The organism is Pseudomonas sp. CG7 (genome assembly GCF_023701885.1).
GTDB lineage: Bacteria > Pseudomonadota > Gammaproteobacteria > Pseudomonadales > Pseudomonadaceae > Aquipseudomonas > Aquipseudomonas zanjanensis.
The window spans coordinates 57,672-103,664 of sequence record NZ_JABAEE010000011.1 but is presented as its reverse complement, the minus strand read 5'-3'; the positions used below and the strand labels follow the sequence as shown (position 1 = coordinate 103,664).

Annotated in this window: 45 protein-coding genes and 6 pseudogenes (1 of these 51 cut by a window edge); 38 read left to right on the top strand and 13 right to left on the bottom strand. The window is 54.2% G+C overall.

Features of this window, described 5'->3' with window-relative positions:
• The 4 genes from HGO40_RS30790 to HGO40_RS07140 all read right to left on the bottom strand — a co-directional run.
• Positions 1-597 (bottom strand): methyl-accepting chemotaxis protein (locus tag HGO40_RS30790; RefSeq protein WP_502943221.1); only part of this gene is annotated, 597 nt, incomplete at its 3' end.
• Positions 598-1,043: 446 nt separating this feature from the next.
• A complete protein-coding gene (locus HGO40_RS07150; RefSeq protein WP_250962439.1) occupies positions 1,044-1,721 on the bottom strand; it encodes a cache domain-containing protein in 678 nt (225 codons plus the stop codon).
• Between the two features lie 247 nt (positions 1,722-1,968).
• A complete protein-coding gene (gene pobA, locus HGO40_RS07145) occupies positions 1,969-3,153 on the bottom strand; it encodes a 4-hydroxybenzoate 3-monooxygenase (protein WP_065878038.1) in 1,185 nt (394 codons plus the stop codon).
• 130 nt (positions 3,154-3,283) lie between these two features.
• Positions 3,284-4,624 carry an alginate export family protein gene (locus HGO40_RS07140; RefSeq protein WP_250962438.1) on the bottom strand — a complete coding sequence of 447 codons (1,341 nt, stop codon included), beginning with the start codon at positions 4,622-4,624 and terminating at the stop codon, positions 3,284-3,286.
• Positions 4,625-4,908: 284 nt separating this feature from the next.
• Here HGO40_RS07140 and HGO40_RS07135 point away from each other — a divergent pair, with 284 nt between their 5' ends.
• Together HGO40_RS07135 and HGO40_RS07130 are read left to right on the top strand one after the other, a co-directional pair.
• Positions 4,909-6,420, top strand: a complete 1,512-nt coding sequence (locus HGO40_RS07135) for an APC family permease (RefSeq protein WP_250962437.1) — start codon at positions 4,909-4,911, stop codon at positions 6,418-6,420.
• Between the two features lie 124 nt (positions 6,421-6,544).
• Positions 6,545-8,017 carry an aldehyde dehydrogenase family protein gene (locus tag HGO40_RS07130; protein WP_065878034.1) on the top strand — a complete coding sequence of 491 codons (1,473 nt, stop codon included), beginning with the start codon at positions 6,545-6,547 and terminating at the stop codon, positions 8,015-8,017.
• Positions 8,018-8,079: 62 nt separating this feature from the next.
• Here HGO40_RS07130 and HGO40_RS07125 read toward each other — a convergent pair whose 3' ends face one another.
• A complete protein-coding gene (locus HGO40_RS07125; protein ID WP_025214394.1) occupies positions 8,080-9,003 on the bottom strand; it encodes a LysR family transcriptional regulator in 924 nt (307 codons plus the stop codon).
• 743 nt (positions 9,004-9,746) lie between these two features.
• Between HGO40_RS07125 and HGO40_RS07120 the strand changes: the two genes are divergently transcribed.
• Positions 9,747-11,087 carry an aspartate aminotransferase family protein gene (locus tag HGO40_RS07120; RefSeq protein WP_025214395.1) on the top strand — a complete coding sequence of 447 codons (1,341 nt, stop codon included), beginning with the start codon at positions 9,747-9,749 and terminating at the stop codon, positions 11,085-11,087.
• Between the two features lie 581 nt (positions 11,088-11,668).
• Here HGO40_RS07120 and HGO40_RS07115 read toward each other — a convergent pair.
• From HGO40_RS07115 to HGO40_RS07090, 6 genes and pseudogenes are all read right to left on the bottom strand, one after another.
• Positions 11,669-12,970, bottom strand: coding sequence for a carbohydrate porin (locus HGO40_RS07115; protein WP_250962436.1), 1,302 nt, complete (start codon positions 12,968-12,970; stop codon positions 11,669-11,671).
• A 68-nt stretch (positions 12,971-13,038) separates the two neighbouring features.
• Positions 13,039-14,601 (bottom strand): indoleacetamide hydrolase, encoded by a 1,563-nt coding sequence (gene iaaH, locus HGO40_RS07110; protein ID WP_250962435.1) that lies wholly within the window; start codon positions 14,599-14,601, stop codon positions 13,039-13,041.
• A 48-nt stretch (positions 14,602-14,649) separates the two neighbouring features.
• A complete protein-coding gene (locus HGO40_RS07105) occupies positions 14,650-15,369 on the bottom strand; it encodes a helix-turn-helix transcriptional regulator (RefSeq protein ID WP_065878029.1) in 720 nt (239 codons plus the stop codon).
• A gap of 372 nt (positions 15,370-15,741) precedes the next feature.
• Positions 15,742-16,191 (bottom strand): hypothetical protein, encoded by a 450-nt coding sequence (locus tag HGO40_RS07100; RefSeq protein ID WP_250962434.1) that lies wholly within the window; start codon positions 16,189-16,191, stop codon positions 15,742-15,744.
• Positions 16,192-16,249: 58 nt separating this feature from the next.
• Positions 16,250-16,576 (bottom strand): annotated as a pseudogene (locus HGO40_RS30785) (MarR family transcriptional regulator).
• Positions 16,577-16,871: 295 nt separating this feature from the next.
• Positions 16,872-17,342 (bottom strand): annotated as a pseudogene (locus HGO40_RS07090) (helix-turn-helix domain-containing protein); the annotation flags it as partial.
• On the opposite strand from HGO40_RS07090, the pseudogene HGO40_RS07085 reads away from it, so the two are divergent.
• The 19 genes and pseudogenes from HGO40_RS07085 to HGO40_RS07000 form a co-directional block, all read left to right on the top strand.
• Positions 17,333-17,446: pseudogene (locus HGO40_RS07085) on the top strand (hypothetical protein); the annotation flags it as partial. The pseudogenes HGO40_RS07090 and HGO40_RS07085 sit on opposite strands and share 10 nt — an antisense overlap.
• 50 nt (positions 17,447-17,496) lie before the next feature.
• Entirely contained in the window at positions 17,497-18,354 is an 858-nt protein-coding gene (hpaD, locus tag HGO40_RS07080; RefSeq protein WP_250962433.1) for a 3,4-dihydroxyphenylacetate 2,3-dioxygenase, read from the top strand.
• Between the two features lie 85 nt (positions 18,355-18,439).
• On the top strand, positions 18,440-18,832 hold the full coding sequence (locus HGO40_RS07075) for a tautomerase family protein (RefSeq protein WP_065878023.1): 393 nt from the start codon (positions 18,440-18,442) through the stop codon (positions 18,830-18,832).
• A gap of 52 nt (positions 18,833-18,884) precedes the next feature.
• Positions 18,885-20,189: an MFS transporter gene (locus HGO40_RS07070; protein WP_250962432.1), complete on the top strand. Its 1,305-nt coding sequence runs from the start codon at positions 18,885-18,887 to the stop codon at positions 20,187-20,189.
• 12 nt (positions 20,190-20,201) lie between these two features.
• A pseudogene (locus HGO40_RS07065) lies at positions 20,202-20,324 on the top strand (2-oxo-hept-4-ene-1,7-dioate hydratase); the annotation flags it as partial.
• Positions 20,325-20,343: 19 nt separating this feature from the next.
• Positions 20,344-20,565: a hypothetical protein gene (locus HGO40_RS07060; protein WP_218187848.1), complete on the top strand. Its 222-nt coding sequence runs from the start codon at positions 20,344-20,346 to the stop codon at positions 20,563-20,565.
• Positions 20,566-21,459: 894 nt separating this feature from the next.
• Positions 21,460-22,344: a GlxA family transcriptional regulator gene (locus tag HGO40_RS07055; protein ID WP_250962431.1), complete on the top strand. Its 885-nt coding sequence runs from the start codon at positions 21,460-21,462 to the stop codon at positions 22,342-22,344.
• A gap of 1,085 nt (positions 22,345-23,429) precedes the next feature.
• Positions 23,430-23,747, top strand: a pseudogene (locus HGO40_RS07050) (PLP-dependent transferase); the annotation flags it as partial.
• A gap of 74 nt (positions 23,748-23,821) precedes the next feature.
• Entirely contained in the window at positions 23,822-23,905 is an 84-nt protein-coding gene (locus HGO40_RS30620) for a hypothetical protein (RefSeq protein ID WP_353050715.1), read from the top strand.
• Between the two features lie 577 nt (positions 23,906-24,482).
• A complete protein-coding gene (locus HGO40_RS07045) occupies positions 24,483-25,232 on the top strand; it encodes a hypothetical protein (RefSeq protein WP_250962430.1) in 750 nt (249 codons plus the stop codon).
• 112 nt (positions 25,233-25,344) lie between these two features.
• Positions 25,345-25,575 (top strand): AlpA family transcriptional regulator, encoded by a 231-nt coding sequence (locus HGO40_RS07040; RefSeq protein ID WP_250962429.1) that lies wholly within the window; start codon positions 25,345-25,347, stop codon positions 25,573-25,575.
• Between the two features lie 4 nt (positions 25,576-25,579).
• Entirely contained in the window at positions 25,580-26,422 is an 843-nt protein-coding gene (locus tag HGO40_RS07035; RefSeq protein WP_250962428.1) for a ParA family protein, read from the top strand.
• 308 nt (positions 26,423-26,730) lie between these two features.
• Complete coding sequence (locus HGO40_RS07030; RefSeq protein ID WP_250962427.1) at positions 26,731-28,290, top strand: ParB family protein; 1,560 nt, start codon at positions 26,731-26,733, stop codon at positions 28,288-28,290.
• Complete coding sequence (locus tag HGO40_RS07025) at positions 28,287-28,835, top strand: DUF2857 domain-containing protein (RefSeq protein ID WP_250962426.1); 549 nt, start codon at positions 28,287-28,289, stop codon at positions 28,833-28,835. Before HGO40_RS07030 ends, HGO40_RS07025 begins: the two co-directional genes overlap by 4 nt.
• Positions 28,832-30,019, top strand: a pseudogene (locus HGO40_RS07020) (STY4528 family pathogenicity island replication protein). The gene HGO40_RS07025 and the pseudogene HGO40_RS07020 overlap by 4 nt, the downstream one beginning before the upstream one ends.
• A 144-nt stretch (positions 30,020-30,163) precedes the next feature.
• Positions 30,164-30,919, top strand: coding sequence for a PFL_4669 family integrating conjugative element protein (locus HGO40_RS07015; protein WP_250962425.1), 756 nt, complete (start codon positions 30,164-30,166; stop codon positions 30,917-30,919).
• Complete coding sequence (locus tag HGO40_RS07010) at positions 30,916-31,434, top strand: DUF3158 family protein (RefSeq protein ID WP_250962424.1); 519 nt, start codon at positions 30,916-30,918, stop codon at positions 31,432-31,434. Before HGO40_RS07015 ends, HGO40_RS07010 begins: the two co-directional genes overlap by 4 nt.
• The gene (locus HGO40_RS07005) at positions 31,431-31,901 is read left to right on the top strand and encodes a single-stranded DNA-binding protein (protein WP_014338763.1); all 471 of its coding nucleotides are present in this window, start codon (positions 31,431-31,433) and stop codon (positions 31,899-31,901) included. Before HGO40_RS07010 ends, HGO40_RS07005 begins: the two co-directional genes overlap by 4 nt.
• 222 nt (positions 31,902-32,123) lie before the next feature.
• Complete coding sequence (locus tag HGO40_RS07000; protein ID WP_250962423.1) at positions 32,124-34,091, top strand: DNA topoisomerase III; 1,968 nt, start codon at positions 32,124-32,126, stop codon at positions 34,089-34,091.
• Between the two features lie 37 nt (positions 34,092-34,128).
• Here HGO40_RS07000 and HGO40_RS06995 read toward each other — a convergent pair whose 3' ends face one another.
• Positions 34,129-34,386 (bottom strand): hypothetical protein, encoded by a 258-nt coding sequence (locus tag HGO40_RS06995; RefSeq protein ID WP_250962422.1) that lies wholly within the window; start codon positions 34,384-34,386, stop codon positions 34,129-34,131.
• A 208-nt stretch (positions 34,387-34,594) separates the two neighbouring features.
• Between HGO40_RS06995 and HGO40_RS06990 the strand changes: the two genes are divergently transcribed.
• The 12 genes from HGO40_RS06990 to HGO40_RS06935 all read left to right on the top strand — a co-directional run bounded on the left by HGO40_RS06990 (position 34,595) and on the right by HGO40_RS06935 (position 44,124).
• Entirely contained in the window at positions 34,595-34,936 is a 342-nt protein-coding gene (locus HGO40_RS06990) for a helix-turn-helix domain-containing protein (RefSeq protein WP_027912505.1), read from the top strand.
• An 869-nt stretch (positions 34,937-35,805) separates the two neighbouring features.
• A complete protein-coding gene (locus HGO40_RS06985; protein WP_250962421.1) occupies positions 35,806-36,387 on the top strand; it encodes an STY4534 family ICE replication protein in 582 nt (193 codons plus the stop codon).
• A 69-nt stretch (positions 36,388-36,456) separates the two neighbouring features.
• Entirely contained in the window at positions 36,457-36,714 is a 258-nt protein-coding gene (locus tag HGO40_RS06980; protein WP_250962420.1) for a hypothetical protein, read from the top strand.
• Between the two features lie 99 nt (positions 36,715-36,813).
• Positions 36,814-37,308 (top strand): RadC family protein, encoded by a 495-nt coding sequence (gene radC, locus HGO40_RS06975; protein ID WP_250962419.1) that lies wholly within the window; start codon positions 36,814-36,816, stop codon positions 37,306-37,308.
• A 52-nt stretch (positions 37,309-37,360) separates the two neighbouring features.
• On the top strand, positions 37,361-38,107 hold the full coding sequence (locus HGO40_RS06970) for a DUF5983 family protein (protein ID WP_250962418.1): 747 nt from the start codon (positions 37,361-37,363) through the stop codon (positions 38,105-38,107).
• Positions 38,108-38,213: 106 nt separating this feature from the next.
• Positions 38,214-38,756 carry a PFGI-1 class ICE element type IV pilus protein PilL2 gene (pilL2, locus tag HGO40_RS06965; protein WP_250962417.1) on the top strand — a complete coding sequence of 181 codons (543 nt, stop codon included), beginning with the start codon at positions 38,214-38,216 and terminating at the stop codon, positions 38,754-38,756.
• Positions 38,753-39,424 carry a chemotaxis protein gene (locus HGO40_RS06960; protein ID WP_250962416.1) on the top strand — a complete coding sequence of 224 codons (672 nt, stop codon included), beginning with the start codon at positions 38,753-38,755 and terminating at the stop codon, positions 39,422-39,424. The genes pilL2 and HGO40_RS06960 overlap by 4 nt, the downstream gene beginning before the upstream one ends.
• A gap of 9 nt (positions 39,425-39,433) precedes the next feature.
• Entirely contained in the window at positions 39,434-40,153 is a 720-nt protein-coding gene (locus HGO40_RS06955; protein WP_250962415.1) for a TIGR03759 family integrating conjugative element protein, read from the top strand.
• Positions 40,135-40,683 carry a lysozyme family protein gene (locus HGO40_RS06950; RefSeq protein ID WP_027912513.1) on the top strand — a complete coding sequence of 183 codons (549 nt, stop codon included), beginning with the start codon at positions 40,135-40,137 and terminating at the stop codon, positions 40,681-40,683. The genes HGO40_RS06955 and HGO40_RS06950 overlap by 19 nt, the downstream gene beginning before the upstream one ends.
• The gene (locus HGO40_RS06945; protein ID WP_250962414.1) at positions 40,680-41,195 is read left to right on the top strand and encodes an integrating conjugative element protein; all 516 of its coding nucleotides are present in this window, start codon (positions 40,680-40,682) and stop codon (positions 41,193-41,195) included. The genes HGO40_RS06950 and HGO40_RS06945 overlap by 4 nt, the downstream gene beginning before the upstream one ends.
• Before the next feature lie 9 nt (positions 41,196-41,204).
• Positions 41,205-43,310, top strand: a complete 2,106-nt coding sequence (gene traD / locus HGO40_RS06940) for a type IV conjugative transfer system coupling protein TraD (RefSeq protein WP_027912515.1) — start codon at positions 41,205-41,207, stop codon at positions 43,308-43,310.
• Positions 43,311-43,392: 82 nt separating this feature from the next.
• Positions 43,393-44,124, top strand: a complete 732-nt coding sequence (locus tag HGO40_RS06935; protein ID WP_027912516.1) for a TIGR03747 family integrating conjugative element membrane protein — start codon at positions 43,393-43,395, stop codon at positions 44,122-44,124.
• 94 nt (positions 44,125-44,218) lie between these two features.
• On the opposite strand, the gene HGO40_RS06930 is transcribed toward HGO40_RS06935, so the two are convergent.
• Positions 44,219-44,590, bottom strand: coding sequence for a histone-like nucleoid-structuring protein, MvaT/MvaU family (locus HGO40_RS06930; protein ID WP_027912517.1), 372 nt, complete (start codon positions 44,588-44,590; stop codon positions 44,219-44,221).
• Between the two features lie 304 nt (positions 44,591-44,894).
• On the opposite strand from HGO40_RS06930, the gene HGO40_RS06925 reads away from it, so the two are divergent.
• The 4 genes in view from HGO40_RS06925 to HGO40_RS06910 are tightly spaced (at most 17 nt apart) and all read left to right on the top strand, a layout consistent with a single transcriptional unit that may run on beyond the window.
• Complete coding sequence (locus HGO40_RS06925; protein ID WP_058545223.1) at positions 44,895-45,227, top strand: integrative conjugative element protein, RAQPRD family; 333 nt, start codon at positions 44,895-44,897, stop codon at positions 45,225-45,227.
• Positions 45,224-45,463, top strand: a complete 240-nt coding sequence (locus tag HGO40_RS06920; RefSeq protein ID WP_250962413.1) for a TIGR03758 family integrating conjugative element protein — start codon at positions 45,224-45,226, stop codon at positions 45,461-45,463. The genes HGO40_RS06925 and HGO40_RS06920 overlap by 4 nt, the downstream gene beginning before the upstream one ends.
• Positions 45,464-45,480: 17 nt before the next feature.
• Positions 45,481-45,852: a TIGR03745 family integrating conjugative element membrane protein gene (locus HGO40_RS06915; protein ID WP_046062015.1), complete on the top strand. Its 372-nt coding sequence runs from the start codon at positions 45,481-45,483 to the stop codon at positions 45,850-45,852.
• Positions 45,853-45,859: 7 nt separating this feature from the next.
• A protein-coding gene (locus tag HGO40_RS06910) for a TIGR03750 family conjugal transfer protein (protein WP_250962412.1) crosses the window boundary here: on the top strand, positions 45,860-45,993 show its beginning. 280 nt of this gene lie beyond the right edge of the window; the window shows 134 of its 414 coding nt (coding positions 1-134); the start codon lies at positions 45,860-45,862; its stop codon lies off the right edge, out of view.

Sequence of the window (45,993 nt, the reverse complement as noted above, 5' to 3'; positions counted from 1 at the left end):
CGCCTCCCCCGCCCTTGCAGCCTCGATTGCAGCATTGAGCGCGAGAAGATTGGTTTGCTCAGCAACTGCCTGAATCACCTCAAGGACATTGCCGATGCGCTCGCTACTGCCGGTTAGCCCTTCGATCTTGGACATCGCCAAAGAAAGATCCTTAGCCAAACTTTCGATCGTCTCGGAAGTAGACCTAATAACTCGCAAGCCATCCTGAGTGGCAATACTAGCTACTCCCGTAGCGTCAGCCGCCCTAGTTGCGCTACATGCCACTTCCTGAGCTGAGGAGCTCATCTCATTTGAGGCTATCGCCGCTTGGTCGATTTCTCGGTATTGTTGCTGCATTTCCATGTTGATCTTACTAGAGATGATTGCAGATCGATCAGCATTACTGTGCGCTTCTAAGACTAACCGCTTAAGCTCAGACATCATAGGTTGTAACTTATCGAGAAAAGCGTTAAACCACATCACCAGCACTCCCAACTCATCGTTGCGGGGATACTGCAATCGCTTCGTAAGATCACCCCCAACACCCGCGACTTCCCTAAGCATTTCAGAAATGTGGTGAATCGGAACTGTTATCCTGCGAGCGATTAAACGAACCATAATCAGCCCAAATACCAAAGCCGCTAATCCAGATACTGACGACCATGCAGCATCAATAAAATTACGCTCATCCAATTTTACTTTAAGAGCATTGGCTGGCTGCATCACCACATCGCTAGGAATATCTAGAACGATGCCCCAATAAGAGGAGCCTGGAATTGGTTGTACGGCAACAGTGACCCTTTGACTGTTGTTTATGACCCCGAGAGACGTCAGACCACTTTTAATTGAACGCTCTAGCTTAAGCGCGTCACCAACACCTGCTTCAACTAATTGCAAACCTAGTTTTTTTGCATCTCCGCTATGACCCGCTAAGAGACCGCTAGGGCTGAAAATGCTGACCTGTCCTTCACCATCAAACAGTTTTTTGCTACTTCCCTCTACTAATTGTTGCACAGACTCCAAACTAACATCCATGCCGACCACTCCCAGTACCCTTCCATTTTCTATGAGAGGAAAGGATAAGGTCGGATTAGTGTCTTCCTGCCAGATGACTCATCAAAATAAGGCGAAAGCAAACAAGGTTTACCAGTGGACTTCGGACAGGTGTACCATTTATTAAAATGGGTACCATCAAGCATAATCGTTGTATCAGCTATCAGAGCCTCAGGCGTTGGTTGCAATACAAGACGTCCATCCTGCTGCGCAGCGTAAATAGAAAAGCGACCAGCCTCATTACTACCTAGCTCTTTACGACCGATAAAATCATTATCGCGCCCATCAAGAGAATTAGGCTCAAACACGATATAGAGGCTCAGCAAATCAGAATGTAGAGCGAGATTATCTGCCACCAACTTTGTGAGCTCTCGCCTAGCTGTTACAGCCTCTAAATCACCGCCAAGTACCATTCTTCGAAATTGAACTGCACTTCCTGCTAGATCAACCCCACTCTGGTAGCCTGCTTGAAAGTATTTTTGCACTAAGCTACTTTGCAGCGCGCCTTCGGCCAGGAGCAATTTGTTAGCAGAACCTTTGAGAAGTTCCTGAGCCTCAGCACTGGCCAAATCTGTATTTTTACTGGTTCTGTATATAGATATAGAGACTAATAAAAGCACTATCAAGCCGAGACACGCACCGACCATTACAAGCATGCGAAACTTAATTGAATCCCTGAGCAAGATCATCGCATATCCTCGAAATTAGTACGGAGACCACATCAAGAGATGCAAAGTCGATCCGTGCTGATCGCTTCCATTATTTTTCAGTGAGCAATACGAAAAGACCTCATGGCCAAGAGAACAAGAGTTTGCTCCCAACGAATCATGAAGTCCTCAACGCTCTAAATCTTCCTAAACTTTATTCAGTCAAGCACATTAGCAAGCTACATGGATAGGCCCTGAGTGACTTGAAAACCCTCAAGGCCTGCGTTACCTACTCAATAGGCTCGTAAGGAAGCCCCACGTAATTTTCTGCAATCGTCCGCCGTCCAGCCTCAGAACGGACAAAGTAGTCGAGCTCGGCCTGCTTTATTCGCTGCCCAAAATCATCATTACCAGGGAAACGATGCAATATTGAAGTCATCCACCACGAGAAGCGCACGGCCTTCCAGATTCGGCGCAGACAAACTTCAGAATAGCGTTCGAGAAGATCCGTACGCCCCTCTCGGTAAACCTTAACAAGAATGCGGCTGAGTGTGCTCACATCGCTGGCCGCAAGGTTAAGGCCTTTTGCACCGGTTGGAGGCACAATATGCGCCGCATCACCCAGTAGAAAAAGGCTTCCGTACTGCATAGGCTCGACAACGAAACTCCGAAGTGGAGCAATACTCTTTTCAATGGACGGGCCAGTTATGAGCCGGTCAGCTGTTTCTGTAGGGAGCCGTTTTTTCAATTCCTGCCAGAAACGATCGTCAGACCAAGCTTCGACTTTTTCATCGGTAGATACTTGAATGTAATAGCGGGTCCGCGTAGGCGACCGCATGCTGCATAAAGCGAAACCGCGATCATGGCTGGCATAGATGAGTTCCTCACTCACAGGAGGTGTATCCGCTAACACCCCCAACCAACCGAATGGGTAGACACGCTCAAACTCCTTGAGAACCCCATCCGGGATTGTCTTGCGCGAAACCCCATGAAACCCATCACAGCCTGCGATGTAGTCACAGTCCAAGCGAACAGTCGATCCATCATGATCAAAGGTAATGTAGGGCGCCGGTGATTTTATATCTTGCGGTTGCACGCTCGTGGCGCTGTAGTAGGTAATACCTCCGCTGGAGCTTCTAGCCTCCATTAGATCGCGAGTAACCTCGGTTTGACCGTAAACCATTACCGTTTTACCGTTGGTCAAACCTTTCAAGTCTATATGCTCACAACGCCCATCGAACGCCAAGTCAAATCCGTCATGAACAAGACCTTCGCGATCCATTCGTTCAGCAACACCCGCCTGTCGCAGCAAATCTACAGTCCCTTGCTCAAGCACGCCGGCACGGATACGCCCCAGTACATAATCAGGGCTCTGCCGTTCGATGATGACATTATCAATACCAGCCTTTAGGAGCAGTTGACCAAGCAATAGACCAGAAGGGCCAGCGCCGATAATTGCAACTTTTGTTCTCATCGTTTTCGTCCTAAAGGGTGAATGCCACCATGGCGATTCTTTGTAATTTTCAGCTAAATCGAATGCTTTATGCCGCAACCGACATAAAGCAAAACTACTAACCCATACATGCGCTTATGGGCGAAGGGATCTAGAAGGAAGTTCCTACGATGAGCTGTACGTAAGTATTGAGGTCATCACCACCTAACTGCGAACCTCCTTGGCTGGCAGGTTTCTCCGGCTTATACAAGCCCAACACCGGACTGACGAAAATATGATCAGTTACCGCTACCTCGGCATATATGTCGAACTCCCTTCCGCCGAGGTTCGCTAGGCTACGATCAACCGGATCAAAATCGAAGTAAAGCGCTCCTAACGTAAGGTTTTCACGTGGAGTGACCTTCAAACCGACGTGATGGACGCGCGTATTACTGTTGAAAGGGCCTGCATAATTAGAGGCCACTTCACCCTGAAACCATGTGCCATACCCACGGCTATTGCCATAGAACAATGGGTCGAATGATTCAGAGAAGCGACTATAACGATAAGTAGCTATGGGCGACCATGGGATAGCTGCAAAAGTCCAGCTGCCCTCAAGATACCAGGCGTTCTCTCGACCACTGTCTCGGGATTGAGTGGCATATTCGACCGCAAGATTTAAATTCTGGACTCCTAGAGAGCCTGCTCCCCGTAGACTGACGGTTTGCATACCGTCACGCTCTGATTGGAACGGGGTTGCAAAACGCTCATTGACGTCGAGACCTTTGATGTACGTGAGGCCCAAAGCTCCCTCATCGGCCACACGCTCTAAAGTAGCCACAGCTAACTTGGTTTCTGCTTGGGCTCGATTATTTGAGCCCAGCCACATGAGGTCTCCCCTCCACCCCTTTTCCCCACCCACACGAAGCACAGCTGTCTTATCAAACGCCTTACGAGCAGCTAAATAATAAGCGCCGCCCCGATCATAGTTATCACCGAGATCGACATCGCCGAGGCTAAGTGCATCACCTTTAATTAAGAATCCGTCCCCAACAATCACTTCCTGGCGACCGGTGGAAATCTCAATACCATTTTCGCCAAGGCTAGGAAAAAGGCTCCCTGAGCGCCAACCAAGATAGGCATCTTCAACCGCGGTCCGCCGCTCAGTGCCTTCCGTGAAGCCTGCTGCATCGCCGTCACCCCACGTCCCTGAACTCAGAAGGCTAAAAGCGCCATACACACTTGCTTTGCCCTCAAGTTCGCTGCTTCCATTCAGCCCATACTTGACAAAGCCTTCTTGCCATTTCGAAGAGTCAGAATCCCGCGTCCCAGTCGTGGCGTAATTTTCTTCACTGTGCATCGCGGCAAATACGGCCTCGACCTTAGCATTAAGTACCTGGCCGCCCTGATTGTAGAGTTCGTAAGCCCGGGACTCTAGCGGAAGAGCCAATGCACCTACAGCTAAAGCGACCGAAGTATATCCACATTTCTTAGCTTCATATTTAAACGACATAATGAACCCCTTATCTTATATTTATTATTGGATTTTACGCTAGAGAATTACTGCAACATTCACAATCAAATATTCCCACAGTACGCCTCGATGCTTTTTTCGACACCGTCAGCCATAAATTCACTTTGAGGCAGACTGATTTTTTGGGCGTAGCGGTCTTCTTGGCAATGGCGTTTTGCTGATCGAATGATCGCCAATTAAGATTAAGTCGCGCGCACGCGCAGATTAAGCATACGTATCTCATGAGCTGTGCCTACTCGCAAAGATCGGTTCAATCACCGGCTATGATCGAACGATCAGCGTTTGAGGATTGCCAGCCTGAACCGCTGGGAGAAAAATCGGGGTTACCAATAACAATTCAAATCCCGTCTTCAGGGGAGGCCTGTATGCAAAGTGAGCCAACACAGCCTGGGCTCAAGCCCAAGTCTTTAGGTGTCTCCGACATCGTCTTTTTTGTAATTGCAGCTGCGGCGCCGCTCGGCGCTACGCTTGGTGCTGGCCCTGTGGTTTTCGCCATGGGAGGTACAGGCGCTCCCGGTATCTATCTGATCGCCTCGCTCGTATTGCTGCTGTTTGCAATTGGATTTGCAGCGATGAGTCGCCATGTGATCAGTGCAGGTGGCTTCGCCGAGCTAGTGACTCACGGATTAGGGCGAGCAGCTGGCAACGCAGCTGGTGGAATTGCGCTGCTTGCGTATATCGCCATGTTGACTGGCATTTACGGACAATTCGCTGCCTTTGGGGCAGACCTTGCTATGTCGATTGCGGGATTGCAGGTGGACTGGCGCGTCGTAGCTCTCCTTATCATCGGACTGGTAGGAATCTTCGGCTACATGGACGTTAAGGTGTCAGCCAAGGTGTTAGGCGTGCTGATGATCTTCGAGATCCTGATCTTGCTTGTCTTTGACGTCGCGGTCATAGCCCAAACGAATGCAGAGAGCTTCACTTGGAATGGCTTCATGCCCTCTCAGATATTCACTCCTGGTTTCGGGGTGGCATTGATGTTCGCGTTTTGTTGCTTTGTAGGGTTCGAGTCCACAACCATTTACGGAGAAGAAGCTAAGAACCCAATTCGCACCGTTCCCCTTGCTACGTATGTAGCCATTGCCATTATCGGTATCTTTTACACGCTTACAACTTGGTGCCTCGGCCTGGCTTATGCAAATAGTGACGTCCAAAGTGTTGCCGGCGCTGACATGATCAATTTTGTGTTTAATGCCAACACACAGTACGTAGGCCCCCTTTCCACAGAAGTTATGAAAATTCTGGTAGTCACGAGCGTGTTTGCGGTCTTGCTCTCCTTCCACAACGCTCTCAGTCGCTACCTTTTCGCACTAGCTCGCAGCCATTTCGTACCTCGACAACTCAGCCGAGTACATCCCAAACACGCAAGTCCGCACGTCGCTAGCGTTGTGCTTTCAATCACAACCCTTGTTGCAGTGGGATTCTTCATGGTCACCAATGCCGACCCAATCCAGCATCTCTATCTGTGGATGGTTGGGCTTGGCACCCTCGCCGTTCTCGCCCTACAAACCCTAGGTGCTGCCGCAGTCGTCGGGTTCACTCTCAAGACTCAAAAGTGCAGCAGGTGGCAAGGGATAATCGCCCCAACGCTAGGTGGATGCGGATTGGCAACTGCTGTTTTTCTCGCCGTGGCGAATTTTGACGAGCTGACTGGCGCTAAGGAAGGTATCGCAACTCTGCTGCCTTGGCTCGTTGTGATAGCGGCATTGGCAGGAGTTATTAACGGACTTAGGGCCAAAGAGAAATTTCCTGTCACACCAGTAGTTTCGTAGAACGGCAACCTTCCAACTATTTAAATTGAACAACAGTTACAGATGACTCCTTACACGCAGAGTCATCTCGTGAAGGCTGCGACGCAAAATTAATTCCACGTCGCCAATAAATTCGGAGAATAACGTGAACAATCATCAACCTTATAGCGACCTCAATCTGCAGCTGATAGGAGGAGTTTGGCGGGAAGGTCGGACAGGACGATCTATGACTGTTAGCGATCCTTTCACCCAGCAGACTCTGCTCGAAATTCCTTTGGCCAACAAGGAAGACTTGAACGAAGCTTATGCAAGAGCTAAAACAGCCCAGCCTGCTTGGGCGGCCATGGGACCGTCCGCGCGAGCCGGAGTGCTGCTAAGAGCAGCTCAGATTTTTGATAAGCGCCACGACGAGTTGGTCGACTGGATCATTTCGGAATCAGGAAGTACGCGCATAAAAGCCGAGATTGAATGGGCGTCAGCGAAAGCTATCACTTTGGAAGCTGCTTCCTTTCCAAGCCGGGTTCATGGTCGCATCGTGGAGTCCGATGTGCCGAACAAGGAAAGCCGAGTATATCGACGCCCGCTCGGCGTAGTTGGCGTGATTAGCCCATGGAACTTTCCATTCCATCTCACCCAGCGATCGCTCGCCCCGGCATTGGCACTCGGTAACGCCGTAGTTGTGAAACCTGCCAGCGATACTCCAGTAACCGGAGGCTTGCTGCTTGCACGCATCTTTGAAGAGGCCGGGTTGCCAGAGGGTGTGCTCAGTGTAGTGGTAGGGGCAGGCTCGGAGATTGGAGACGACTTCGTGCTACATCCAATACCGAGCTTTATATCCTTCACTGGGTCCACGCCGATTGGCCAGAATATAGCCCGCCAGGCAGGCAGCGGCGACTACTTGAAACATGTCGCGCTGGAACTAGGCGGTAACAACCCCTTTGTGGTGCTCGCTGATGCGGATCTCCAGCAAGCAGTTCATGCGGCTGTTGTTGGCAAATTTCTGCATCAGGGTCAAATTTGCATGGCCATCAATAGGATTATTGTAGAGGAGCCGATTTACGACTCATTCGTTTCCCTGTTTATCCAGCGCGTGAGCCATTTGGTAATCGGTGATCCTAAAAATTCGGCAACCTCGGTTGGGCCCGTCATAAACCGGAAACAGTTTGACGGATTGGTACGCAAGATCGAACAAGCGAAGTCAGAAGGCGCAACATTGGCTTACGCTGGCGAATCTGCAGGACTGGTATTTGCGCCGCACGTTTTCACCGAGGTGACATCCGATATGGAGCTGGCCTACGAAGAAATTTTCGGGCCTATTGCAGGAATAATGCGCGCGAGGGATGCCGATCACGCATTAGAACTGGCTAACGCTACTCGTTTTGGGCTTTCCGCTGCGGTCTTCTCAGGTGACATTGACCGCGGCGTCCATTTCGCGAGGCAAATCCATTCTGGCATGGCCCATGTGAACGACATGCCTGTGGCAGATGCCCCTAACGTCCCATTTGGTGGGGAAAAGAACTCAGGCCTCGGAAGATTCAATGGCGACTGGGCAATCGATGAGTTCACCACCACTCAATGGGTGTCTGTCCAGCGGAAACCACGCCATTACCCCTTCTGAGAATCCCCTCCAGTTGATTGACTGGAGGGCCAGAACAACACACTCCTGGGGGGCGCGAGCAGCTAAGCAACTTCGAAGCGACGAGCCTCAGGAATACATGAAAGAGAGTTTTCAAGGGTTTCTGTCACACAGCGTCGCAGCGATCTAACAGCTGGCGACCTGTTACCAGCAAGTGTCGCCAAAGCCAACGAGCTCCTTGGCGCGTCAGCCAATGGCACATACCGCACGCCCGGGTGACTGAACAAGCGTGTGGCGGTAAGTGGGAAGGTATCAAACGCGCCACCATAGGCGACCGCAGCCAAACTCTCTGGAATCGATTGGACATACGCGCCAATCCGGCTAGCCTCCTGCCGCTCTGAGCCCAAACTCCAGTAAGCGGCCCATTCAGTCGGGGCTCCCTCTCCCGCTACTGCAAACGGTTGCTCGATCAGATCTGAGATTGTAAGGATCGAGGCCTGCGCCATTTCGTGGCTGGCCGGTACGGCAGCCACTCGCGGCTCGTCAAACATCACATCGAGTTCAAGACGCGGGTCGCTGATCGGTAGCCTAACGAGGGCGGCATCCACTTTGCCCGAGATCAGCGCCTGCACTTGGTTTGTCATGGACAGCTCAGTAAACACTAGCCGAATGTCAGGATTACTCTGCTGGAATAACGTAAAAATAAGGTGAGTAAGTTCGCCCGCTGCATCGCCAAAGAAGCCTAACTTCAATACACCCCGGCTGTTTTCAGCAAGGGCACGGCATTCCAGGATCGTATTGTTCATGTTTCCCAAAAGCGTTCGAGCTTGCTCTACGAATCGCTGGCCTGCCTCCGTCAAAGAAACACGATGACTGGTGCGTTCAAACAATTTGAAGCCTAGCTCGCTTTCAAGTTTGGCAATTTGAGCGCTCAGGCCAGATTGAGCAATGTTCTCGATTTCGGCTGCCTTGCCGAAATGAAGGGTCTCAGCAAGCCTGGTTGCCAAGAGAAGCTGTCTAGTGTCCATTGAGGGGTACCCTCTACTCACGGAGCGTGTATGAACCTAACATCTAGCAAGATTCATGCTAATTTTTGACTTCACTGGTGAATAGCGATGGCTATCGATCTGTGGGTTAGCCGGGGGCCTTTACCTAGGCTGACACCGCTCCCCAATCGAGCAAATCGCAAAAAAAACGCACTCGCGTAGCATATCTATGACGTTCGACACTCTTGCGCAATGAGCACTAGGTTCAAAATGCCGATCAAGAACCCGTGGTACCTTCGCGCCCCCTCAGAAACGTTACTAGCCAGTACGCATCATGGGCAGGTAGGAAGCAGTCGGTAACAAAGCCTTTTCCCACGGTAACACACCGGCGCCCCAGCCTCGGCTGCGCCGAAGCAGCATTACTTCCCAATTCAAGCCCTTCAGTTTGAGTCCTTTCGATTCAGGAAATTGAAGAGGCTACGCATTATTTTCAACGATATAGCTTTCAGTCTATGGAGGCTTCTTGAAAATACCAGCGATCACGAAACCTGATCAAACGATCTACAAATGACCATTGCTCTGATACTAACAGGAAAAATACTATGGCCTAAGCTTTAGTCAAGTGCACAGGAACAGAAGCTGTACTAGTGATTATAATCCGGAACAATCCGGCACCTCTTGAATTTTAATTTCGGTGTCGAATCCCAAGATAGAAATATGCATAAACCATTGGCAAGTCTGAGACTTTCAAAACAACCATAATTTAAATAACTTCGGGAATAGCCATGAAGCTTAATTACCAGCAGTCGCTAAATAATTTCTCTGAAGCCTTTCACCTTTCAAAGAAAGAAACCTCGAAAGGAAAGGAATACATTCCAGGAGGTTTTAGCAGACGAACATTTGGCTATGGCCCACATGCGATTTTCATCGATAAGGGCGAGGCTCAATATCTTCATACTATCGAAGGAAAAAAGCTACTCGACCTCAATAATAATTTCGCCACTAATGTATTGGGCCACAATCATCCAGCGATCATAACGGCAATTCACGAAACGCTGCCAAATGGATTCTCATTTGGGAACCCTACGAATCACGAGCTCGATCTTGCCAAACTGATTTGCGAGCGCATTGACTCCGTTGAGCAGGTTAAATTCTTTTGCTCTGCCAGTGAGGCATGCTTGAGTGCCGTGCGGATCGCACGAGGCTATACTGCACGTAAAAAAATTGCGAAATTTGAAGGTGGTTACCACGGTTTTTCCGACGACCTAGCGATCTCGGCTCACCCTAACCCGAACAATTTCCCCGGCCCGGATACTAATCCTAAGGCACTTCCAGATTCCGATGGGATCCCTGCGTATAAAAGCGACAACGTCATCGTTTTAACTCAAAACGACTTCGAGTCTTGCGAAAAAATTCTCCGGGGCAATGCGGAAGAAATCGCGTGTCTGATCATGGAGTTACAGACCTGCGCGGGAGGTATCGTAGAGCTCGATAAAGATTTCGTGCAAAAGCTTCGAACTCTTACAAAGGAACTGGGAATCCTCTTAATCGCTGATGAGACCATCACACTTCGAGCGAATATAAAGGGTCTGCAAAGCGAGTATCAAATCAAGCCAGATTTGACAGTCCTCGGCAAAATGATCGGTGGGGGCCTACCTATCGGGGCGGTGGGCGGTAGCAAAGAGGTTTTTCGAGTCATCGAGGAAAACCAGGTCATGATCTCGGGCACCCACCATGGCCACCCATTGGCATGCGCAGCGGGCATTGCCTGCCTTAAGGCCATGGATGAGAAGGCTTATGCACGACTCAACGAAATGGCGGCTAAGATCAAATTCGAGCTGAATACTTGGGCGAAAGAATCCAAATATCCGTTTACCGTTTTCGGCTCCTTTTCGGTATTCGCCTATGCATTCACTAGAGAGCTAGGTCAGACCATCAATACGCATCGTGACTACTGGCATAAAATCGACGAAAACAGCATGGGCATCTACGCATTGGAAATGGCGACTCGCGGCTACTATCCTGTCCACCGTGGCCAGGTAGGACTCACACTTCCAATGACTGACGAGGACGTCGACGGCTACATCGAGACCACAAAGGACATTATCCGTCTAATTTACTCCTAGCCATCAAAGGCTTGCGTATCCGTATCGGATACGCAAGCCTTTGTTATCAGCATTAAAAAAGCAAATTTCTGACTATCACTCTACAAATGTCCTTAATAGCATTTGCTCGCTGATGAACTGTAAGCCCGCTCCGGATGGTCAATATCTGCTCGCTGACCAGAAGACTAACACCGTTATTGCCAAACTCTGCTCTCTCAATTATTCCGTTAGCCTGCTGGGCGTGGACAAGGTGCGACTACTGCGATTTATTTCTCGAAGCCTGGAAATAAGAAAATTTTATTTCAAGACAAAGAGTTACGGAAAAACTAGCAGCACGAAAACTTGGAATTGAAGATACCTGCGTTATTGATGAAAGCATCCACACCACCAAATTAGTTGCCCGCTATGTCAACCTACGCTATACCCGTAACTGTTCTGGCGATGTCACCATCATGTACACGAACTTTACTGCCTGGGGCATAATTTTCTTGCGGCCCGGTAATCTTTTCGGCATCCCTGCCACCTAACACAAACCAGGAGAAAGATTATGTTGATATCCTACGCAGAGCGGCTGAGGTCTGATCAGTGACCAGAACTGGGATTTAAAGGCCAATTTGAGATCCCAAATTATAAACTATCTGCAATCCGACGACGGCTCCATTGCTGCTAACCTCGGCCTGTGGATTGTAGAAGTTGCTGGGGTTGAACACATACTGCACGCTTGGCTGGAGTGCTAGATAAGGTGTCGCCTGCCACACCATGTTGAGCTCTACTCGCGACTCTCCTTTCGACACTCCTTGGTCAACACCGGTGGCCAGAAGTCGCTGGTCATGCTGATATTGAACTTGCTTGTCTCCCAAACGTAGATAGCTCGCTTTCAAGCTGACTGAATCTTGAGGGCGCCCGAATGGGCCAACACGGGTTATACCTGCCTCCACGAAGTGTTCGAAAGGCTGTAGATCGTCAGCACTCCAAGTCCATGCGCCGAATACTTGCCACGCTTTGTCTGGGTTTCCGGTAGAAGAACCGCCTTCGCGAGATAGCGTTTGCATAAAGCGGTAAATTAAGCCGCTGCTTCCACGACGGGTCGAGCCATCCAATATGTCGGTCTGTTCGGAGGTATTGTATAAACTATTAAGCTCGTAGTGATAGGCCAAGGGAGTCTGCGCGAAGTCTTTTTGAGCACCGATGCCTGCCAACCAAGTGATACCACTCGCGTCGCCCGGGTCCCAGTTCCACCCCTTGGTGCGTTTGATGTAATGAGTAGGGTTGGACTCGAAAGCGCCAGCATGTATGTACTGACCATTGTCGAATGAGTAACGCGAGTAACCGCCCCAGCTACCGTATGGGTAAGGTAATATTCCGGTGGTGTTTTCAATGATTGGGTCATTACAAGTAACCCAGTTTTCGCAATTTATGATGTAAAAATGCCGCTTAGGATTGCTACGACCAACGTCGATCTCAAGATGGTTATCCAACAGCATTTGTTGGTATTCAAACTTCGACAGATATCCCTTGTCGATGTCGTTACGCATAGCTGCGCCACCTAGTGCACTACCTGTGGCTCCTTGCCAAGCGTTAGCAGTCGGCTGACCTTCATTGCGCATCCACGGAAAGAATGTGTATTCAAACTGGAACGTGCCGCCTGTCAACCCCATGATTTTTGACATGTCAAAATCGGCGCCAGCGAAAACTGCACCAGCGTTGGCGAATGTATGGGGGCGAGGTCCAGTGTTAAGGTTCTCCAGCATCAGATCGATAACGATCAGGTGTGCCTTGACTGGACTACTGTCTGTGGTCGACGAATCGGCCCATGCCGAGTTCGCCATACTACCCAAAGCCAAACCAGCGGTTACACAAAATCGGCGCGCAGAAGTACCTGCGACGAGTGAGATCGCGTTCATTCATTTAATCCGAGAAAGGTTTTTGGTCGCGCAGCCAGTGCAGTTGCGCTTAAGGTAAGACCAGTCGATCAGTGTGCGATGGGCGAAAGTGGGCCAGGCCCCCAGATCGACTCAAGCGTGCGACCGATTGCCAGAAGTTGGGCATCCGTTCCAGGCAATCCATCAATCTCCATTCCTACAGGAAGTCCGGACTCTTTCCCAACACCTACGGGAATACTAAGACCAGGCATTTTCACGTTGCTGCTCGGGTCGGTATTTCGAATAATCCGACCAAATTTTTGAGGCGTTCCGGCGTCAGGGCCGGCCTTGATTGCCACCTCTGGAACCGTGGGGAACAGAAGAGCATCGAGCTTGTTCTCCTCGAATGTCTTTTTATAGAGAGCTAGCAAGGCTGGGATACCCGTCTTGATCGCTTGCGCATAAGCCGGGCCGCCAGGAATCATCTTTCCATCAGACCCAACGACATTACCAGGCACCACCATAGCCGAGAAAATACCTTGGACGTCGGGACTCGAAATTTTGGTGGCCAGGGTTTCGAATGACACTCCGGTGGATTGTGATTTCAGGTAGTCAGTCAGGGCCTTACGCGCTTCCATTATCGCAACTGGCGTTGCCACAGCTGATGCCAATTGCCCCATACCCGGCATGCTGACTGAGACGATCTCAACTCCCGAACTGCGGAGCTTCTCTACAGCGGCGTTAGCTTGTGCCGAGACTTCCGGTTCTAGATCAGCCCAGAAGAAATCTGGAATGCCCAGTCGAATATGATGGGCAGGTATTGGCTTCAGAAGAGAGGCACCGCTGAGAATCGAATCCAGCAGTATGATATCTCCGACGCTGTTGGCCATTGGGCCTGCCGTGTCGCGACTGGTCGAAATAGGTGTGATGCCTACACTGCTGTATCGCCCAACCGTTGGGCGAAATCCAACACAGCCATTCAACGCGCAGGGCGCACGGCTTGAGCCACCTGTGTCCGTTCCCATTGCGATCGGAATCAACCGAGCCCCCAGGGCGGCGGCACTCCCCGATGACGAACCACCGGCAATGCGAGAGTTATCAAAAGCATTGCGTACACCGATCAGCCGTGGAAGATGAAAGGCAGTGTTGTAACCGGTAGCGCCAAACGAGAGCTCATGCATATTGGTCTTGCCGATCACAATGGCGCCTGCGGCCTGAAGCTTATCGATAATCGGCGCATTTACCTTCGGAAAGAAATTAACGAGAGCTGGAGTACCGGCTGTGTTCGCAAAACCAATGACCTGAATGTTGTCCTTTATCGCTATAGGGACGCCACCCAAGGGAAGGCACTGCTCACCCTTAGCGAGTCGCGCATCAGCAGCACGGGCCTCGCTCAAGGCTCTCTTAGGGTTTAAAGAAATGAAAGCGTTGAGCTCGGGATGCGCGTCAATGCGGCCCAGCCAGTAGCTGACAACCGATTGACTGGAAACCTTCTTCGCGCAGATGGCTTGTGCCGTCTGCTCAGCGCTCATCAAGTAGAAGTCTTTCGGTATGTCCGACGCCGATACGCCAGCGCTTGCTGCCATAAGGCCGATCGCTAAGCAAGAGAGTCTGGTCTTCACGGATATTCCTTGCGAATCATTCGATCCCCACTGCAGGTCTCGATTATTCATTTACGCACATGGAAATATCCGTCAAACATCCTCATTAATGAGGAGGTGTCAGTGCGCGCCCATACGCATGGCAAGCTCGGTTCGATTACCAGAGTTTGTCTTGATCATCGCGTTCTTCAAATGAGTTCGAACCGTGGTGAAACCTATGGACATTATACGGGCGATCTCTTTATCGCTTCTACCTGCCGCAACGTGCTCTACAACAGCCCGTTCTCGTGGACTCAAAGCACCCTTAGGAGGCATTTCAGCTGCAAGTGCTCTCTGAAAATAAGGTGTGAGCGCGTTAAGCAGTGAAAGCTCTCTAATTCCAAACGCAGGTTGATCGACGCTACGCCATATGCGCAAATCACCCACATCCCGACCTTGGTTGAAGAAGAAAATGTTCACTCCATGGTGCATCCAGCACGGCTTGAGGAATTCGGCGTAGAGCTCACTTTGCTCTAAGCTTCGCCGACTGATCACGTCGTCGACACAGATAGCTTGGCGCTTGGATCTTAACGCCGGTGTTAAGACATCGTTCACGTGAATTCGCTTGTCATACTCCCTAAGCATTTGCGCATCAATATTGACCGCTGCGCAACGGGTTGATCGACTCAGTCCGTTATCCCAAAGGTACGAAGCTCCAAAGTCCGACCGCAGTAACAGCGTAACATCACCAAGCACCTGCTGACGCACCTCATCACCCGCGCCACCTGTGCGGAGTCGCCAGACGACTTGAGCGAATAAGTCAAGCTCATAACTCGTCATAGTCATTTGGTTGATTTGCATGGCATGCCTCTGTAATTAACCCGGGCGTCCGAGCAATTTCTGGGCCTGATTGAGTCGGTTGGTAATGCGAAGAGTCTCAAAATATCGTGGTATCGGTCGTGACTTCACTAGCGTAGGGCTCTTGCACTTATCTCGCTGCGATTTTCAGCCGGTCAGAAAATGGTTCCTATAGCACTGCTGATTGATACAGTTCCCCCCCTTTTTAGGTGAGTCGAATATTCTCGCCAAACGATATGTAGCTTCGATAAGTAACATTCTTGGCACAGCGACTTCATTTAAAGACGACGCAACATAGCCATGATCAGTAGATGTCAGACCATCTCCCGCTGAGCCACTGACGTCGAACGCTGACGCCAACAACCAGATAAAGGCCTACTGCACAGCCTCGCCCTCGCCCTCGCCCTCGCCAATGGAGTCTTGGCTGTCGAGACCGTCCCTGCGAAGCTGGTCCATCAGCACATGCAGCATCTGGCCCCAGGTCTGGCTTAAAGAAATCTTGCCATTCCGCAGAACCCCGAATTGGCAATTTAAGCCAATCTTCCCGCGGGTGAGCTGAACATTTTGATCGGTGGCGGCTCTAGTAGGCAGAGGTTTGGTCGCCCCCCCAGGCACGGACAAAGTTCTGTTCACCAGTTTGATACCGACCGGTATCGCTGTCGGCGAGAGTGCCATGGGGGGCCATGGCTGACCCAGACCACGCTTGAACTGGACGAAAACTTCCCGCGTGATGTCGAACTGGCCAGGGCTGTAAGCGGCATTATCGAAGCCGAATTCCTGCATCCTAGAAAAATCTGCACTACCAGCAAGCGTTTCTCTGTCCATCGCTTCCAGCTCAATCCAATCATGGACGAACTGCCGCAATGCATGGGCAAACTGAACATCAGCTCGCCCCTGGATGAAAACACTGATTCAGCCCGTCACCAACCGCGCGCGTCAACTTAAACTCGGTTAGTTTTTCGCAAAGGCTTGCGCAGAAACAGCACAATGATTTGCGGCTGTAATGCACACCATGATCGGATTTCTGCCGACGCACGAGGCCATCACGCTCCAGCCGACTGAGAATCCCAGTCATGCTTGGCATGAGAATGCAAGCATGGAGGGCAAGCTGATGGCTCTCAGGCCCCCTGCTGACGCAATATCCGAATCATCCGCCATTGCTGTTCCATCAGATTGTGCTTGTTAAGTGCCGGTCGAAAAAAAATGCCATTGCGGCTTCGCGGGCTTGCAATAACGCCAGCGTCAGCGAAAGTCTGGGGGAGCCATATCGAAATACTTGAATAAGCGATTCGGCAGCTTAGTGTAGCCAGCCTGCCGGCCCAACGCCCGCTTGCCCATCCCTCCCTCGTTCAAGATCAATGCATCTCCTGCCAAAGCGCTCTGAAAAGTGCAATTAATTCACCGTAAAAGCCATTTTTACGTACCCAATCGGCGGCCATGATCATCAGCACAAAATCAATAAGACAGCAGCCAATTCTCCTATGCTCTGTTCAACGCAACCCCGGCTACCGCTGGCGATACTCCCCCGGAATGATCTGCGCGTAGCGCTGGAAGAACGGACAGAAGTAAGCCGGATCCTTGAAGCCAAGCTGATAGCAGACTTCATTGGCGGAACTGCTTGTAAACAGCAGCAGACGTTTAGCTCCCTGCATCAGACGTTCAATCATAGACCGTTTGGGCGGCAGGTCGGCGATACTCCGACACACGTCATTGAGCCGTGCTTCCGCCCCCCCGATACCGTCAGCGTAACGCGACAAGGGTCAATGTTGCAGGGAATGAGCTTCAATCGATTCATTGAACCGGTGGAAAATTTTCAAATCCTCGTGCCAAGCCGGCCTTGCTTCCAACGAGTTGGAAAACAGGCACAACAAACTCACCATGGTCAGTCCCGTCAAGCTATCCAGCGCCGCGCTACACCCGGGACGATAACTCACCATCTCTGCGCTCAACTCCTCGAACAGATAATCAAGGTTCCGGCACCAGTCATGGAGGCGGCCAGTACAGCTTCGAGGTGTTCGCCGAAATCAAGAACGTGTGCATCTCGATGGGCAGCCATCACATTCCACGCTGGGGCGTCTGAGCAACACCAAAATCCCCTAAGACAACAACAACAATTTCAGGAGAATCATCATGGGCGAAGTCGTCCTGGCCGCGAAAATCTGCCACGTCCCCTCGATGTATTTATCGGAACTGCCCGGCAAACACCATGGCTGCCGTGAGGCGGCGATTGCCGGCCACAAGGAAATCGGCCGGCGTGCGCGTGAACTGGGCGCCGACACCGCCGTGGTGTTCGACGTGCACTGGCTGGTCAACAGCGCCTACCACGTCAATAGCGGCGAGCACTTCAAGGGCATCTACACCAGCAACGAACTGCCGCACTTCATCAAGAACATGGAGTACGAGTACCCGGGCTGTCCGGAGCTGGGCGAGCTGATCGCGCTGGAGGCCAACGCGGCCGACGTGCGCACCCTGGCCCACAACATTCCGAGCCTGGAGCTGGAATACGGCACCCTGGTGCCGATGCGCTACATGCACATGGGCGTGCCGGACGATCAAAAATTCAACGTGGTATCGATTGCCTCCTGGAGCGCCTGGCATCGTCTGCAAGACAGCTTCACCTTCGGCGCCGCTGTGCGCCGCGCCATCGAAAAGAGCGACCGCAAAGTCGTGGTGCTGGCCTCCGGGTCGCTGTCGCACCGCTTCTCGGACGATCGCAACGCCGAAGCCAATATCCACAACTGGACGCGCGAGTTCGACAAACAGGTCGACCTGCATGTGGTGGAACTGTGGCGCCAGGGTCGCTGGAAAGAGTTCTGCGCCATGCTCCCCGACTACGCCGAGCACTGCTTTGGCGAAGGCAAGATGCACGACACCGCCATGCTGTTGGGGTTGCTCGGCGGGCCGGAGTACGCCAAGCCCGCCGAGATCATCACCGAACCCTTCGGCAGCTCGGGCACCGGGCAGATCAACGCCATTTTCCCGGTTTGAACAAGAACAGCTACAAGCTACAGGCCGATCACGCTCACTTGCCGCTTGAAGCTTGCCACTAAAAGCTACCGACGCAGGAGGTTCCATGCCCCACTTCATCGCTGAGTACACCGACAACATCGAACAGCAGGCAGACCTGCCCGGCCTGTTCGAAAAAGTCCACGCCACCCTGGGCGACAGCGGCGTGTTCCCGCTGGGCGGCATCCGCAGCCGCGGCGTGCGCCTGGACACCTGGCGCATGGCCGACGGCAGGCACGACTACGCCTTCGTGCACATGACCCTCAAGGTCGGCCATGGCCGCGACCTGGCAACACGGCAGGCCGTCGCCGAAACGCTCTTCGAGGTGATCACCGCGCACTTCGCCGAGCTGCAAGCCCATCGCCTGCTGGCCTTGTCGTTTGAAATGGCCGAATTGCACGTGCAGCTAAATTTCAAGCAGAACAATGTGCACGCCTTCCTCAAGGCACAGGTGAGTTAACCCGTCCCAGCCCGTTCGTCCCATCGGCCTCTCAGACAAAAAGTATAAAACCATGAGCACAGCCAATACCGCCGACACCCTTGCAACCGTCGCCCGCGACCGCACCCACAGCGCCATCACCTGGCGGCTGATGCCGCTGTTGCTGATCTGCTACCTGTTCGCCCACCTAGACCGCATCAACATCGGCTTCGCCAAGATGCAGATGAGCGCCGACCTCAACTTCAGCGACACAGTCTACGGGTTCGGCGCCGGCCTGTTCTTCATCGCCTACGCGCTGTTCGGCGTGCCAAGCAACATGGCCCTGGACCGCGTCGGCCCACGGCGATGGATCGCCACGCTGATGGTGGTGTGGGGCGCACTGTCGACCTGCATGTTCCTGGTCGAAAGCGCGAGCGGCTTCTATGTGCTGCGCTTTTTGCTCGGGGTCGCCGAGGCGGGTTTCTTTCCGGGCATCCTAGTGTTCCTGAACCGCTGGTACCCGGCCGGTCGGCGCGCACAAATCACTGCCTTGTTTGCGATAGCGGTGCCAATGGCCGGGGTGATCGGCGGGCCGCTCTCGGGCGGCATCCTCGAGCATTTTCATGACCTGTGCGGCCTGCGCGGCTGGCAGTGGATGTTCGTGAGTGAGGGCGCGCCGGTGATTCTGCTCGGGCTGGTGGTGCTCAAATGCCTGCCGGACAATTTCGAGAGCGTCACCTGGCTGACACCTGCGCAAAAACAACACCTGCGCGAGCAACTGCACAGCGAAGAACAGCGAAAATCCATCACCTCGTTTTCCGCAATTCTGCACAACCGCCAGGTGTGGTTGCTGGTGGCGGTGTACTTCGCCGTGATGCTGGCGGTGAACACCCTGGCCTTCTGGATGCCGACCCTGATCCATGGCGCCGGCATCGGCAGCGACGGCAAGGTCGGGCTGCTCAGCGCGGTGCCCTACCTGGCCGGCTGCTTTTTCATGATCGGTTGCGGGCGCTCGTCCGACCGCCATCGCGAACGCCGCTGGCACCTGTGCGTGCCACTGTTGATGGCAGCGCTGGGCATTGCGGCCGCCGGGCTCTCACCTGGCAACCCGACCCTGGTGCTGGCAGGCCTGATCGTCGCTGGCATGGGCGCCAGTGCGGCGCTGCCGATGTTCTGGCAATTGCCGCCGGCCTTCCTGTCCAACGGCACCCAGGCCGCCGGTATCGCGCTGATCAGCTCCTTTGGCAGCATCGCCTCATTCTTCGCGCCCTACCTGATCGGCTGGATGCGCGACACCACCCAGAGCGCCAGCCTCGCCCTCTATGTGCTGGCCCTGTTCATCGCCCTTGGCGGCGTGCTGGTGCTGCGCACCCGGGCTGCCATCGTCAATCCTCACTAAGAGACCCTAGTCATACTCGATCAACAGCTTATCCAGCAAGCAGCCGCACGCCTCGACCGCGCAGAGCGTTCAGGCGAGAAGGTGCGTCAGTTTTCTCTGGACCATCCAGGGATCGCCACCGAACACACTTATGCCCAAAATGCTGGAGACGGGTATGAATTGCCTACCGGTTTTAAGCCTCAGCCATGTCTCGACGATTCTTAAGGATCATTCCAACTCAACAGCTATTTCATCAGCAGTGGACAGCAATCATCGCCTTGCTCACGTCCATAAAGATGACGCCAATGCAGGACGGTATGAACAAGCAACCAATACCCAAGCAGCCTTACTAACCGGCAGCAGCCATGGCCATCGTTGCCTGGGGTCAAACCATTGAGCGAACATTAGGTGACAATCCAACACAGTTACCGGACATGCTCTCGCGATGGGTTGCCCAATACACTCATGGCTGCAACTCGTTGGGTAATCGACCTTCAGCTTCGAGGATTCGAACACTTGAGGGTCGTCGCCCCAACGAAGATGTACGCAATTTGGCTCAGGGAAACGCTATTGCTAGCACAGTGATAGAGAGTATGGACAGAGTATCTGAGGCACTCTCAGCGATGCTTGGAGTTGCCCAGTATCGGCAGAACGTCTTTATTGAAGATCCTTAATATCTCCGAGCGCGTGCTTTGACGCCCTTCCTTCAGGCTCAGCCTGCGGAACTCCACCCACTGATTGAACACAGTAAGGGGCCGGCGAACACACGTTCCGACCTCGGCCAATAAGGATGATTGTGTCCGCGTAATTTAGGTGGACACCATCGCCTTAAGCGATGGCGTCAGGAAGGTGTATTGCCCGGACGGTTACGTCAACCTAACGGTCGAGGCCCGCTAGGAACGACGTCCGGCAAAGCAGCCACGACTGGCACTTGAGATCTTATGCTGGCGAGCTCTCCAAGCCGTAGCGCGATACCGAAGCTTTTCCCCAAGCTAAATGTCACGCTTCTCGCCGTAGGGCAGAAATTTTTACGTAAACTGTAGTCATGGATGGGCTTGTTTTAGCGCTCGAGCAGCGCCACTCACCAGAAGCTCATGACATTTATCAAAAGGCCTATAGATATCTATTGCGGGGGCCGCTCGGGTACTCAAAATTACTCAGCGAGTCGTCAGATGAACGAATCCAGATTTTGTTTCTCATGGAGTAGCTATTTATGGGTCCCAAATCCATACAATTCATAACCTACCCGAAAGTAAGTTTACTTGACTTGGCAGGACCTCTAGACGTGTTCATGGCAGCCAACCGCTTTTCCCGCCCCGATCACCAACCGTATGCGATTTCTATTTTAGCGTTAACCCAGACCACTGAGATATGCTCGAATTTTTCAGTAACCACTGAAACTCTGCAAGCAGAAACCTCTTCGCCGCATACATTAGTTATACCTGGCGGACCAGGCATTCATGATTTCTGCAAAGATCCAAAGTTTGCCACGCACTTCATAAACCACACAGAAAAAGCCAAGCGGTTGATTTCTGTTTGCACTGGCATATTCGCACTAGCTTTTGCCGGGAAACTGGACGGACGAAAAGTAACCACTCACTGGTCCGCGTATGACGAACTGGAGAGACTTTTTCCATCAATAATAGTTAAGCGTGGCCCTATATTTGTTAATGATGAATACATATGGACATCTGCAGGTGTTACATCAGGAATTGACCTAGCGCTATCCATCGTAGAAGAAGACCTGGGACACGCCGTTGCACTAGAGGTTGCTCGACATCTGGTAATGTTTCTCAAACGTTCGGGAGATCAGAATCAATTCAGTCCATCCTTGATCTTGCAATCGAAGAGCAGCCAGTTCTCAGCTTTACACGCCTGGATTCATGAGAATCTAAGCACCGATTTAACAGTGCCAGTGCTCGCAAATTTCATGAACATGAGTGAAAGAACATTTACACGTAAGTATTCAGAATCTATGGGAAAAACGCCAAGCAAAATGGTAGAGATACTTCGATTAGATGCGGCCCGCGATATGCTGACAAATTCAAACAGCCCACTCAAGACCATAGCCCAGCACTGCGGACTTGGTAGTGAGTCGACCCTTATCAGAAGGTTTGTGAAGAATTTTGGCATCACACCCAAGGAGCATCGCACACGCTTCAAATCGACCCATTAACATTTCGCACCTACAACGCAGCGGTGCTTTTTATACAACATTGCCTTTTCCAAACTTAAAGTAATCTCATCTACCGCTGGAGAAGACCCAAAGGGTCTGCTCATTTGGGCCAAGATCCGTCCAAATCTGGCGGACATGATCAATATTTTGTCATTTTCTCGCAACAGTTTTTCTATAAATTATTCCCATCTCAAAAACAATCTATCACCTCTACAAATATCGCAGAGGCCAAGGACTTGGGGATCCAGAATTTAGTTCTCATAAAAATAATTTTCCTAAATACCTCCCGCCATGTTCTGCGTCAGAGACCTTCATATGTCAAAGCTGGCAATCAATACAATTGAGCTACAAGTACAAATGGATAAGCACAAATGAATGACAACCTGTGCATGGAGGTTCTGTCGCCACTAAAAAATATAAAACGAATTTCGCCACACTGCGTTGACTACAACCTCACACCAGCTACAAGCTCCAAACGCTGGATTATAAAAATCGCCTGGCGTGATGCAGCCTCGATGCACAATCACTTTCCCTCTGAATCATTGCAGGTCCTTCTCACGTTATTAGTTTCGAGGTGTTCGAAACTCTGCTTTAAAGAAACATTGAGCACTGTGGGGTGAGACTGCTTTGCCGCTCTGGAAGGACTCGATCATAAACCCGAAATCCAAAATTCTCCCGAATTCCACTGTCTCCACGGTTCATACCCCACCCCCTGTTCGATATTCATTCACGCATGAATCTAAGACGGTCCCTAAGCAGTCGGCGAACTAAGCTGTCCGAACCTAACGGCAAGGTCGTGACGGCGGCTTTATGGCGCTGAAACGTGGCAATCAGATCCTATCTGAGCACTTTATTCGACAGTGGAGTCGTGCTCGGAGATCTGTAGCCGCGTCTAATGTTGCCTCGAATGCGTGATCACAAGCCTAAGGTGGGACACCTGCATATTAATCTGCGAGCAGCGTAGGGGGCACATCCCTTCGGTAGATTCGACTTATTGGATCAAAGTACTCAAAGATCGGCATAATAAATTTTTACAGTTCTTCACGCTACAAAAATTGGAATACTTTTAGAGATCAATACCAATCATGGAAGACGCCACCATCGCGCTGCACCATGGTTTCAAGTCCAACCCGACCACCAATGCCGTCGCCGAGCCGATCTACCAGAACGTTGCCTTCGAATTCGATAACGCCCAACACGGCGCCGACCTATTCAATCTGGACCTGCCAAGCAACATTTACACCAGAATCATGAATCCCACCAATGATGCGCTGGAACAACGGATGGCCGCCCTCGAAGGTGGCATAGCAGGTCTGGCCGTATCGACCGGCAGCGCGGCGATCCACTATGCGATTCAAACTCTAACCCGCGCAGGTGACAATAACGTCACCATGCCACAACTATCCTGCTTCCACTACTCATCGGCAGATGAACAAGCAGGAACAAGCAGGAACAAGCGAAGGCTGGCGTGAAACCAATGATTCGTCTGTCGGTAGGAATCGAGGCGATTGAGGACCTTGTCGACGATTTGCGCCAGGCACTGGGTTCGTCTCAAACTTGAGGCTCAAAGGGCGGCTAGGGTGATCCTAATATTCGCAGCTCATCCAGTAGGTAGCTATGTGTTCTGCGAGGCCTGGGGGTGCTGTGCGGTGCGGCCCTCTGCTTAACAACATTTGCGCCAAATTCACTGATTTGAAGTTTGCGCGAACGCCGCCAAGTACAGGAGAACAGTCCGGGGACCTGGCGCCGTCGCCCGCCTCAGGCGTCAACGACATAGTAATGGAGAGCCCACCTTCAAATATGGCAGAATTAATCAATAATTTGTCATTTTCGCGACGAAGGAATGCAGTAGATTATTCTGAATAATCATAAATTTTTATCACCATAAAATTAGAGCTCCCTCTCGACAAGAAGGCAAATAAAAACCGACTCATATAAACACAAGACAAACAACTCACCCCCCTTCACAACAGACCAAACATACCATTCACTACATAAACCACGCACAACAATAATATTAAACGACAACTACACACTAACCTCATCGACAAACCCTCAACTCATGCGGATTCCACACCGAACAATCATACACCAACTTGCAAAATCAGGAGCAAAACATCTCAATGGAGTGACGCTTTATGTATGCGAGTCAAAGCTGCAACCTCTATGCAAAACTTTTTTATAGGCCCATTGATGCAGCCTTGCGTTGGTGCAACTTGATTACCTACGAAAAAGAAATACTCGAAGTGGCTCAGCGCTGCCCAAGCCGGCTCAAAAATAGCTTCCCGCAGTGGCCCTGCCTGCATGCAAATACGGAAAAAATTATCGATGCCATTCAACACGGGGAGCTCGCTTATGGGTGTTTCGGCGTGCCAGTGGCCATTGGTACTCCCGTTAATTACGACCACATAACCGTCCGCCACACTGATCTAAGATTTTGGATGTCGCGATATTATCCTGACCAACGACCAGCGTTTCTCTTTGGGGAGGGGCCCAATCAAAAAGGAGCCATTAGCATTGAAACATACTTAACACTGCAAGGTGATCGGGATGCTTTGCAAGTGCAAATAAAGAGTTTGGACGCAGCTCATCAGCAGCTGCTTAACGACCTTGAAGCCATCGGATTGGAAAGAAAGAACATACACGACTTGCTCAAGACCAATCGTAAAATCAGCGATCGCAGCGAATCCGTCTATCTCAACATTATCGGGGCGATGGTCAATCTGTTTCTCGACAAGTCCCCGGCTGGAAAACCATTGTCGGTTTTCCAGTCCCAAGCGGCCATCGTTGACGCGCTAACCGCTCATTATAAAAACGTACCGGGCATAACCAAGCGTACGCTGGACGAAAAATTTGCTGCTGGTAAGCGCAACCTCATAAATCGATGAGGCGGATTGCACTGCAATCACTCCCGTTGCGGCGCAATGACGCCACGTCTCTTCCACTATTTAATTCAGATCACTTCCCACTACGCGTCAATCGAAGCCAGGAGTGACCATCATGCCCAGCCATCCCGCCCCCATCACTGAAGCAAATCAACCCTCGGTCGAACGTCACATCATGCGGCGTGAGGAAGTGGAGCGTAAAACCGGCTTCAAGCGTGCGCATATCTACAACTTGATGAAGGAAGGTAAATTCCCTCAGGCCAAACGCATTGGACTGCGCGCCGTCGGCTGGGACTCACGGGAGATCGAACGATGGATCACTGAGCGTTTGGCGCAGCAGGCCTGATGCCATGCGTGTGGTCTCGGTGGTGTCCACCAAAGGTGGAGTAGGCAAAACCACAGTGGCTGCCAATCTCGGCGGGCTGCTGGCGGATGCTGGCCTACGCGTCCTGTTGCTCGATCTGGATATCCAACCCACTCTCTCCAGCTATTACGCTTTGAACCAGAAGGCTGACGCAGGTGCGTACGAACTCATTGCGCTCAACCAGACAGGTCCTGCGCAGATAATTTCCACGACGGTGGTTGCCGGTCTGGATCTGATCCTCTCGAACGACGACCAAGGCCGACTGAGTACTTTGCTGATGCACGCCCCTAACGGGCGACTACGGCTGCGCAATCTGCTCGACGATTTCCGCCCCCGTTATGACCTGCTTTTGATCGACACCCAAGGCGCACGCAGCGTGCTGCTGGAGATGGCCGTCCTTGCCTGCGATACAGCCCTCTCCCCCATCACACCGGAAATGCTAGCCGCCCGCGAACTGCGCCGCGGCACTTTGAAGCTGTTCGGTGAACTCGAACCATTTCGCCACCTGGGTATCACGCTTCCACCGTTACGACTGCTGCTAAACCAAGTAAATAGCATCCGTGTAGACACGCGAATGATCATCCGTGGCTTACATGACGCCTTTACTGGGGCTCCCAACATCTCAGTCCTAGACACAGTAGTTCCAGACCGAGTGGCTTATCTCAACGCCGCCTCCCTTGGTCTACCAGCCCACCGAATCGAGACTCGCCAGTCAGGTCAACGACGCTCACGACCAGCGCTGGAAACCATGCAAGCGCTAGCCATTGAATTGTTTCCAGAATGGCGTGAACTGATTTCTAAAGTGAGCAGATACGCGGAGGTTCGATAAGGCGAATCCCGAAACCGGTGTTTCCCCCCAGGCCATTTTGTTTGTTCAAACTTGTGGCCAACAGCGTTGGCAAGGAGTCTTTTAATGTTGAATCAGTTTCCTATCATCGTTCAGCCTTCCATTCGACAAGATCATCCACCTAGCGAGGAATACTGCACCGTGGTCTTTCGCCTGCAGCGTGGGAGATCGGTCATGGGTTGTTTTCTCGCGACACTGTCTCGGTATTTCGAAGACTCGAGAACAGCCGAGATCGTCAAGTTCGAGGTCGGTGACCATTTGCGTAACAGGCGTTAACTGAGGCTTTTCCAATGAAGAAGCTCAGTCAGGAGGAGATCATCGACAAACTGCACCAGGACCATTTTCCTCGGGGTCCAGAATTGGAGCGACTGTCCGATCCGGTCATCGACACCCCCATGCTGGTCACGCTGGAGCAACTGCGGCCCTACGAACACAACCCACGCTTCATCCGTAATCCGCTGTATGAGGATATCAAGGCTTCGATCCGTGAACGCGGGCTGGATCAACCACCGCCGATTACCCGCCGCCCGGGTGAAACCTATTTCATCATCCGCAACGGCGGTAATACTCGCTTGGCGATTCTCGGCGAGCTGTGGCAGGAAACTCGTGATGAGCGCTACTTCCGCATTCATTGCCTGTTCCGACCCTGGAGCAATGAAATCACCACCCTGCTCGGCCATCTGGCCGAAAGTGATCTGCACGGCCAACTCACCTTCATCGAACGTGCTCTGGCGGTAGCCAAACTCAAGACCATGCTCGAACCAGATGGAGCAACACTCTCGCAACGCGAGCTGGCACGACGTCTTGCCGCTGGGGGCTACCCCATTTCACAGTCGCACATCAGCCGGATGCTCGACACCCTCGAATACCTACTGCCCGCAATCCCACAAACCCTGTATGCCGGATTGGGTAAACCCAAAATTGAACGCCTGATTGCTCTGCGTAGCCAGGCTGAACAAACCTGGAATCGCTATCCGACCGACGCAATTGCGTTCCCCGAGTTTTGGTTCGACACCTTGGGCCAATTTGATGCCGACCCCGAGTCCTTTGATCTTGAGCGAGTCCAGGATGAACTGCTCGAACGCATGAGCCGCTTACTCGGACAGTCCTACCGCATGTTGGCTCTGGAACTGAGCGATACACAGCGGCTCATCCGGACGCCTGTCAGTCCCTCAGAGAACAGCCATCCGCCAAACACTGCTGAAACCGTGGCAGGCCCTCTCCCCAAATCAACTGAGACCAGAACCCAGACCGAAACAGCACAAGAGCAGCAGCTCATGCTGCCCGAAACGAATGTCGCATCAGCAGTCAGCCCTCCGTCACGTGTCCAGCAGATCCGCGAACAGATTGATCGCGCCACTGCCACCGAACCAACACAGATCGTCGAAACCTGCCCGATCGACGACATCTGGATCATCGCGCCAACACTGGATACCCCCGAACAACTGCGTTTAGCCATCGCCGACCTGGCTCGGGAAATGGCGGCCTATGCCGGACATCCCGAAAGCATCATCGACCAGAAGCATGGCCTGGGCTTCGCCCTCAGCATCGAGCAACCTAATCTTGCAGCGCCTCGTGCGGCCGGCGTTCACCTATTGCTCTTGGCGCTGCTGCGTGCCCAAGACGAAGTGAACTGGGAGGATCGCAAGCAATTGCCCTCAGCCCTGTTCGGGCAACTGCTATTGGGGGTCTATCAACTCCCGCTGGCAGATCGTCCCGCCGTGGACGTAGGACTGGAGCGATTGCCTGATAGTTTGTTAATCAAACTGTATCGCCTCATTCGCTTAGCCCGGCGCCTGATCGACTTAACGCTTACCCATGAAGACGATTCGCCAAGGGAGTTGCCATGAACCTGTCCTTCAATGTGCTCAACCAGGCCATGCTGACCCAGGTCCTTCACGAGTTGCGCCTGGGTAATCTGCACCGCTGCAAAGCACTCGGACTGGGTGAAGAGGACATCTACCTGTTGCAATCATTACCGCCGACCACACTGTCACGCCTGGCCCATGCCACAGTCCCCTGGGTTGAGGTCAAGATTGATTCGCCGGTGTTGCATCGGTTGATCGACCAGGCCGAACGCGACGAACATAACGAGCGCTTGATCAACCGAGCGCTAAAGCTCGGTGCCAGCAGTACCATAATGTATCAGTGCTTCGGCTTGGCGCATTCGGAAACTGCGCTGCGCCGACGTCTGCTCAAAATAGAAACCCGTAAGGGCCGCCCCCAGAACTTGAGTGAAGCGCAGGAACATGCGCTCTGGCAGCGTTGGTGCCAACTACGCGCTGAGGACGGTGCTGAGGATCAGCTCGACGCCATGATGATGTTGGCAGAGGAGCAACAGATCAGCTTGACCATCGTTTGGCAGCAGATCGACCATTACAGCAACGGAACATGAACACTGCCCCGTCCGGTCGCTGGCAACGTGTCCTGCAGCAATGCACCCAGCAGCTGAGTGAACGCTGGCCCGCACGCCCTACCACTGAACATCCTTCCAACCAGGCCATGCAGGCGGGCTTTTTGTTCAGTGGCCAATCTCACGAAGTCGTGCCGCGTCGCTTGCTGCTGGATAGTCGGCTAACGCCATTGGAACGAAATGCCTGGCAAGTATTTAGACTCATGCTGCAAGGTCAGGGCGTGGTCACACCGCGCTATGAAGATCTGCAGCCTTATCTGTCAAGCGTGCCCTACGGCGCGTCAGCCTCCCGTGAAACCATCGCTCGCGTCTTGACGATGCTCAGGCTGACTCGCTGGCTCAGTTTGGTAAGTCGTGGCCGCGATCAGCTCAGCGGGCGCCTTCAAGGTTCTCTGTATGTCCTGCACGATGAGCCGTTAACTCCCGCCGAAGCCATGGAGCTGGATCAGGATTATCTGGAGCTGGTCGGACATGCCCTCTCTCATGCGACCAAGGCTGTGCGAATTGTCGCTCAGCATGTTTTGGAAGAAGTCCGCCAAGACACCGATATCGATCTGGGTCGACTCCCCACCCGGCTCGACAGTTGGGGCGACCATTGGACAAAACAAGGATTGGATAAGGCGCCCAATGAAGCGTTACACGAGTCCGAACTGGGTGGCGACCACCTCGTTCGGAATTGTGTGGAACCTCGTTCGGATTCCGAACCGGGTCCGAACGCCCATGTTTCCGGCACCGTTCGGAATCCGAATGCCGCCTGTACTGTATTAAAAGAAAGTAGTTGTACTGTACCGCGCGCGACCCCAGCAGTGGATAACCTACACTGGCCCGATCCGCTGCACCTGAGTCCGAGCGAGCGGCAGGCCGTTACCGTGACGCTGAACAAGCTGTAACCAGCGGATCGGCAGGCGGTGCTCAACGAAGCGGCCGCACGGTGTGCGGCAGGCAGCGTCCGCAAACCGGCGGCGTATCTGATGGGCCTGATCCAGCGGGCGCTGAAAGGCGATTTCCGCCCTTGGGCAGGTCAGGCTGAATCGTTACCCATTGCAGAACCGCCACCCGCTCCCCCGCGCCAGCTTAGGAAAAAGGGCGAACCTGCCTCAGCCCTCGCCCAAGCGTGCCTGGATGAACTGCGCCAGCTGCGCAGCAAACGCTCTGGACGTCAGTAGATTTGATGCCACTGGCATCACTGTCGGGCGCGTCGGAAATTAACCGTCTCGAACCAAATCGAACACACCGCATTCAGCTTTTCGGCTGTCCTTGACCCTCATCTGTCGCAACGTTCCCGTCCAAGCCTATGCGAGGACGACACCGTGGCCGATCACTATCAGCTCAACCTGGGCTCATTGCGCAGCAGCATCACCCTGACACTGCACACCCACCACGCCGCCCGAATCTGGCAAGGTCGAACCGCACGCGAAGGCGTCCACTCGATCATGGGTATGGCCGGCTACATCAGCGTCACTAACCTGATCAAACAAGCCGCAGCGCAGGACGATCCTTATGCCGACTGGGCGATCATGCAGCTCGAAGAAAAATTGATGCAGGCCAAGGCTGGGATGCTGGAATTGACCCAGCAGTTGGACCGGATCAGACAGGACCTGCCGACGCAGATCGACATGGGCGATAACCTCAATATCCACCCCGTCACTTTACCCTTGTACATCGGCAGCCAGCTGGGCTTCCTGGCCGTCTACCTGCTGACTGACTACGACACGCTGGTGCGGCATACCCTGTTGGCCCATCACACCGCCTTGATCGGTCGCCGAGACATGGAAGCCTGGATCGACGACGGAGCCCATCTGCTGCGCAGCCTGTTCGGCCAGGCCCAGCGCTATCGGCATGCTGGCGTCACCCGTGATGACATGGCGGCGAACAACGCTCGTGCTCTGGCGGCAATCGAGAGAATGGGTTTGCCCCCCACGGACATCCTTGAGGGGCATCGCCGCTCCCAGTTCGCGCCACCCATCGTTCGTCGTGGTGCTGTGGCGGTGGATGACGCTGACGCGTTGGCGGAGAACGCAGTAGAGCCATCTACGACAGTAGATGAGCCGGAGGACGAAGCATGAGTCCCATGATACCGGCTCAACCAATGCCCCTCGAAACACTAACACCCGATGCCTATCGACAGCTCGAACACGCAGCCTCCCTAAAAGGCCTTTTAAAACCTTTTAAGAGTAAGGGGGAGCTGGAATACCTGGCGCAGGTGGCGAGGGAAACCGAGGCGCAGTTACGTCGCCTGATGGAAGCTGTGGTGCAGCAAGCCGGACAGCCCCCTTACTCGCTGCTGGATATTCGATTGGTGCTGCAGAACACCAGCGCGGGCAGCACCTTTTTGCGATGGCGCACCCGTGACTTTGCCCGTATGGGCGTTGCGGTCTGGGAACGCCAGGTCTCCAACAAGGCCTTGCAGCAAGCCGTACGCGAGGGATTGCACCGTTTCGAATGCGAGCGCATCGCACTGAACTTGCAGATGAGCGTGGTGCATTCGCTCTACCGTCAGGCCTCAACCTGCGCAATCAAAATGGCCAGCGCCGAACGGGTGCTGCGCCAGTTCACACCAGTAGCGGAGATATCACGATGAGTACTTTTTTCGTCGGCGAAGGCAACATCGGCAGTGCGCCAGAGTTCCAGGAGTTCCCGTCAGGCAATGACGAGCCACGCCGTTTGCTGCGCCTGAATGTGTATTTCGATAACCCCGTGCCCCGCGATGGCAGCTATGAGGATCGAGGCGGCTATTGGGCGCCGGTCGAGCTCTGGCACCGCGAGGCTGAACACTGGAGCACGCTGTACCAGAAAGGCATGCGCGTGTTGGTAGAGGGCCGCACCGTGCGCGATGAGTGGGAGGACAGTGAAGACAATGCGCGGGTCACCTTCAAGATCGAGGCGCGTCGTGTCGGCATCCTGCCTCACCGCGTGCAGAACGTGGTCATGCGGGAGCGCTCAAGTGAATCAGCCTCGTCTGCGGCTCCCGTCGGGCAGGCTACCGACCAGGCCAGCTCGCCTGCGTCGAAGTCCAAAAAGCGCAGAGGGCAGCCACCATCGGCATGACTAACTTGAGGCATAAAAATTGCGCCTTTGCGCGAAGTTCCTGGCCTGTCATCACTCGCTGCTCGTGAAGCACTGTCGTCCACGTGACTACAAGGTAGTAGCCTCACTCCCAATCAAGACGGCACTCACAGAATAATATGAGAAACCTGTCATTCAGGTTTCACATAGCTCGCCACAGCTGTTTCAAACAACGCTGCTCCGAACTCAACCCGGAGCAGTTCTATGCGTCTCTTTCTCTGCGAGAAACCCTCCCAAGGTCGTGACATCGCCAAGGTTCTCGGAGCCAGCCGACGTGGCGATGGTTGCTTGATCGGACGCGAGACAACCGTTACCTGGTGTGTCGGTCACCTGCTGGAAACGGCCCCACCTGAAGCCTATGGCGATCAGTACAAAACCTGGTCGTTGGATCATCTACCGATCATTCCCGCGCAGTGGAGGGTTGAGGTCAAACCCAAGACTGTCGCGCAGTTTAAAATCATCAAACACCTGCTCAGCGAAGCTACCACCGTCGTCATCGCCACCGACGCCGATCGCGAAGGTGAAATGATTGCCCGCGAGTTACTGGAGCTCTGTAACTATCGTGGCTCTGTTGAGCGCCTCTGGTTATCCGCACTCAACGAGGCGTCGATTCGCAAAGCACTGTCCTCGCTGAAGTCTAGTCAGGAGACCTTCCCGCTCTATCACTCCGCCCTCGCCCGTAGCCGCGCCGATTGGCTGATTGGTATGAACCTCAGTCGTTTGTTTACCCTACTAGGACGGCGGGCGGGCTATGACGGCGTGCTGTCGGTTGGACGCGTCCAAACGCCCACTTTGCGCTTGGTGGTTGAACGAGACCGCGCGATTGCCAGCTTCGTCTCTGTGCCGTACTGGGTGGTGGATGTGCACCTGTCTTCAATGGGGCAACCCTTCATCGCGTCGTGGATACCGCCAAGCTCAGGACGTGACGAAGCCGGTCGCTGCCTGCAGCAGGCGCTCGCCAGTCAGACCGTCCAAGCGCTTTCTGGCAGCAAGACCGCCACCGTAGTCTCGCTGCAGACTGAGCATTTGCGCGAAGCGCCACCCCTGCCCTTCGACCTGAGCACACTGCAAGAAGTCTGTTCACGCAAGTTGGGACTCGGTGCTCAGGAAACACTGAACATCGCCCAAACCTTGTATGAAACCCACAAAGCCACCAGCTATCCGCGCAGCGATTGCCGTTATTTACCAGAGAGCATGTTCAACGAGGTAGCCGCGGTATTCGATGCCCTGTTCAGAATGGATCCCGCGTTACACCCAGCGCTCGGAAGCATCGATCGATCATTGCGCTCACGAGCATGGAACGATGCCAAGATCACCGCGCAGCCCGCCATCATCCCCACCACCGAGCCGGCAAACCTTGCGCGGATGTCCGAACAAGAGCGCCAAGTTTACGAGTTGATTCGTAGCCACTACCTCGCGCAATTTCTGCCGCATCACGTGTTTGATCGAACCGAGGTCGAACTGGAGTGCGGCGCCGAACGGTTGACTGCTGTTGGCAAACAGATCCTCATCCACGGTTGGAAAGGCTTACTCTCCGACAACGCCGACGACGATGAGTCCAGTCAAAAGTCCCAGGTGTTGCCCGCCTTACAACAGGGGATGCAGTGCGCAGTGGACGACGTCGAACTCAAGTCCATGCGCACCGCGGCGCCCAAACCGCTCACCGAGGGCGACCTGATCAAGGCGATGAAAAATGTGGCCAAGCTGGTCAACGACCCGCGTCTGAAACAGAAACTTCGGGACACCACCGGTATCGGCACCGAAGCCACGCGAGCCGGCATCATCAAGGGGTTGATTGATCGCGGCTATTTGCTGAAGAAAAAACGTGCATTAACGGCCTCCGCAGCGGCCCATACCCTGATCGAATCGGTACCCGCAGCAGTCGCGGATCCGGGTATGACAGCGATCTGGGAGCAAGCTCTGGATGAAATCGAAGCGGGACGTCTGACCTTGGATGCATTCGTTGCCAGGCAGGCGCACTGGATTACGCAGTTGATCTCAAACAGCGGAGCACTCACCTTGTCAGTACCGGTCGAAGCCGGGCCTGTCTGCCCCATTTGCAACGCCTCAATGCTTAGGAGGAAGGGAAAATCAGGACCGTTCTGGTCATGTTCCCACTACCCGGGCTGCAAAGGCACTGTGCCGATCAGCAAAGGTATACGTCGTCCATAAGGCACCATTGGCGCTCACATGAACCTCGGGGGTGCTGTCAGTGCATCATCAACGGCGCCTGATCCTTCTCCAAGTCCTCTAGCGGTTGTCCGATTTCACGGGCCAAGGCGATGCCTGTCGCGATCCATATCTGCCCCAGTTCATTGAACGCTTTCAGGTTAGCAGGATCTTCGTTTAGCCAATGAACGAGGCTGTCGAGATGTTCGGGGCTATCAGGGCAGTCATGGATCTTGATGAACAGCTCCAGCGTTCGATCCCAGATCAGATCCATGTCGTTCTCGTGCTGCTCATCCATGCTCAACTTTCCTCCATTTGGTCCTATCAGACCGCTCAGTCTCACTGGTCACTTCGGCCTCTGATTCCTGGAGGAATAGATGTCACGTCGCGCCAAATAGCTATTTCAGTCAATATAACAACCCTTTAAGTCGATACTCAACCGTTAAGGATGTTCATGTCAATGGGTCTTTGCTCAACCATTCGGGTTGAATTGGAGAACTCATCACTTGGCACATAAACATCCAACCCAAGCCCAAATTGGACGCATGATCGCGAAGCACCGCACTCAGCGTAATCTGACCCAGGAAGAGGTGGCTGAACGGCTGGGGATCGGCAGCGAAGCCATTTCGCGCCTTGAGCGGGGTGTGGTGGAGCTTTCCGTGGTCAAGCTGATGCAACTGGCGGACATCTTCGACTGCCGGATGGATGAACTGCTGACGGAGTCGAGCAGTCGCCCCAACGACCAGGGCCAAATGATCGCAGGCCTGCTGAGCGGCCTTCAAGAAAGCGACCGTGCCTTTATCCTGACGACCGTCGAACAGCTGGCCGCTCATCTCAGTAGCAAATAACCTCTTCGCCCGCTGGCTTGACGTCGTCACACCCGCTCTGCTGTAGTGCCTCAGGATCATCGCCTACGGCGACCCAAGACCGATTCGCTCCGGGTAGCTCGGTCGGACTCCTAGAGTTCGGAGCCTTCTCTTCTGCGGAATTTCGTTCCCGTTTTGTGCTCGACCTGATCGTGGTGGCGGATGACCACTGTTGCCTCCCCGGCATCAGTGGTCATCCGCTACGGCGATCGCATTCAGTCCCGGAGCCCGCCGGGGAAACACTGGGCACCTTTTGTGCGCGGATGCGTGCCAGCATATTCCGACCCAGGCCACGATAAGGGTCGGTTGGCGAATCATGGCGCAGTTAAATCAAGTTTTGCGAGGAGCTTGTCGACTGGGTCAGACCGCCTAAGGTGGCTTTTCTGTTCCTCGCCTGGCCCCCCCGCCAGGCCTACTCTTCACTTTCGTCCGTCCAGTGATTGCCACTGAATTCCGGCCATAAAAACTCGGGTTGCGGCGCCTTGACGCTCCCCTGTGACAGGCTTATAAAAAGGACGTGGTTCGCTGTCGTTGACAGCCCAGCCCAGGTAGCTTGAACCTTCAAGGCTACGCCACGCTTGTGGTGGTTTACCCAAGTGCGATCAGCATTCGGAGGCTCGCACGATTACCGCTTCAGCGGTGATGAATGCCCACTATCCCCAGATCCGCAAACCACTACCGCGGATCCTCTTCTGCTGCATCGCTATTGCCCAAGCGCATCGTTCTGATTGTCATCGGCTTGCCGGTGTCGAGTCGTTCATCGCTCACCTTCACCTTACCCACCCTGACGGGGACTCACTTCCCCGTCAGGGAACTGTGCGTCGCCGTTTTTCCTTGAAAGGAGAACCACCATGGCCCACGCCAACCAATCCCAAGAAGCGACCACTTACTTCAATCTGCACACCGTCGGTATCGGCTACCTCAACCGTGTTCGTGAAGTACAAGTCCGCCGCGGCCTGCCGTTCATGGCCTGCGATATCGCGGCCCTGCACGGCGCCACTGATGCAGTCGAGTACACCCGCTTCGACTGCAAGGTCGTAGGGGGCGAAGCTGAACGTTTGATTCGCCTCTATATGGACGCCGTCAAAGCCGAGAAAAAGGTCTTGCTGTCGTTCCGTATCGGCGACCTGTGGATTGACCCATTTCTCTATGAGAAAGGCGATAAACAAGGCCAACCGGGCGCCAGCCTGAAAGGTCGTCTGCTGTACATCGACTGGATCAAGGTCAACGGCACGTTCGAGTACAAAGCGCCTGCCAGGCAGGAAGCAACAGCACCTGCTGAGCAAACGCCAAACAGTGAGCCATCCCCAAAGTCGGCTGATGCCGAAGCTGAGGATACCGACAACCCAACGGAATCCAGGATTGAACCTGAATCTGCACCCACTCCCCGCACGGCCCGCCGTGTTGCCACACGTACTGTTCAGTCCGCTTGAACGATCCGCGACGTTTACATCAGGCGCTCAATCGAGCGCCTTTTCTTCAACCAGCACAGGAGAACCAACATGGAATCCTTCTGGCTTTGCGACGACTGCCTGTTCGCTGCGGCTTACGAGGACTACAGCACGTTATCGCTCTACTACACGACAGATGAGAGCGAGAAACGCATCGCCGGTCTCCATCGCGGGCTGGTTCGGCTAATGCCCATCAGTGCCGACTTCGATCCCGAAACTGGTAGCGGAATAAGAACCTTCTCCCCGTTGCCCTGCGATGGTTGTGACTCAGACCTGTACGGACAGCGCCACCGATTCACTCGGCTGTAAAAAGAGCGTCATCGGCTAGTAGCCGCGCCTCTATATCCACCTTGGGGACACCACTCCCCGTGGGTGTGTACCCCTGAATGTTCCCTTCGGAGGTACCCCATGAGCACCCCACTCACCCTGATTGAAACCTCGGATGTCGAGGCTGATCGTATCGCCCAGGAAAACCAGCTGATCGACGAAGCGCTGCACATTCTGGATCGTCGGCTGTTCACCCGCGGCCCCGGCCTGACTTCACCTGACACCGTGGCCTCATACCTAAAACTGCATGTTGCACCTCAAGAGCATGAGGTTTTCGGTGTGATTTTTCTCGATGCCCGCCATCGCGTTATGGCATTCGAGATCCTCTTTCACGGCAGCATCGATGGCGCCAGCGTTTATCCCCGCCAGGTCGTCAAGCGCTCCCTCGCACATAACGCAGCAGCCGCCATTGTTGTTCACAACCACCCCTCCGGTTGCACGGAACCCAGCCTGGCGGATCGCGCCTTGACCGCACGGTTGAAAGCGGCGTTGGACTTGATCGAAGTTCGTGTACTGGATCACTTCATCGTGGGTGAAGGTCGCCCACTTTCTCTTGCCGAATACGGTTGGCTTTAACCCTTACAGGCGCCTTCGGGCGCCTTGTTCATTTTCATCCTGGAGAATACTCATGAATTTCACTACCCAAACCCCAGCGATGCTAGGGGCCTCAAACCCATTCGTTCGCGGCTATGACAATCTATCTATCGAACGGCTGCTACTGATCACCTACGCAAACGACTGCCCTCCCTGCTTTCGCTCCATACACGAGTCACAAGCTCATCTACTCGACGATGCGTTAGAACTGTTTCCCTGCGTGTTCAATGACGACGCCGCCTTGATCAGCGAAGGCCAATCCATTCCGGATGAATTGGAAGAATGTTTCCAGTCCACCGGACTGGTGCGGCAAGTAGTCTATGCCGTGACTGGCGAAATGCTCGATGAGCGAAATCACGTCGGTGACCTGTACTCCCTGGAAGAAGCCCAAGCCATGGTCCATCGTTTGAGCTTCGACACAGGACACTACAGTCGAGCCTGGGAGATCAGTACCGCACACCTCACTGACGAAGCACTGCGCCACTTGGAAAGCCGAGTTGGCAATGTCGACTCCAAGCCAACCGGACTGCTGTTTGAACCCTTTGCCCTGCCAGACTGCAATGGCGTCGGGTGTAAGCTGATCGGCACGCCCTGGACCGACGACAACCTAGTGAAAATCGAGGACCGTCCTTACGCATCGCTGAGGCAAGAGCAGCTCGACGCCGGTACGCCGGTAGCCTTGGTCAACGTATTGTATCTAGCGGCATTGGCGGATGTGAGGCTGTTAATCTTCGACCCCGACGCTGCTGTCTTGGATGGGCTCGCGATTTTTGATGAATAGCAACGCGTTCAGCGTTAACACGATCCACCTTGAATCAACTTCCTCACTGAATCGCTCCTTCACCTCATGCCAGGTTCTGCACTGAATCTGACATGAGGTTTTTTCCATGGAGCGTTTTTTCACGCCTGTCTGCCTGCTGGGTTTATTGAGCGCCTGCACGGCGCAGATCCCCACCCCATTGCCGACTAGTCCAGAGAATGCCGGTGGTTCCAATCGGGCCCAGCTTTCGAGGAGTACAGCCGAAGAGAGTCATCCGTCAGAGCTCCGCTATGGCCGCTATACGCTGGTCAGCACCGAGCCCACCACGGAACAACGTGATCTTCTCGCTCAAATCATTGACGTGAGCATTCCGTCCAACCTGAATCCTTCGGTACAGGAAGCGATGCACTACGTGCTGCAGCGCTCGGGTTATTCGCTTTGCCCTGCCGCCGAACCAGTAAAGTTACTGTTTACCCGGCCTCTGCCCGCCGCCCATTACCGGCTCGGCCCGATCTCTTTGCGCAGCGCGCTACAAGTGCTGGCTGGCCCCGCCTGGCAACTCACGATCGATGAGGTTAGCCGTTCGGTCTGCTTCGAACGGCTAAAAAATGATGCTGCCGTCGTGCGGCTCGCACCCAGCGCGGCCCATCAGCCAAAGGCACGCCCATGAAAGCCACGACGTTTCAAACCCTCATTGTCGGCTCACTTTGCCTGGCGGTCTCCGGGCTGAGTGGTGGTTTGTATAACCAGTATCAACGCGTGACCGAGTTGGAAAATGCGAACGCCCAACGCCTACAGACCCTGGATACCCTGCAACGTGATTCAAGCACCCTCTTGGATGCACAGGAGAAGCTGCAGTACGCACTGAAAGACATGAAGCAGATGGTCGATTCCGGTGAGCAACAGGCTAATACCCTCGATCCGATGCTGGATCAATGGGCGCAGGAGATACAGGAACTGCGCGATGGTCTGACAGCACGTGCTACCGAAGCCGACATGATCGCGCTACGCGCACGACTTGAGCACGTAGAACAGCAACTCCTGGACCTCAACAGCCAGCCACCACTCCCACCACCGACGCCTTCCTCGGCCAAGCCGAAAAAAACCGCTCAGCCCAAGCCTGCCCCGCTCCTGCCGCCATTTTCAGTGTTGAGCGTCGAGTACCGCGGTGGCGAGCGCTTTCTGGCGGTCGCACCTCCTGACAGCCGCTCGCTCAATGATATCCAGTTGCTGCACAACGGCGAGCAGTTCGGCACATGGCAGCTGAAGGCGCTGGAGCCGAACGCGGCCATCTTCACGGTGCCCACTCAGCCAGACCAGGCCGTGCAACTCCCTTGAGAAACGATCATGAACCGAGCGCTACTGTCCCCCGTCGTCTGTCTCGTTTCATTGCTGAGCACGGGCGCTGCGCTGGGCAACCCCGTCACGACACCGTCACGGACCCAGGACACGCAGTCTGCTCCGCTGGAGCGTTCGCACTCTGAACAGGCGGCAAGCTGGGGTCTGACGGAGCAGGAGTGGACACGCTTCGAACAGATCCAAGCCGGCCCGCGTGGTTACTGGAGCCCGAATCTCGATCCGCTGACTGCACTCGGCGTCGAAGCAGAGAACGACCAAGAGCGTCAGCGCTATGCCGAATTGCAGGTAGCGCTGGAAGCCAAACGTGCCGAGCGCGAATTGGCTTACCAAAACGCCTACACCGCAGCTTGGGCCAAGCTGTTTCCTGGACTGTTGCCGACTCAGCGTATGGCATCCCCGCCCGCTGCTAGCTCACCGGTAGAGCCGCGCCGTGCTCTGTTTGTCGAAGACCATTGCCCTGCGTGCACCGCTGAAGCGCAGCGTCTGCAAAGCAGTGATACAGCGTTCGATATCTACCTGGTGGGCAGCCAAGGTGAGGATGAACATGTTCGTGGCTGGGCCCGGCAAGCAGGCATTGATGCGAGCAAGGTTCAACGCCGGCAAATCACCCTGAACCATGATCGTGGTCGCTGGTTCAGCCTGGGTGCCCCGAGACCGCTACCCGTCAAATTTCAGCAGGTGAATGGACAATGGCAGCGTCTCGACTGATTGCTATTGCGCCCCTGCTGACAGTGCTCGCAGTCCACGCTGACGAGCTTCCGCCTCCGGCTTATCAACTGGCGGCGCATGACGCCAACATCCCTCCTACGGTGCTGTTCGCGATTGCCCTGCAGGAGAGTGGCGCCCGTCTCCGTGGTCGACTGCTGCCCTGGCCCTGGACGCTGAATATTGCTGGCAGCCCTTACCGTTTCGCCAATCGTCAGACCGCATGTCACGCCTTGCTTCAGGCGCTTGCCCGGTATGACGCCAAGCGGGTCGATGCCGGGCTTGGGCAAATCAACCTGGGTTATCACGGACAGCGTTTCTCCAGGCCCTGCGAAGCCCTCGAACCCTACCGCAATCTGGCCGTAACTGCCGCGCTGCTGCAAGAGCATCACGCCGTCACCGGTGATTGGGTGTCAGCTGCTGGCCGATATCACCGTCCGGCAGGAGGAACGCCGGCCGCGCGTTACCGCGCCGGCTTTTCTCAACAACTCGAACGACTGCAGGTTTCCTTTAAACAGGGCACACCACCATGAAGCGAATTCCCAGTGCGTATTACTTCGCCGTGCTCTTGGCTGCGCTCGCCCAGCCGGGACTGTCGTTTGCAGAAGTTCAGCCTGGCGGTTTCACCCGCCCCCAGTTTGAAGCTTCCAGGCCGCCAGTAAACAACAAGCCCCAGCCTGCTCGGGCCATACATGCAGACCTATCTGCATTTGCCGATCAAACCTGGATACTGCCCGTGCGCAGCTCTCACTTGAGCCCAGGCCAAATCACAACTCGCACCCTGGACATGCCGGGTTTGCAGCCATTTTTCCTTGTCGGGGAGGATCCCCAATCGTTGGCTTGGCTGCATCAGCGTGCGACTGAACTGCAAGAAATGGGGGCGGCGGGCCTCGCCGTCGAAGTGACCGATACTGAAGCCCTGGCCCGAATTCGAGCAGCCGCGCCGGGCATCACCATCCTGCCGGTCAACGGCAACGACATCGCCTCTCGCCTGCAGATTGAGCACTACCCTGTCTTAATCACAGCCACCTCACTGGAACAGTGAGTCTGGGTCATGGCCGAGCATGCGATGGAGTCCAAACTCCGGCCCGCAGTCGAGCTGTATACCGTGGCGATCTGTGTCGCCGCGGCGGTGTTATGCGTGTATTCGCCCTGGGCCGTGGCGCTATCACCCGAACTCGGTCTGGTTGCGGCTCTGGCCTATGCCCTGTTCGGTTTGATCCGCCTCCGACAAGCCTGGGAGGTGTTGCGCTATCGGCGCAATATCCGCCGGCTGCCTCGCTACGAGCTGACCAGCCGGCAGATTCCGGTAAGCCGTAAGCGCCTGTTCATGGGCCGCGGCTTTCGCTGGACCCGCCTGCACACCCAGCGCTTGGTCGAAGCCCAGGACCCGGCGGTCGCTCACTATGTCGAGCAGCCGACCCGTTACCGCCTGGCACGTGGACTCGAACGACGCCTGGAACATGCGCCGTTTCCGCTCTCGACATTGGCCCAAGTCACGGCTTGGAACAGTGCCTTCAATCCGTTGCGCCCTTTGCCCCCGGTAGGTGGCTCGTCGCTGTTGCATGGGGTCGAGCCCGACGAAATGGAAGTCAGTCTGCCGCTGGGCGAACGGGTCGGGCACACACTGGTGCTGGGTACCACTCGTGTCGGCAAGACGCGACTCGCCGAGGTCTACATCACTCAGGACATTCACCGCGTCGACCATGAGGTGGTCATCGTCTTTGATCCAAAGGGCGACGCCGACCTGCTCAAGCGCATGTACGTCGAAGCCAAACGTGCCGGTCGGGAGAAGGAGTTTTATGTCTTCCATCTGGGCTGGCCAGAAATCTCCGCCCGCTACAACGCCGTGGGACGTTTTGGGCGCATCTCGGAGGTGGCCTCGCGCATTGCCGGGCAGCTCAGTGGTGAAGGTAACTCTGCGGCCTTCCGTGAGTTCGCCTGGCGTTTCGTCAACATCATCGCCCGCGCTCTGATCGAGCTGGGCCGACGTCCGGACTACCTGCAGATCCAACGACATGTGGTCAACATCGACGCACTGTTCATCGAATACGCCCAGCAGTTTTTCGCCAAGACCGACCCGAAGGCGTGGGAAGTGATCGTCCAGCTTGAAGGCAAGCTCACCGAGAAGAACATCCCCCGACACATGGTGGGACGCGAAAAGCGGGTAGTGGCTATCGAGCAATACCTGGCGGCAAAACGGGTATTTGATCCGGTGCTGGACGGATTGCGCTCGGCGGTACGATATGACCGTACTTACTTCGACAAAATCGTTGCCTCGCTACTGCCGCTGCTGGAAAAACTCACCACCGGCAAGACCGCCCAACTACTGGCGCCCAACTACACCGATTTAGATGATCCGCGGCCAATCTTCGACTGGATGCAGATCATCCGAAAACGCGGCATCGTTTATGTCGGTCTGGATGCACTGACCGACGCCGAGGTGGCCGCCGCGGTGGGCAACTCCATGTTCGCCGACTTGGTCTCGGTTGCGGGCCACATCTACAAACATGGCATTGACCACGGCCTGCCCGCATCACGCAGCGGCAGTGACAAGCTCCCGATTAACCTGCATGCCGATGAGTTCAACGAGTTGATGGGTGATGAGTTCATTCCGCTAATCAACAAAGGCGGTGGCGCCGGCATCCAGGTGACGGCCTACACCCAAACCCTCAGTGATATCGAAGCACGCATTGGTAACCGCGCCAAAGCCGGCCAGGTGATTGGTAACTTCAATACCTTGCAGATGCTCCGCGTACGCGAAACCGCCACCGCGGAGCTGCTCACCCAGCAGTTGCCCAAGGTCAACGTGCTAACCAGAACCCTGGTATCGGGTGCAACCGACACCTCCGATCCAGAAGCCAATACCGACTTCACGTCCTCCTCGCAGGACCGCGTCAGTAGCGCCAGCGTGCCGTTGATCGAACCGGCTCACATCGTCAGTTTGCCCAAGGGCCAAATGTTCTCCTTCCACGCCGGTGGCCAGCTCTGGAAAGTCCGCATGCCGTTGCCAAAATCCTCCAACGACGACGCAATGCCCAAGGACCTGCAGGAGCTTACTCAACGGATGCGGGCGGTTTACAACGAGCAGGCGGGGCAATGGTGGAGCGCAAGCGGTGGTGCGCCAACAATTGACTTCGATTTAGACCAGGTGGGGTAATCCTGACTTAGGTTCAAATTCAGCAACCACACCGGAAAGCGCCATGACGGCATTAACTCGGCGGCATGCAATGGAGTGAACGATGGCGACTTCCGCCCAGAACATGCCACCACAACCGATCCAGCGTACCGGACTGATCATCTCGACGATCAGCCTGGTATTGCGCGTCATCGGTTTGCTAATCGCCTCTTTGCTATTCTCGATCCTGATCGAGTTCGCTGGTTTGCTGCTGTTCTGGGGTGATCAGGGCTGGCGGCATAGTCAGGCCATGCTAAACAGTGAGTTAGGCTGGCTCAGCGAGCACTTCAAATGTTCACTGCTCATCCAACAGCCTGGGCCAACGATTATCCAGTGGCTGGATTTAATCAATCAGTGGCTACTGGTCAAAACTGGCTTTGCAGATTTTGCCCAGCAGGCGCGGGTATCGAGCATGGGTAACAGCTTCTGGGGGTGGATCAACCAGCTATACGTGAGCATTGAAGATTTCGTGCTGGCGGCGGTGTATGTGACCTTTACCTTCGTGGTGCGCCTGACCATTCTGGTTCTGGCCACACCCTTGTTTCTGCTGGCCTCTCTCACCGGTTTTATCGATGGCCTGATGCGTCGCGACCTGCGCAAATTTGGTGCTGGACGAGAGAGTAGCTTCGTCTATCACCGCGCTAAACGAGGAGTGATACCGCTATTGCTTGTGCCCTGGATTATCTACCTATCCCTGCCCTTTTCGCTCAATCCTATGGTTGTATTTTTGCCTTGTGCCGTAATGCTTGGCATTACAGTAGCAATCACGGCAACGACATTTAAGAAGTATCTCTGAAGATGGGTGCAGAAGTAGGACCAAGATTCGCACTGAGGATTCAGCACCCTCAGTAGCAAAAAAGGGCCCTTGCAAAGCCCTGATCAAGCCGATCTTACTGAGTACGCCACGACTCTACGACGTCCGCGCCAAACTCGACTTTCCATTCTTTCAACTGGCGATGGTTACCTCCCTTGGTTTGGATCAGCTCACCAGAGTTCGGATTTTTGTAAATTTTTACATCGCGAGCTTTACGAGCTGGCTTTACAGGGGCTGCTATCGGTGCCGAGGAACGACGGCCAGCCTCTGGGTCCAGGATGCTAATGATGTTCTTCAAGCTGAAGCCGTACTCGCCAAGCAATGCCCGCAATTTACTCTCAAACTCCATTTCTTTTTTCAAGCCGGAATCACTTTTCATCGACTCAAGCTCTGCGAGCTGTTCGGCGAGTTGTTGCTCAAGCTTACGAAATTCAGCCAAACGAGACATATGAAAACTTCCTTCAGGTGAGAGTAATGAGAAACGAACATTCCAATGCTAAGCGATGATTCGCTCTTCGTCACCCATATTGCTTATGCATGAGCCGACCCACTCATTGCCTCATGAAAAACACATCTTTTTTGGACTGAGAGCTGTCTGAGCCTTCTTTTGTGCCGAATCGATTGCCGATGTATGTGCGTGTAAACCTATTCGGTTCTCCCCCCAAAAAGGCGATACATCCTACCTCGCGTTTAATGCTGAATAATTCGCCCCCTGACTTGATTCTGCTCCCAGCTCCATGCGGGACAGGATCATGTCGACTACCATCTTTCGCTGCTTACTACTCTCGCTAGCTATCGTTCACGGCAGTAGCTATGCCGACTCGGCTCATGAGCAGGATCAACTCAGCCTTATCCAGCGGCAACTCGACACGCTCGAACATCTTGCAACGCGAGCTGAGGTAGCCAGCACGGCTGAACCCGACGATCGCTATCGCTTCGACTATCCCCGCCTAATTCAAGACATCCAGCGCATCCGCCAAGGTGTTCGGAACTACCTATCCCCGTCCCGTGCTCAGCCCCGCGAGCCCGATGAGCTGGTCGGCGATTACCGCCTCGACACTCCGATTGCGGAGCCCTCGCCATGAGCATGACTGACGCTCAGATCGCAGCATTCCAAAACGCCGCGGGCTTCGCACCGCAGAGCAGTTCGACGCTGTGGCTGTCCATGGTTCTGGTTCTGGCTTTGCTGTGGTGCGCCTGGGTGATGTGGACGGCCTACCGGGGTTGGGCGGCTGGCAGTGTGCGTTTCGGAGCCTTCGGCGGTAGCACCGTCCGCGTTTTGCTCGCCCTACTCGTTCTGATGTTCTTCACCCTGTCCTAATCCAGGAGATCGCCGCTATGCTCAAGTGCTTTGCCCCTCTGAAAAACAACCTGCGTGATCGTGCGACCCAACGCTTGATCGGACTGCTGCTGGTGCTCGGTCCAAGCCTGGCTTTCGCCGAACTCCCCACCATGGAAGCGCCTTCGCGCGGGGAAGGATCCGGGTTGATCGAGACGATCAAAAACTACGCCTACGACGGCGGCATCCTGCTTGGTCTGCTAATCGCCCTACTCGCTTTTCTCGGTGTGGCTTGGCATTCCCTGACCGTCTATGCCGACGTGCAGAACCAGCGCAAGACCTGGAAAGATCTCGGCGCTGTGGTCGGCATCGGGGCCCTACTGGTGGTAATCATCATCTGGTTCCTGACCAAGGCCGCCGCGATTTTGTGAGGTTGGCATGAAAGACGCTATCGAAAGCCTTGCCGACGGCACCTTGGTTTTTCTACCGGAGCGGCTCAACCGTGATCCCGCCGTATTGCGTGGTTTAACCAATGATGAGATGTGGGTAGCGCTCGGCACCGGCGCCGTCAT

Coding starts and splice junctions, on each gene's coding strand:
- HGO40_RS07150 (WP_250962439.1), bottom strand. CDS start 1,721: ATGATCTTGCTCAGGGATTCAATTAAGTTTCGCATGCTTGTAATGGTC.
- pobA (WP_065878038.1), bottom strand. CDS start 3,153: ATGAGAACAAAAGTTGCAATTATCGGCGCTGGCCCTTCTGGTCTATTG.
- HGO40_RS07140 (WP_250962438.1), bottom strand. CDS start 4,624: ATGTCGTTTAAATATGAAGCTAAGAAATGTGGATATACTTCGGTCGCT.
- HGO40_RS07135 (WP_250962437.1), top strand. CDS start 4,909: ATGATCGAACGATCAGCGTTTGAGGATTGCCAGCCTGAACCGCTGGGA.
- HGO40_RS07125 (WP_025214394.1), bottom strand. CDS start 9,003: ATGGACACTAGACAGCTTCTCTTGGCAACCAGGCTTGCTGAGACCCTT.
- HGO40_RS07120 (WP_025214395.1), top strand. CDS start 9,747: ATGAAGCTTAATTACCAGCAGTCGCTAAATAATTTCTCTGAAGCCTTT.
- HGO40_RS07115 (WP_250962436.1), bottom strand. CDS start 12,970: ATGAACGCGATCTCACTCGTCGCAGGTACTTCTGCGCGCCGATTTTGT.
- iaaH (WP_250962435.1), bottom strand. CDS start 14,601: ATGAATAATCGAGACCTGCAGTGGGGATCGAATGATTCGCAAGGAATA.
- HGO40_RS07105 (WP_065878029.1), bottom strand. CDS start 15,369: ATGCAAATCAACCAAATGACTATGACGAGTTATGAGCTTGACTTATTC.
- HGO40_RS07100 (WP_250962434.1), bottom strand. CDS start 16,191: ATGGACAGAGAAACGCTTGCTGGTAGTGCAGATTTTTCTAGGATGCAG.
- hpaD (WP_250962433.1), top strand. CDS start 17,497: ATGGGCGAAGTCGTCCTGGCCGCGAAAATCTGCCACGTCCCCTCGATG.
- HGO40_RS07075 (WP_065878023.1), top strand. CDS start 18,440: ATGCCCCACTTCATCGCTGAGTACACCGACAACATCGAACAGCAGGCA.
- HGO40_RS07070 (WP_250962432.1), top strand. CDS start 18,885: ATGAGCACAGCCAATACCGCCGACACCCTTGCAACCGTCGCCCGCGAC.
- HGO40_RS07060 (WP_218187848.1), top strand. CDS start 20,344: ATGAATTGCCTACCGGTTTTAAGCCTCAGCCATGTCTCGACGATTCTT.
- HGO40_RS07055 (WP_250962431.1), top strand. CDS start 21,460: ATGGCAGCCAACCGCTTTTCCCGCCCCGATCACCAACCGTATGCGATT.
- HGO40_RS30620 (WP_353050715.1), top strand. CDS start 23,822: ATGATTCGTCTGTCGGTAGGAATCGAGGCGATTGAGGACCTTGTCGAC.
- HGO40_RS07045 (WP_250962430.1), top strand. CDS start 24,483: ATGTATGCGAGTCAAAGCTGCAACCTCTATGCAAAACTTTTTTATAGG.
- HGO40_RS07040 (WP_250962429.1), top strand. CDS start 25,345: ATGCCCAGCCATCCCGCCCCCATCACTGAAGCAAATCAACCCTCGGTC.
- HGO40_RS07035 (WP_250962428.1), top strand. CDS start 25,580: ATGCGTGTGGTCTCGGTGGTGTCCACCAAAGGTGGAGTAGGCAAAACC.
- HGO40_RS07030 (WP_250962427.1), top strand. CDS start 26,731: ATGAAGAAGCTCAGTCAGGAGGAGATCATCGACAAACTGCACCAGGAC.
- HGO40_RS07025 (WP_250962426.1), top strand. CDS start 28,287: ATGAACCTGTCCTTCAATGTGCTCAACCAGGCCATGCTGACCCAGGTC.
- HGO40_RS07010 (WP_250962424.1), top strand. CDS start 30,916: ATGAGTCCCATGATACCGGCTCAACCAATGCCCCTCGAAACACTAACA.
- HGO40_RS07005 (WP_014338763.1), top strand. CDS start 31,431: ATGAGTACTTTTTTCGTCGGCGAAGGCAACATCGGCAGTGCGCCAGAG.
- HGO40_RS07000 (WP_250962423.1), top strand. CDS start 32,124: ATGCGTCTCTTTCTCTGCGAGAAACCCTCCCAAGGTCGTGACATCGCC.
- HGO40_RS06995 (WP_250962422.1), bottom strand. CDS start 34,386: ATGGATGAGCAGCACGAGAACGACATGGATCTGATCTGGGATCGAACG.
- HGO40_RS06985 (WP_250962421.1), top strand. CDS start 35,806: ATGGCCCACGCCAACCAATCCCAAGAAGCGACCACTTACTTCAATCTG.
- HGO40_RS06980 (WP_250962420.1), top strand. CDS start 36,457: ATGGAATCCTTCTGGCTTTGCGACGACTGCCTGTTCGCTGCGGCTTAC.
- radC (WP_250962419.1), top strand. CDS start 36,814: ATGAGCACCCCACTCACCCTGATTGAAACCTCGGATGTCGAGGCTGAT.
- HGO40_RS06970 (WP_250962418.1), top strand. CDS start 37,361: ATGAATTTCACTACCCAAACCCCAGCGATGCTAGGGGCCTCAAACCCA.
- pilL2 (WP_250962417.1), top strand. CDS start 38,214: ATGGAGCGTTTTTTCACGCCTGTCTGCCTGCTGGGTTTATTGAGCGCC.
- HGO40_RS06960 (WP_250962416.1), top strand. CDS start 38,753: ATGAAAGCCACGACGTTTCAAACCCTCATTGTCGGCTCACTTTGCCTG.
- HGO40_RS06955 (WP_250962415.1), top strand. CDS start 39,434: ATGAACCGAGCGCTACTGTCCCCCGTCGTCTGTCTCGTTTCATTGCTG.
- HGO40_RS06950 (WP_027912513.1), top strand. CDS start 40,135: ATGGCAGCGTCTCGACTGATTGCTATTGCGCCCCTGCTGACAGTGCTC.
- HGO40_RS06945 (WP_250962414.1), top strand. CDS start 40,680: ATGAAGCGAATTCCCAGTGCGTATTACTTCGCCGTGCTCTTGGCTGCG.
- traD (WP_027912515.1), top strand. CDS start 41,205: ATGGCCGAGCATGCGATGGAGTCCAAACTCCGGCCCGCAGTCGAGCTG.
- HGO40_RS06935 (WP_027912516.1), top strand. CDS start 43,393: ATGGCGACTTCCGCCCAGAACATGCCACCACAACCGATCCAGCGTACC.
- HGO40_RS06930 (WP_027912517.1), bottom strand. CDS start 44,590: ATGTCTCGTTTGGCTGAATTTCGTAAGCTTGAGCAACAACTCGCCGAA.
- HGO40_RS06925 (WP_058545223.1), top strand. CDS start 44,895: ATGTCGACTACCATCTTTCGCTGCTTACTACTCTCGCTAGCTATCGTT.
- HGO40_RS06920 (WP_250962413.1), top strand. CDS start 45,224: ATGAGCATGACTGACGCTCAGATCGCAGCATTCCAAAACGCCGCGGGC.
- HGO40_RS06915 (WP_046062015.1), top strand. CDS start 45,481: ATGCTCAAGTGCTTTGCCCCTCTGAAAAACAACCTGCGTGATCGTGCG.